The organism is Arthrobacter sp. YAF17, assembly GCF_052113365.1.
Taxonomy (GTDB): domain Bacteria; phylum Actinomycetota; class Actinomycetes; order Actinomycetales; family Micrococcaceae; genus Arthrobacter.
On record NZ_JBFRDB010000017.1, the window covers coordinates 1 to 57671 of the forward strand.

At 66.5% G+C, this 57671-nt stretch carries 51 protein-coding genes (1 of these 51 running past the window's edge); 13 read left to right on the forward strand and 38 right to left on the reverse strand.

Annotated elements, in window-relative coordinates; translation table 11 throughout:
* Nucleotides 1-132 precede the first annotated feature (132 nt).
* The 18 genes from AB4Y67_RS14525 to AB4Y67_RS14610 form a co-directional block, all read right to left on the reverse strand.
* Nucleotides 133-636: a DUF3145 domain-containing protein gene (locus AB4Y67_RS14525; protein ID WP_056426723.1), complete on the reverse strand. Its 504-nt coding sequence runs from the start codon at nt 634-636 to the stop codon at nt 133-135.
* A gap of 302 nt (nt 637-938) precedes the next feature.
* Complete coding sequence (locus AB4Y67_RS14530; RefSeq protein WP_441406482.1) at nt 939-1865, reverse strand: tyrosine recombinase XerC; 927 nt, start codon at nt 1863-1865, stop codon at nt 939-941.
* A 133-nt stretch (nt 1866-1998) separates the two neighbouring features.
* Nucleotides 1999-3189 carry a DNA-processing protein DprA gene (gene dprA, locus AB4Y67_RS14535; RefSeq protein WP_441406483.1) on the reverse strand — a complete coding sequence of 397 codons (1191 nt, stop codon included), beginning with the start codon at nt 3187-3189 and terminating at the stop codon, nt 1999-2001.
* Between the two features lie 93 nt (nt 3190-3282).
* On the reverse strand, nt 3283-4830 hold the full coding sequence (locus AB4Y67_RS14540) for a YifB family Mg chelatase-like AAA ATPase (protein ID WP_441406484.1): 1548 nt from the start codon (nt 4828-4830) through the stop codon (nt 3283-3285).
* Nucleotides 4831-5187, reverse strand: a complete 357-nt coding sequence (locus AB4Y67_RS14545; RefSeq protein ID WP_441406485.1) for a YraN family protein — start codon at nt 5185-5187, stop codon at nt 4831-4833.
* Nucleotides 5188-5309: 122 nt separating this feature from the next.
* Complete coding sequence (locus tag AB4Y67_RS14550) at nt 5310-5636, reverse strand: DUF2469 domain-containing protein (protein WP_018773443.1); 327 nt, start codon at nt 5634-5636, stop codon at nt 5310-5312.
* Nucleotides 5637-5711: 75 nt separating this feature from the next.
* Complete coding sequence (locus AB4Y67_RS14555; protein ID WP_441406486.1) at nt 5712-6383, reverse strand: ribonuclease HII; 672 nt, start codon at nt 6381-6383, stop codon at nt 5712-5714.
* 12 nt (nt 6384-6395) lie between these two features.
* Nucleotides 6396-7346: a signal peptidase I gene (lepB, locus tag AB4Y67_RS14560; RefSeq protein ID WP_441406487.1), complete on the reverse strand. Its 951-nt coding sequence runs from the start codon at nt 7344-7346 to the stop codon at nt 6396-6398.
* Nucleotides 7347-8027 carry a signal peptidase I gene (gene lepB, locus AB4Y67_RS14565; protein ID WP_441406488.1) on the reverse strand — a complete coding sequence of 227 codons (681 nt, stop codon included), beginning with the start codon at nt 8025-8027 and terminating at the stop codon, nt 7347-7349.
* Between the two features lie 117 nt (nt 8028-8144).
* Nucleotides 8145-8504: a 50S ribosomal protein L19 gene (gene rplS / locus AB4Y67_RS14570; RefSeq protein WP_441406489.1), complete on the reverse strand. Its 360-nt coding sequence runs from the start codon at nt 8502-8504 to the stop codon at nt 8145-8147.
* Nucleotides 8505-8734: 230 nt separating this feature from the next.
* Nucleotides 8735-9589, reverse strand: a complete 855-nt coding sequence (trmD, locus tag AB4Y67_RS14575; protein WP_441406490.1) for a tRNA (guanosine(37)-N1)-methyltransferase TrmD — start codon at nt 9587-9589, stop codon at nt 8735-8737.
* The gene (gene rimM, locus AB4Y67_RS14580) at nt 9590-10180 is read right to left on the reverse strand and encodes a ribosome maturation factor RimM (RefSeq protein WP_441406491.1); all 591 of its coding nucleotides are present in this window, start codon (nt 10178-10180) and stop codon (nt 9590-9592) included.
* Between the two features lie 132 nt (nt 10181-10312).
* The gene (locus tag AB4Y67_RS14585) at nt 10313-10555 is read right to left on the reverse strand and encodes an RNA-binding protein (RefSeq protein ID WP_056426755.1); all 243 of its coding nucleotides are present in this window, start codon (nt 10553-10555) and stop codon (nt 10313-10315) included.
* Between the two features lies 1 nt (nt 10556).
* Nucleotides 10557-10979 (reverse strand): 30S ribosomal protein S16, encoded by a 423-nt coding sequence (gene rpsP, locus AB4Y67_RS14590; RefSeq protein ID WP_024366590.1) that lies wholly within the window; start codon nt 10977-10979, stop codon nt 10557-10559.
* Nucleotides 10980-11195: 216 nt separating this feature from the next.
* The gene (locus AB4Y67_RS14595; protein WP_441406492.1) at nt 11196-11633 is read right to left on the reverse strand and encodes a hypothetical protein; all 438 of its coding nucleotides are present in this window, start codon (nt 11631-11633) and stop codon (nt 11196-11198) included.
* 274 nt (nt 11634-11907) lie between these two features.
* Nucleotides 11908-12783: a VOC family protein gene (locus AB4Y67_RS14600; protein ID WP_441406493.1), complete on the reverse strand. Its 876-nt coding sequence runs from the start codon at nt 12781-12783 to the stop codon at nt 11908-11910.
* 101 nt (nt 12784-12884) lie between these two features.
* On the reverse strand, nt 12885-13967 hold the full coding sequence (locus tag AB4Y67_RS14605) for an amidohydrolase family protein (protein ID WP_441406494.1): 1083 nt from the start codon (nt 13965-13967) through the stop codon (nt 12885-12887).
* 3 nt (nt 13968-13970) lie between these two features.
* Nucleotides 13971-14285 carry a GNAT family N-acetyltransferase gene (locus tag AB4Y67_RS14610; RefSeq protein ID WP_441406556.1) on the reverse strand — a complete coding sequence of 105 codons (315 nt, stop codon included), beginning with the start codon at nt 14283-14285 and terminating at the stop codon, nt 13971-13973.
* On the opposite strand from AB4Y67_RS14610, the gene AB4Y67_RS14615 reads away from it, so the two are divergent.
* Nucleotides 14244-14414, forward strand: a complete 171-nt coding sequence (locus AB4Y67_RS14615) for a hypothetical protein (RefSeq protein ID WP_441406562.1) — start codon at nt 14244-14246, stop codon at nt 14412-14414. The two genes, AB4Y67_RS14610 and AB4Y67_RS14615, sit on opposite strands and share 42 nt — an antisense overlap.
* A gap of 114 nt (nt 14415-14528) precedes the next feature.
* Here the strand turns inward: AB4Y67_RS14615 and AB4Y67_RS14620 are convergent, their stop codons facing one another.
* Together AB4Y67_RS14620 and ffh are read right to left on the reverse strand one after the other, a co-directional pair.
* The gene (locus tag AB4Y67_RS14620; protein ID WP_441406495.1) at nt 14529-15278 is read right to left on the reverse strand and encodes an alpha/beta fold hydrolase; all 750 of its coding nucleotides are present in this window, start codon (nt 15276-15278) and stop codon (nt 14529-14531) included.
* Nucleotides 15279-15337: 59 nt separating this feature from the next.
* Entirely contained in the window at nt 15338-16924 is a 1587-nt protein-coding gene (gene ffh, locus AB4Y67_RS14625; RefSeq protein WP_441406496.1) for a signal recognition particle protein, read from the reverse strand.
* Between the two features lie 152 nt (nt 16925-17076).
* On the opposite strand from ffh, the gene AB4Y67_RS14630 reads away from it, so the two are divergent.
* Nucleotides 17077-18465, forward strand: a complete 1389-nt coding sequence (locus tag AB4Y67_RS14630; protein ID WP_441406497.1) for a glucose-6-phosphate dehydrogenase — start codon at nt 17077-17079, stop codon at nt 18463-18465.
* Between the two features lie 142 nt (nt 18466-18607).
* Here AB4Y67_RS14630 and AB4Y67_RS14635 read toward each other — a convergent pair whose 3' ends face one another.
* Nucleotides 18608-18946, reverse strand: a complete 339-nt coding sequence (locus tag AB4Y67_RS14635; protein WP_024366371.1) for a P-II family nitrogen regulator — start codon at nt 18944-18946, stop codon at nt 18608-18610.
* Nucleotides 18943-20310, reverse strand: coding sequence for an ammonium transporter (locus tag AB4Y67_RS14640; RefSeq protein ID WP_441406498.1), 1368 nt, complete (start codon nt 20308-20310; stop codon nt 18943-18945). The genes AB4Y67_RS14635 and AB4Y67_RS14640 overlap by 4 nt, the downstream gene beginning before the upstream one ends.
* A 269-nt stretch (nt 20311-20579) precedes the next feature.
* Here AB4Y67_RS14640 and AB4Y67_RS14645 point away from each other — a divergent pair, with 269 nt between their 5' ends.
* Nucleotides 20580-21839 carry an MFS transporter gene (locus tag AB4Y67_RS14645; protein WP_441406499.1) on the forward strand — a complete coding sequence of 420 codons (1260 nt, stop codon included), beginning with the start codon at nt 20580-20582 and terminating at the stop codon, nt 21837-21839.
* Nucleotides 21840-21939: 100 nt separating this feature from the next.
* On the forward strand, nt 21940-23643 hold the full coding sequence (locus AB4Y67_RS14650; protein ID WP_441406500.1) for a hypothetical protein: 1704 nt from the start codon (nt 21940-21942) through the stop codon (nt 23641-23643).
* A 96-nt stretch (nt 23644-23739) separates the two neighbouring features.
* Here the strand turns inward: AB4Y67_RS14650 and ftsY are convergent, their stop codons facing one another.
* Nucleotides 23740-24957, reverse strand: a complete 1218-nt coding sequence (gene ftsY, locus AB4Y67_RS14655) for a signal recognition particle-docking protein FtsY (protein WP_441406501.1) — start codon at nt 24955-24957, stop codon at nt 23740-23742.
* 86 nt (nt 24958-25043) lie between these two features.
* A complete protein-coding gene (gene smc, locus AB4Y67_RS14660; RefSeq protein ID WP_441406502.1) occupies nt 25044-28637 on the reverse strand; it encodes a chromosome segregation protein SMC in 3594 nt (1197 codons plus the stop codon).
* A 353-nt stretch (nt 28638-28990) separates the two neighbouring features.
* Between smc and AB4Y67_RS14665 the strand changes: the two genes are divergently transcribed.
* Complete coding sequence (locus tag AB4Y67_RS14665; protein WP_441406503.1) at nt 28991-33748, forward strand: DUF4082 domain-containing protein; 4758 nt, start codon at nt 28991-28993, stop codon at nt 33746-33748.
* Between the two features lie 226 nt (nt 33749-33974).
* Here the strand turns inward: AB4Y67_RS14665 and AB4Y67_RS14670 are convergent, their stop codons facing one another.
* The 8 genes from AB4Y67_RS14670 to coaD all read right to left on the reverse strand — a co-directional run bounded on the left by AB4Y67_RS14670 (nt 33975) and on the right by coaD (nt 40364).
* Nucleotides 33975-35003, reverse strand: coding sequence for a TolB family protein (locus AB4Y67_RS14670; RefSeq protein ID WP_441406504.1), 1029 nt, complete (start codon nt 35001-35003; stop codon nt 33975-33977).
* Complete coding sequence (locus AB4Y67_RS14675) at nt 35000-36322, reverse strand: MFS transporter (protein WP_441406505.1); 1323 nt, start codon at nt 36320-36322, stop codon at nt 35000-35002. Before AB4Y67_RS14675 ends, AB4Y67_RS14670 begins: the two co-directional genes overlap by 4 nt.
* A 4-nt stretch (nt 36323-36326) precedes the next feature.
* Nucleotides 36327-37031: a hypothetical protein gene (locus tag AB4Y67_RS14680; RefSeq protein WP_441406506.1), complete on the reverse strand. Its 705-nt coding sequence runs from the start codon at nt 37029-37031 to the stop codon at nt 36327-36329.
* A gap of 130 nt (nt 37032-37161) precedes the next feature.
* Complete coding sequence (gene mutM / locus AB4Y67_RS14685; protein WP_441406507.1) at nt 37162-38133, reverse strand: bifunctional DNA-formamidopyrimidine glycosylase/DNA-(apurinic or apyrimidinic site) lyase; 972 nt, start codon at nt 38131-38133, stop codon at nt 37162-37164.
* Nucleotides 38134-38142: 9 nt separating this feature from the next.
* Entirely contained in the window at nt 38143-38904 is a 762-nt protein-coding gene (gene rnc / locus AB4Y67_RS14690) for a ribonuclease III (RefSeq protein WP_441406508.1), read from the reverse strand.
* 21 nt (nt 38905-38925) lie between these two features.
* A complete protein-coding gene (rpmF, locus tag AB4Y67_RS14695) occupies nt 38926-39129 on the reverse strand; it encodes a 50S ribosomal protein L32 (protein ID WP_009356569.1) in 204 nt (67 codons plus the stop codon).
* Between the two features lie 36 nt (nt 39130-39165).
* Nucleotides 39166-39690, reverse strand: a complete 525-nt coding sequence (locus tag AB4Y67_RS14700) for a YceD family protein (RefSeq protein ID WP_441406509.1) — start codon at nt 39688-39690, stop codon at nt 39166-39168.
* A gap of 188 nt (nt 39691-39878) precedes the next feature.
* The gene (gene coaD / locus AB4Y67_RS14705; protein WP_441406510.1) at nt 39879-40364 is read right to left on the reverse strand and encodes a pantetheine-phosphate adenylyltransferase; all 486 of its coding nucleotides are present in this window, start codon (nt 40362-40364) and stop codon (nt 39879-39881) included.
* A 48-nt stretch (nt 40365-40412) separates the two neighbouring features.
* Between coaD and AB4Y67_RS14710 the strand changes: the two genes are divergently transcribed.
* The 3 genes from AB4Y67_RS14710 to AB4Y67_RS14720 are packed head-to-tail and all read left to right on the forward strand — an operon-like array spanning nt 40413 to nt 43257.
* Complete coding sequence (locus tag AB4Y67_RS14710) at nt 40413-41270, forward strand: SDR family NAD(P)-dependent oxidoreductase (protein WP_441406511.1); 858 nt, start codon at nt 40413-40415, stop codon at nt 41268-41270.
* A complete protein-coding gene (locus tag AB4Y67_RS14715; protein ID WP_441406512.1) occupies nt 41267-42475 on the forward strand; it encodes an aminotransferase class I/II-fold pyridoxal phosphate-dependent enzyme in 1209 nt (402 codons plus the stop codon). The genes AB4Y67_RS14710 and AB4Y67_RS14715 overlap by 4 nt, the downstream gene beginning before the upstream one ends.
* Nucleotides 42475-43257 (forward strand): spermidine synthase, encoded by a 783-nt coding sequence (locus tag AB4Y67_RS14720; protein ID WP_441406513.1) that lies wholly within the window; start codon nt 42475-42477, stop codon nt 43255-43257. Before AB4Y67_RS14715 ends, AB4Y67_RS14720 begins: the two co-directional genes overlap by 1 nt.
* Before the next feature lie 272 nt (nt 43258-43529).
* Here AB4Y67_RS14720 and rsmD read toward each other — a convergent pair whose 3' ends face one another.
* From rsmD to AB4Y67_RS14740, 4 genes are read right to left on the reverse strand one after another with little or no spacing between them, the layout of a single operon-like run.
* Nucleotides 43530-44150, reverse strand: coding sequence for a 16S rRNA (guanine(966)-N(2))-methyltransferase RsmD (rsmD, locus tag AB4Y67_RS14725; RefSeq protein ID WP_441406514.1), 621 nt, complete (start codon nt 44148-44150; stop codon nt 43530-43532).
* 42 nt (nt 44151-44192) lie between these two features.
* Complete coding sequence (locus AB4Y67_RS14730; RefSeq protein ID WP_441406515.1) at nt 44193-46448, reverse strand: ATP-dependent DNA helicase RecG; 2256 nt, start codon at nt 46446-46448, stop codon at nt 44193-44195.
* Nucleotides 46438-47457: a DAK2 domain-containing protein gene (locus tag AB4Y67_RS14735; RefSeq protein ID WP_441406557.1), complete on the reverse strand. Its 1020-nt coding sequence runs from the start codon at nt 47455-47457 to the stop codon at nt 46438-46440. The genes AB4Y67_RS14730 and AB4Y67_RS14735 overlap by 11 nt, the downstream gene beginning before the upstream one ends.
* A gap of 22 nt (nt 47458-47479) precedes the next feature.
* Entirely contained in the window at nt 47480-48535 is a 1056-nt protein-coding gene (locus AB4Y67_RS14740; RefSeq protein ID WP_441406558.1) for a thiamine-phosphate kinase, read from the reverse strand.
* Between the two features lie 149 nt (nt 48536-48684).
* On the opposite strand from AB4Y67_RS14740, the gene AB4Y67_RS14745 reads away from it, so the two are divergent.
* Nucleotides 48685-49272: a YdcF family protein gene (locus tag AB4Y67_RS14745; RefSeq protein ID WP_441406516.1), complete on the forward strand. Its 588-nt coding sequence runs from the start codon at nt 48685-48687 to the stop codon at nt 49270-49272.
* Between the two features lie 5 nt (nt 49273-49277).
* Here AB4Y67_RS14745 and AB4Y67_RS14750 read toward each other — a convergent pair whose 3' ends face one another.
* Together AB4Y67_RS14750 and AB4Y67_RS14755 are read right to left on the reverse strand one after the other, a co-directional pair.
* On the reverse strand, nt 49278-50534 hold the full coding sequence (locus AB4Y67_RS14750; RefSeq protein WP_441406517.1) for a glycosyltransferase family 4 protein: 1257 nt from the start codon (nt 50532-50534) through the stop codon (nt 49278-49280).
* Between the two features lie 165 nt (nt 50535-50699).
* Nucleotides 50700-51746: an LCP family protein gene (locus AB4Y67_RS14755; RefSeq protein WP_441406518.1), complete on the reverse strand. Its 1047-nt coding sequence runs from the start codon at nt 51744-51746 to the stop codon at nt 50700-50702.
* A gap of 231 nt (nt 51747-51977) precedes the next feature.
* On the opposite strand from AB4Y67_RS14755, the gene AB4Y67_RS14760 reads away from it, so the two are divergent.
* From AB4Y67_RS14760 to AB4Y67_RS14775, 4 genes are all read left to right on the forward strand, one after another.
* Nucleotides 51978-52256, forward strand: a complete 279-nt coding sequence (locus tag AB4Y67_RS14760) for a hypothetical protein (protein ID WP_441406519.1) — start codon at nt 51978-51980, stop codon at nt 52254-52256.
* A gap of 125 nt (nt 52257-52381) precedes the next feature.
* Complete coding sequence (gene wecB / locus AB4Y67_RS14765) at nt 52382-53524, forward strand: non-hydrolyzing UDP-N-acetylglucosamine 2-epimerase (protein ID WP_441406520.1); 1143 nt, start codon at nt 52382-52384, stop codon at nt 53522-53524.
* A 62-nt stretch (nt 53525-53586) separates the two neighbouring features.
* Entirely contained in the window at nt 53587-56469 is a 2883-nt protein-coding gene (locus AB4Y67_RS14770) for a CgeB family protein (protein WP_441406521.1), read from the forward strand.
* Nucleotides 56462-57671: the 5' portion of a glycosyltransferase gene (locus AB4Y67_RS14775; RefSeq protein WP_441406522.1), read on the forward strand. The gene runs 800 nt beyond the window's last position; 1210 of the gene's 2010 nt are visible here — the first part of the coding sequence; the start codon lies at nt 56462-56464; its stop codon lies off the right edge, out of view. The genes AB4Y67_RS14770 and AB4Y67_RS14775 overlap by 8 nt, the downstream gene beginning before the upstream one ends.

The following is a 57671-nucleotide window of genomic DNA, read 5'->3' on the forward strand; positions in this document are numbered from 1 at the left end:
GGTGGAAGCGGTCTCACTGATGTTGTGAAGCCTGCCAAATGACGGATGGCGGCAATGTTCTTAGTGAACATTGCCGCCATCCGTCGTTTGGCGCAGCTATGGAGTGTATTGCGGTGGGTCCTGCCGGGCGGCTTAGCCCACCTGGTGGAGCCAGCGCACGGGAGCACCTTCGGCGGCGTGCCGGAAGGGCTCCAGTTCTTCATCCCAGGCTTCGCCGAGGGCCAGGGAGAGCTCATGGTAGACCGCGGACGGGTCGCCGGCGCCCGATTCGTAGGCATAGCGGATGCGGTCCTCGGAGACCATGATGTTGCCGTGCACGTCCGTGACGGCATGGAAGATGCCAAGCTCCGGCGTGTGCGACCACCGGCCGCCATCAACGCCCTGGCTGGGTTCCTCGGTGACTTCGTAGCGCAGGTGCGCCCAGCCCCGGAGAGCAGACGCCAATTGAGCCCCCGTGCCCGGATTTCCGGTCCACGACAGCTCCGCCCGGAACATTCCGGGCGCTGCTGGCTGAGCAGTCCACTCAAGGTCCGTCCGCTTGTCCACAACGGAACCTATGGCCCACTCAACGTGGGGGCACAGGGCAGTTGGGGCCGAGTGAACGAACAACACACCGCGGGTCAGTGCAACAGACATTCCATCCTCCATAGCTGTAGGTACGTCTTCCCCAACGACCTCTGCCTGGATGTCTGTCTGTTGCGCGGGTCCGTAGTGATGCGGGTGGTCCTTGCCAGACTATTAAGTTACTGCCCGGATTCTCGGTGTGGCTTGATGCTCATGAGCTTCAAGCAACACTTGAAAGTTGCCGGGCGTGAGTCTTATTCTGCCGTACCCCACCTAATTACGCCAGTGCAATTCGGCGCGTCTTTCCCGGCGCGCCCTTGGGGCGTCTCCAAGGGGGCCTTTCCGCTCCGGCGGATCGGGCCGAGGCGTTGGGATCAGGCCCTCGGGTGGGCCTGCTGGTAGCTCTGCCGGAGCCGCTCGACCGAAACATGGGTGTAGATCTGGGTGGTGGCCAGGCTGCTGTGGCCCAGGATTTCCTGCACAGCGCGGAGGTCGGCCCCGCCGTCGAGCAGGTGCGTGGCGGCGGTGTGCCGGAGTGCGTGCGGCCCGGTGGCTGCGGTGTCCCCCAAGGCTTCGAGCAGGTCGTGGACGACGCTGCGGACCTGCCGCTGGTCGACCCGCTTGCCGCGGGCACCGAGGAACAATGCCGGCCCGGACGCGTCCGCGGCGAGGGCCGGCCGGCCCCGGCGCAGCCAGTCGTCGACGGCGAGCGCCGCGGGCAGGCCATACGGCACGGTGCGTTCCTTGTTGCCCTTGCCCAGCACTCGCAGGGTCCTGCGGTCGGGATCGAGATCGTCCACGTCGAGGCCGGCCAGTTCGCCGACCCGGATGCCGGTGGCGTACAGCAGTTCGACCATGGCCCGGTTCCGCAGGGGCATGGGGCCGCCCTCTGCGGCCGCTGTTTCGGTGCCTTCGACGAGCCGAAGGACCTGCTGCTGGTGCAGCACGCCGGGCAGGGATTTTTCGCGCTTCGGTGCCTTGAGCCGCAGTGCCGGGTCCGCTGCGATCAGTTCCTCGCGGACGGCCCAGGCCGTGAAGGCCCGTGCGGTGGCGGAGCGGCGGGCCAGTGTGGCGCGGGACATCCCCGATTCGCTTTGCGCGCCGAGCCAGCGCCTCAGGGTGCCAAGTTCGAGTCCGGTGAAATCCTGCACCTCTTCAGAGGCCGCGAACTCCAGGAGGCTTCCGACGTCGGAGAGGTAGGCGCGCACGGTGTGGGCCGACCGGCCACGTTCCGCTTCCAGATAGCGGCCGAAGGCCTGGGCTGCGGTGGCCAGTGGGGCCGGGATCTGCTGTGTGGACACTCCCCTACTCTCGCAGGATTCACCCGGCGATCAAGGAGCCCGACGGCGAGCCGCGCGTATGGTCGGTGCCGGTGCTGCTGCGGCGCCGGTGTCGTCCGTCGCGCCGGTGCATGCACCGGAAGGCTTCCACCGGTCAGCCTGCCTTGCCTGCCCGTTTCCAGCCTCCGGCGTGAGACTCGGCAAGACCCAGCAGTCCGAGCCGGCCGAGTCCGGCCCTGACCGATTCCGCGCTCAGACCTGCCACTGACGTGAGCTTTTCGACGGAGCTGGTGGTCCGCAGCGGCAGGGCGTCGAGCAGGATGAGATCCTCCAGGGTCAGTCCGTCATGGATCGCCGCCGGGCCGGTCCTGGCGTCGGGCAGTGACTCACCGCTGGGTGCGGCGAGTTCCGCGATCTCCCCCGCATCGGTGACGCAGACAGCCCCGCCCTCGCGGAGCAGCCGGTGGCAACCCGCGGAGTTGGCGCTGTGCACTGAGCCCGGCACCGCACCTACGGCCCGGCCCAGCGTTTCCGCATGGTGCGCCGTGTTCAGGGCACCGGATCTCCACCGGGCTTCCACGACCACGGTGACCGAGGCAAGCGCGGCGATCAGCCTGTTCCGCTGCAGAAACCGGTACCGCGTCGGCGCGGACCCCGGCGGCACTTCGGCCAGGACCGCTCCCTGGTTGGCGACTGCCCGGAGCAGGTCTTCGTTGCCGGAGGGGTAGAAACGGTCCGCTCCCCCTGCCATCACGGCAATGGTGGGCATGCTCCCGGAGGACCCTGCGGCGAGGGCAGCGCGGTGGGCATGCGCATCGATCCCGTAGGCGCCGCCCGAGATGATCGTGAACCCGCGCTGCGCCAGCGAGTACGCCAGGTCGCCCGTCACTGACGAGCCATACGAGGTACTGTCCCTGGAACCAACCAGCGCAATGGACGTGTCGGCCGGAGGCAGCTCTTGCTCGATGCCGCGCCACCACAGGCAGATCGGTTCCTGCAGTCCGAGGTCGGCCAGCTGCCGGGGCCAGAGTTCGTCCGAAGGAATGATCATGCGACCGCCGAGCCGCTGCATTGTCGCGAGGTCCCGGCCCGGCGCCAGATCCGGGATTCTCGGCGCCCAGCGCTTCCGGGCAGTCCCCAGGCCCGTCCAGCCGCCGCCCGAACCGTTCTCGTCCAGAAGCCCGAACAGCTCCTGTTCCAGTTCCGCGCCGAAGGCCACCTGGCCGGTGGCGATCCTCAGCGCGTCCTCTGCTCCGGCGATGCGCACGAGTGCGAGGCCTGCGGCGTCCTGCGGCTCGAACAGCCGGGAAAGCGCCGCCCTGGCAGTCCGTTCGCTCTCTGTCATGGTGTCGTCCTTTCACGGGCCGGCGATGGGTGGTGGCGCTGCAGCGTTGGCGGCGGCGCCAGGGCGACATGCCCTGGTTGGCGTGGATGGGGGTCAGGCCGCGACGGCGGCCTGCCGAAGATTGAGTGCGAGGCCGATATCGTCGGCCTCCGGCACGTCCCGACGGGAAAGATCCGCCAGGGTCCACGACAGACGCAGCACGCGGTCGTAGCCGCGCGCCGTCAGCACTCCGCGCTCCAGGGCGTGGTCCAGTATCCGAGTGGTGGGGGCGCCGAGCCGCAGTGCACCCCGGAGCACCCGCCCGGGCACCTGGGCGTTGGTCTCCATACCAAACGGCAGCAGCCGCTCAAGCTGGCGTTCCCGCGCGGCCTGGACACGGGCAGCGATGGTGGCGGTATCCTCCTCATCCGCGGGCTGGCCAAAGTCGGCGAGCGTCACCCGCTCGACCTGCAGCTGGATGTCCACCCTGTCCAGCAACGGCCCGGACATCCGTGCCAGATAGCGCCGGCGCATCGTTGGGGTGCAGATGCAGTCCACCCCCTTGCCAGCGGCCTTGCCGCAGGGGCAGGGGTTGGCCGCAAGAACCAGCTGGAAGCGGGCAGGGTACGCCGCTGTCCCTGCCGAACGGTGAAGCACCAGCTCCCCGCTCTCCAGCGGCTGCCTGAGCGCATCCAGGACCCGGCGTTCGTATTCAGGTGCCTCATCGAGGAACAGCACACCGCGGTGGGCGCGGGATGCCGCACCGGGCCTTGGCAGCCCCGAGCCTCCTCCGATGATGGCCGCCGGCGTGGCCGTGTGATGCGGGTTCTCATAGGGTGGCCTCCGCACGAGTTCAAGGGAGGCCGAGGTCAGCGAGCAGAGCGAATGGATGGCCGTCACTTCCATGGCCTCGGCGTCGCCCAGATCCGGGAGGAGCCCCGGAAGGCGTTCAGCCAGCATCGTTTTTCCCGCCCCCGGGGGCCCAGTCAGCAGCAGGTGGTGGGCGCCGGCTGCGGCCACTTCCAGGGCCATCCGCGCCTCCCCCTGTCCGGAGACGTCGCGCATGTCCGGCGGCACGACCGGAAGAGCCCCGGCGCCGGCTTCCGGTGCACCTACTTCAGGCTCGGGTTCGAAGTCGAGGGCCAGGTCCTGCGGGTCCGCGCCGAAATCGAACGCCAGCCGGGCCAGGGTGACGTAGCCGCGCACACGCGCGCCGGGCACCAGTTCGGCCTCGGCGGCGTTCGCCTGCGCCACGACGATGTCGGCGTAGCCGGCCCGCACCGCGGCCATAACTGCCGGAAGGATCCCGCGGACCGGCCGCAGCCTGCCATCCAATCCCAGTTCGGCGATGAACACGGTCCGGGCGGTGGACCGGACGTCGTTCGAGGCCAGCAGGGTAGCCATGGCAATGGCCAGATCGAAGCCGGAGCCGCGCTTGGGCAACGACGCGGGAATGAGGTTGGCAGTGATCTTCCGGCGGCTCAGAGGAATGCCCGAGTTCTGGGCGGCCGAACGGATCCGTTCCTTGGCCTCGTTGAGCGAGGCATCCGGCAGGCCCAGGATGATAAACGCCGGGAGCGTCTGGCCGATGTGCGCCTCGACCTCCACGATGTAGCCGTTCAGCCCCACGAGGGCCACCGAGTAGGTCCGGCCCAGCGACACCTACCCCACCCCCTTGAGGTGTTCCACGGCGGGCTCGCCGATGCCGTCGTCGAGCACGGCGATGACATCGACGCGGCGCAGCGGCATACGTAGTTCATGGTCGCGGCACCAGGCCGACGCCAGCCGGTGCAGCCGGGCAAGTTTGTCCACTCCCACGGCCTCGAAGGGATGCCCGTACGCGAGGGACTTGCGCGTCTTCACCTCGGCGATGACCAGCGCGTCGCCGTCGAGCGCGACAATGTCGATTTCGCCCTCGGAACACCGCCAGTTGCGGTCCACGATCCGCATGCCCTGGGCTTCGAGGAAGCCGGCGGCGAGTTCCTCACCGCGCCGTCCCAGCACGTCCTTAGCTCTCATGGAACCAGCGTGCGCCGCCACAGCAGGAAGGCCCAGCGCGTCAGGACCCTATGTGGAAAGCAGGCTCAAGGATGGTGATGTGGGGGAAGAGTGGGCAGCCGTTGCCCGGCTGCCGGGACGGATCAGTTCCCCAGATCCTCCACCTTGGGGAGGGCGAGCTCCTCGCTGCGCGGGAGCTCCTCGACGTTGACGTCCTTGAAGGTGATGACCCGGACGCTCTTGACGAAGCGTGCGGAACGGTAGACGTCCCAGACCCAGGCATCCTGCAGTGTCAGGTCGAAGTAGACCTCGCCGTCGGCGCTGCGCGCCTGGAGGTCAACATGGTTGGCAAGATAAAAACGCCGTTCGGTCTCGACCACGTAGCTGAACAGTCCGACGACGTCGCGGTATTCGCGGTAGAGCTGCAGCTCCATGTCGGTTTCATAGTTTTCAAGGTCCTCGGCACTCATGGTTCCATCTTGCACCATTGGGCGCCGCCCGCGCGCCACGGCCGTCCCGCGGCGCCCGCGTTGCCCGGCTGTCGCTCAGTCGGCGAGCAGCCGCCAGCTCACGCGGTGGTACGGCGTGGGTCCGGCGGCGCGGAGCGCATCCTTGTGGAGTGCGGTGCCGTAGCCCTTGTTCACGTCCCAGCCGTAGGCAGGGTACTCCGTGTGGAGCCCGCGCATCATGCCATCACGTTCCACCTTGGCCAGGATGGACGCCGCGGCGACGCTCAGGCACTGCATGTCCGCCTTGACCAGCGTGTGCACCGGCGCGTCGCAACCGGGCTCCGCCGGGCCGTCGTCGAACAGGGAGGGCTGAGTCTCGGGCGAGAGCCAGTTGTGGCTGCCGTCCAGGAGCACCACGTCCGGGGTCACTCCGGCGGCCAGGACCGCGAACCAGGCTCGGGTGCCGGCGAGCCGAAGGGCGGCGACGATGCCGAGGGCGTCGATCTCATTCGCCGAGGCATGCCCGACGGCGGAGGCCACGCTCCAGCCCCGGACCAGCGGCACCAGCCGTTCGCGGTCCTCCACTTTAAGGAGCTTGGAGTCCCGCACATCGGCGAGCAGCTTCTGCTCGTGCAGGTCCACGACGGCGATTCCCACACTGACGGGTCCGGCGAGGGCGCCGCGGCCCACCTCGTCGATGCCGGCGAGGAACCGGGCGCCGGAACCGCGGAAGCGGCGTTCGTAGTCGAGGGTGGGGGCTTCAGACATAACGACCAGCCGCTACTTTCCGGCCGGGGCCGGCACGTCGCGGAAGACGTCAGGGTAGTTGTCCAGGGCGGTGATGCGGTTCAGCGGCCAGGCAATGACTGCGGCCCTGCCTTCGATATCGGAGATGTTCACGAAGCCGCCGTTGCTGTCCGTGTGGGCGCGCGAGTCGGCAGAGTGGTTCCGGTTGTCGCCCATCACCCAGACCTTGCCTTCGGGGACCACGACGTCGAATTCGCGGACCTGGGGCACCTCGGCGGGGTTGATGTAGGGCTCGTCCAGCGGCGTGCCGTTGACCATCAGCCGGCCGCCCGCGTCGCAGCAGGCCACATGATCGCCGGGCAGTCCGACCACGCGTTTGACCAGGTGCTGCTCCGAGTTGTCCGGCAGCAGGCCAATGAACGTCAGCCCATCCTGCACCCAGGTGAAGGGGCCGGATTCCTTCTGCGCGGCAGGAACCAGCCAGCCCTGGGAGTCCCTAAACACGACAACGTCGCCGCGCTCCAGCGCGAACGGTTCCGGAACCAGGAGGTTTACGAAGATCCTGTCGTTCACATCGAGGGTGTTGACCATGGATTCAGACGGGATGTAGAAGGCCCGGAAGAGGAACGTCTTGATCAGGAAGGACAGAACGATGGCGACCAGCACAACCGTCGCGATTTCTTTGGCCCAGAGGAACATCGGGCTGTGGCCCTCCCGGGCTTTGGCCCGGCGCGCACGCCGCGATGAGCCTCCCGCATGGGATGGCCCGCCCGCCGCCGGAGCATCCAGGGGCGGAACATCCCTGGCCGGGGCGGCCTGACCCGTGGCGGCCTGGCCCGAGGGGTCGGAAGACTCCTGCGGGTCGGTGGCCGGCGAAGGATTCGCAGCTGCGTACGGGTTCTCCTCGGCGGGGATCGCTGAGGAGGTTACCCGGGGCTGGTCCTGCCCCCGCGGATCGGGAGTCCGGGGTCCGGTCTCGGGCATTTACTGTCCGTTCTTCGCTGTCGTCGTGGCGGCCTCGGGGGGCCGTGCTACTGCTGTAAATCTATCAAGCGGCCAAAGGATCTGTACGGGCCTGCCGATCACCCTGTCCAGCGGCACCATGCCTCCGCCGGGGGCGCCCAGGAGACTGCGGGAATCGGCCGACTGTGACCGGTGGTCCCCCATCAGCCAGAGCCTTCCGGGGGGAACGATCACGCTGAACTTTAGCTGGCTTGGGGCGTCGCCCCCGTAGATATAGGGTTCCGCGACTTGCTGGCCGTTGACTGTGAGTTTGCCGCTGGCATTACAGCAAATCACATGGTCCCCCGGGATCCCGATGACCCGTTTGATATAGGTGTTGTCGCCGCCTGAAAGGCCGATCCAGTGCCCGACGCCGCCAAGAAAGTCCAGTACGGGGCCGTTGCCGCTGTTCAGCGCGGAGAAGGAGCCTCGGCCGTCGAAGACGACAATGTCGCCACGGCCCACCGGTTCGGACTGGAAATCCGTCCGCGAGACGAGGATCCTGTCCCCCTCCTGGAAGAGTGGCTCCATCGAGGCGGAGGGGATGTAGTACACATCGAGCCACAGTGAGCGGACCAGTCCGCTGATGAGTACGGCCAGCACGACGGCCAGCAACACAAAACGCCAGCCAAGTTTCCTGGGCTGGCGTTTTGTGTGTTCCATGATCCGTATCCTCTAACGCTTTTCTGAAGTGAACAGCGCTGTTGCGGATGCTCCGGCGCTGGCCGGACACGGTCCGTGGACCCGCGGTGGAAGACTCCGGCGGAAGCCGGAAGAGTCTTACTTGGCGGGCTGGAAGTCGCGCTTTTCCTTGATCTTCGCGGCCTTACCACGCAGGTTGCGCATGTAGTAAAGCTTGGCGCGGCGCACGTCACCCTTGGAGACGAGCTCGATCTTGTCGATGATCGGGGAGTGCACCGGGAAGGTACGCTCCACGCCGACGCCGAAGGAGACCTTGCGGACGGTGAAGGTTTCGCGCAGGCCGTCGCCGTGGCGGCCCAGGACGAAGCCCTGGAACACCTGGACGCGGGAGTTCTTGCCTTCGATGATGTTCACGTGAACCTTGAGGGTGTCACCCGCGCGGAAGACGGGAACATCGGTGCGCAGCGAGGCTGCGTCTACGGAATCGAGGATATGCATTGATCCACTCCTGGTGAACGCCACAGGTCCTTCACGTTGGGTCACGGCGGCCAAGCCCGGGCGCGGATGCGGCCCGGAAATTCCCGCCGAAAAATTGTGAATCCGGCTCCGCCAGGACTTGGCGGCGGCCGGGGTGCCGCGCTGTTGGTGACGCTCCCCCTGTGGCAGGTTCGCACCCAGCAGGCACAAGGACTAATTTTGCCACACCCGGGGCTTTCCAGCCAATCCGCTCAGACGGAATCCCCGCCGGCGTCCGCGCGGCGCTCGAGGCGGCCGTCGACGACGTCGTACCCGAGATCCGCGAAAGCGGTGCGGTCCGCGCGGGGCAGCCTGGCGGCGTCGAACTCCTCGAGCAGGTCCGGGCGCCGCTCGGCGGTGCGCCGGTACTGCTCGTGCCGCCTCCACTGGGCGATCTTGCCGTGGTTGCCGCTGAGCAGCACCGCCGGGACGCCGCGGTCCCGCCAGCTGGAGGGTTTGGTGTACACGGGGTACTCCAGCAGCCCGTCCGAGTGCGATTCCTCCACGAGGGACTCGGGATTGCCGACGACGCCGGGCAGCAGGCGGCCGATGGCCTCCACCATGGCCAGCACGGCCACTTCGCCGCCGTTGAGGACGTAGTCGCCGAGGCTCATGGGCCGCACCGTGAAATGCTCGGCGGCCCATTCCATCACGCGCTCGTCGATGCCCTCGTAGCGTCCGCAGGCGAACACCAGCCGGTCTTCCCCGGCCAGTTCGTGGGCGGTGGCCTGGGTGAACCGCTCCCCTGCCGGTGACGGCACGATCAGGACCGGTTTTGACGCTTCAGTCCCGGCAGTTGCCGGCCCGACGGCGTCTGCCGCCCCGGCCGCGTCCGGCTGTGCCTCGGCGACGGCGGCCAGCGCCTGGGCCCACGGCTCGGGCTTCATGACCATGCCGGCGCCGCCGCCGTAGGGGGTGTCATCCACAGTCCGGTGACGGTCCGTGGTGAAGTCCCGGAGGTCGTGGACGTTCAGCTCCAGCAGGCCGTCCTGGCGTGCCTTGCCGATCAGCGAAAGTTCCAGCGGTGCCAGGTATTCGGGGAAGATGCTGACGACGTCGATCCTCATTTAGGCGTTGCCTCCGGCATCGGCACGTTCTTCCGAGGCGCCCGCGGGTTCCTGCGTGTCCTCCGGCTTGGCCTCGTCCTCGGCGTTGACCTCAAAGAGTCCCGGCGGCGGGGTGACCACGACGTAGCCTTCGCCGACGTTGACCTCGGGGACGATCTGCTCCACGAAGGGGATCAGGATTTCCTTGCCGTCCGTCGCGGTAACCACCAGCAGGTCCTGGACCGGGAGGGTGTGGAGGCCCGACACCTTGCCCACGACCTGGCCGCCGACGCGGACTTCCAGACCCTCGAGCTCGTGCTCGTACCAGCCCTCGTCGTCGTCATCGTCGTCGAGCTCTTCGGTTTCGATGAACAGCTTGGCGCCCCGGAGGGTCTCCGCGTCGTTGCGGGTCTCAATCTCCTCGAAGGCGAGCAGCAGGATGTCCTTGTTCCAGCGGGCGCTCTCCACGGTCAGCGGGCCGGCCGAGGCCGGCTCCACGACGAACTGGGTGCCGGGGACGAAGCGGTCGCCGGGAGCATCGGTGAGCACCTGGACGGTTACTTCGCCGCGGATGCCGTGGGGCTTGCCGATTCGTGCCACCTGAAGCTGCATCTGTTCCTCTGTTCGGGGTTGGTGAGTCTGTGGGTCTAGGGGTAAAGACCGGGATTTTCGGTAAAAACAGTCCGGCCCCTCCACCATTATCTGGTGAAGGGGCCGGACTCAAGACAAGTGTTGCTGAAAGCGTTACCGGCGGCGGTCGGTGTCGACGACGTCGACCCTGACCGGCTCGCCGTCCGCCAGTGCTGCCACCACAGTGCGCAAAGCGCGTGCGGTGCGGCCCTGGCGGCCGATTACCCGTCCGAGGTCGTCCTGGTGAACGCGCACTTCGAGGGTGTCCCCGCGGCGGTTGTTCTTCGCACTGACCTTGACATCTTCAGGACTGTCAACGATCCCGCGGACGAGGTGTTCGAGCGCTTCGGCCAGCAATTTACTCGGCCTCGGTGGTCTCTGCTTCGGCGTCGGCGGGAGCCTCGGCTGCGTCGTCCTTCTTGGCCTTCTTGGTGATGGCTTCCGGGATGATCACGGAACCCTTTTCCGGGGTAACGAAGGCAGCCTTGGGAGCCTTGGTCTTCAAGGTGCCCTCCTGGCCCGGGAGACCCTTGAACTTCTGCCAGTCACCGGTGATCTTGAGGATCGCTGCGACCTGCTCGGACGGCTGTGCGCCGACGCCGAGCCAGTACTGGGCGCGGTCCGTGTCGACCTCGATGTACGAGGGCTCTTCGGTCGGGTGGTACTTGCCGATCTCTTCGATGGCACGGCCATCACGCTTGGAGCGTGCATCCATGACGACGATACGGTAGTACGGTGCGCGCATCTTGCCGAAGCGCTTAAGGCGAATCTTTACGGCCACTTTTGTGGTCACTCCTGTTTCTGAAACGGGGTCGAGCCCGGCGTTCTGCACCCGTGGGGCGGGCCATACTAGGGGGTTCTAAAAGGACAAGATCCGGACGCGGAGAGAGGGGCCACGCAGATCGAGTACCTGTTTATTGTGCCAGATCAGCGGCGGGATTTCGACTTGACACCCGCAACCGGTCCATTTAGCGCCCTGACGGTCGCCTCGGACGCGTCAGGAAGCCCAGACGTAGAGACCGGATTTGCTGGCGGGATCGACGGCGGCGGCCAGTTCGGCGAGCTGGCGGACGTAACGGGCGGCCTGCTCCGCACCGAAGGGCATGTCCTCCTCGGCGGCCCAGCTTTCTGCGACGTCGTCCAGGACGACTTCCTCGCCCTCGGTCTCATAAGTGAGCAGCTCGGCCAGGGCGCGGACCATCGCCGCCGGGACGCCAAGCAGGGAGTCGCTGGCGACGTCGACCATGGCGAGCTCGTAGTCGGCGCCGGAGGCATGGACGGCGGTGCCGGCCAGGTCGCCCAGGCGCTCGACTTCGAAGTCGCTGATGTCGGCAATGCGGACGGCCCCGGGGGCCGCGGCCGCGCCGCCGTCGAGGGCGGTGGCACGCTTGAGGGCTTCGTCGTGGGTGGAGACAAAGACTTCGGTGAATCCCATGGAACTCGTCCTTAGCTGTTGGCGGCGCTGGTCCGCTGTTTTTGGCGTCGCTTCAGCCTAGCTGTTTCCGCCGGGGCCGGTGCCCGGACTGGACATGCCCTCCCCTGACCGCGACCACTGGACATAGAGCCATCATGCTCACTCCTGACCGCGACCGGTGGACATGCCCCGCGGATCTGCCAGCGAAAAGTGGACATGTCCCTAAGGCCGGGCCCGGGGTTGAGCGGACGCTGGGTCCAGACGGGCCGGCCGCGACGGAGGGCAGTGCGGGTCCTTAGCGGACGGCGACGCGGATCCGGTTGCGCCACGGATCCTCGAAGCGCAGCTCGGCTCCGGTGTGGTGGGACTGGACCCCCGCGGTCTTGAGCCGGTCGGCGAGGGCGTCGACGTCGTCGGCGGCCGGTACTTCGATCAGCACCTCGCCGAGGCCCAGGGTGTCGCGGCGGGGGCCGGCGCCGCGGCTGTTCCAGACATTCATGGCCATGTGGTGGTGGTAGCCGCCGGCGGAGACGAAAAGCGCCTGGCCGTGCCAGCCGGCGGTTTTTTCGAAGCCGAGCGTGCCGACGTAGAAGTCGTGCGCGGACTGCACATCGCCGACCTGCAGGTGGACGTGCCCGATGCCGGCATCCGTCTCGCGCTGCCCTGCGAGCGAGGCCTCGGTGAGGTGCTGTTCGAGGTAGCGCTGCGGCGGCAGGGCAAGGCTGTCCATAACAACGTTCTTGCCATCCCAGGACCAGGCATCGCGGGGCCGGTCCCAGTAGAGCTCGATGCCGTTTCCTTCGGGGTCATTGAAGTAGAACGCCTCACTGACGAGGTGGTCGGCGCTGCCGGTGAAAGACTGCGGTTCGAACTGCGCGGCGGACGCGACCGTGGCCGCGAGAGCCGGCTGGTCGTCGAACAGCAGGGCAGTGTGGAAGAGGCCGGCCTCGCCGCGGGAGGGCAGGTTCAGCCCGGGGGCCGGGGCCAGGTGGACCAGCGGCTTCCGCTTGCGTCCGAGGTAGAGCCCGCCGTCCTGCTCGGCCACGATGTCGAGGCCGAGGGCGCGCTGGTAGTAGTCGGTCATCAGCTTCATGTCGCCGACCTTGAGCATCACCGTACCCATGGTGAGTTCGGCGGGAAGGAGATCCTGGGTGCTGGCTTCTGCAGTCATTTCATCGCTCCGATACTTCGGCGGCCACCGTCCGTCGATGACCCTTCATAGATATAAATTACTTGAAGCTTCAATTTATTCCTAATGGAGCAGGCGGGTTCCTAGCGGACCACTTCTCCGCGCAGCACGACGCTCTTGAGGTCCCTCAGCGTGGCCAGATTCCTGCGCGGGTCCTCGGCGCAGACCAGGACATCGGTGCTGGCGCCATCGGTGATGACGTCCGCCCCCAGCCAGTCCCGCGCGGCCCAGGCGCCGGCGTCGAGGGCTGCCGCGGCCGGGAGTCCGGCGGCGTGCAGCGCCTGGAGTTCGTCGACGATGCGACCGTGCTTGATGACGCTGCCGGCGTCCGTTCCGGCATAGATGGTGACACCGGCTTCGTAGGCTTCAAGGACGCGTCCTGCCCGGCGCTCCCAGAGCGAGCGCATGTGGGCCGCGTAGCGCGGAAACTTGGCCTCGGCCTGCGCGGCGATTTCGGGGAAGGTGGCGATGTTGATCAGGGTGGGGACGATCGGCACGCCCTGTTCGACGAACCGCGGCAGATGCCGGGGAAGCAGGCCGGTCGCGTGCTCGATGCAGTCGATCCCGGCGTCGAGCATGTCGTCCAGGGTGTCTTCGGCGAAGCAGTGTGCGGTGACGCGGGCGCCTTCGTCGTGGGCGGCAGCGACGGCGTCCTTCAGCGTCCGGGCCGGGAAGCTCGCCGCGAGGTCGCCGGCGTCCCGGTCGATCCAGTCCCCCACGAGCTTGACCCAGCCGTCCCCGGCCCGGGCCTGCTTGCGCACGGCCTCCACCAGGTCCTCCGGTTCAACTTCGACGGCGAAGCCGCGGAGGTACCGGCGCGTCCTCGCGAGGTGCCGGCCGGAGCGGATGAGCCGCGGCAGGTCGGCGCGCTGCTGGATCCAGCGGGTGTCGTGGACGGCGCCGGCGTCGCGGACCAGCAGGGTTCCGGCGTCGCGGTCGGTCACGGCCTGTTCTTCCGCCATCTGCTCCGGGACGTCCCCGCCGGGGCCGAGCCCGATGTGGCAGTGCGCGTCGACGAGTCCGGGGATGACCCAGCCGTCGAGCACCAGGTCCGGGACGGCGGCGGGCCGGCGGAAGGTGAGGGCACCGTCGACGGACCAGAGGCCGTGGTGCTCTGTGTCGGGTGCGGTGAGGACGGTGCCGCTGAATTCGATGATGCGGGTCATGGCTTAAAGCCTAAGTCGCATGACGACCCGCCGCCCAAGATCATCCAGCCCCAGCTGCGCTTCACGCGTTCGCAGGGCCGCCAGCGCCCGCCCTGGCTCGGCACATTCCTCGAACCCGCAGCTCGCGTAAAACGGTGCATTGAATGGAACGTCCACGAACGTGCAAAGGGTCATGGATCTATGGCCAAGGCTCCGGGCCCGGTCGATGGCCGCCTCGAGCAGGGACCGTCCGATTCCGCGCCCGGCTGAGGCGGGCTGAACAGAGAGTTGTTCCAGATGGGCCCGGCCGCCGACTTCGTCAACACGGGCGAATCCCACGGGCGGATTTCTTGCGGCCAGGACGGCAACCAGAACGAAAAGCGGCTCGGCAGCGGCCTGCGGCTCCGGGGCAGGGAGTGCCTGATGCCCCAGCGCCGCTTCGAGCATACGGTCTGCGGCGACCTCTAGAACGGGCAGTGCCGTGAGGTCCCTAGGCGTCGCTGCCCTGATAAGGGGCACGACCGTGAGCTGAGTCACGGTGCCACGGTAGCACCGGCGCGGGATGGCCGGCCCCACACTGCGTTAGGACGCCTGGGCGTGCTGCTGCCGGCCGACGTCGGCGATGAACGTCCGGATGACCCGGTTCCCTTCCGCTGAATCCTGGGGCCGGTGCCCGCCGGCCGCCGTGCGGTGCAGGGCGCCGGTCTCGCGCAGGTAGCCTGCGATCTCTTCGTAGAGCGGTTCCCAGCCACCGGTCAGGACCAGGGTGGGGACCCCGGGGACGATCTGCAGCGGGGCTTCCCAGGGCGGGGCCTGCAGGCGGAGGCGGCGCGCCTCCCGCTGGTCTTCCGGGCGCGGGGCGCCGAGGGTCGCCTGCGCGGGCGTGTGCGCGGCGAACACCCGGCGGACGAATTCGCGGTGGAAATCCTCGTCGCTGAGATTGTGTCGGACCTCGAAAAGCGGCTGCATCAGGGCGCGGTGCGCCGCGGTGGCCGGCAGCTCCGCCGTGAGCGAGAGGCACGCCGGTTCCACCAGGGTCAGCGACTGCACCAGGTCGGGACGCTCGACGGCGGCCATCATCGCCGCAATGGCACCCTGCGAATGTGCGACGACGTGACCGCCCGCGACACCGCGGCCGTCGTCGGCCAGGGCGCGGAGGACGATGGCGGCGTCGGCAGCGAAGTCGGTTTCCAGCGGTTCCGCGGTGGGGTCAAAGCCGTGGCGGCGCAGGAACAGGGCGTCATAGTTCAGCGCCATTCCGTGCTGCTTCGGCCACGCGGCAGCACCGAAGCTGCCGGCCCCGTGGACGAAGACTACGCGCTGCTTGAACATGGTCTAACCCTATGGCACCGGCCCCGCAATGGGGCCGCCGACATCTCGGCCGGACGGGCCTATTTGCCGCCGCCGAGGAACTTATCGAAGCCCTTGGGCAGGTTCAGCTGGGAGGGATCGAAATCTCCGCCCTGCTGGCCGAACGCGGCCCCGGTCGGAAGGGCCTTGGCGCCCGCGGCGCGCCGGGCCTCGGCGTCCTTGAGCTCCTGCGCTGCCTTGGCCGGGTTGCCGGAGCGGGCCTTCTTCTTGGGTGCGGCCTTGCCGCCCTTGCGGGCACCGCCGCCGCCCATGCCGGGCATCCCCGGCATTCCGGGCATGCCGCCGCCGGCTGCCATCTTCTTCATCATCTTCTGGGCCTGGGCAAAGCGCTCCAGCAGGCCGTTGACCTCGGAGACGTGCACGCCTGAGCCGCGGGCGATGCGGGCGCGGCGGGAGCCGTTGATGATCTTGGGAGCGACGCGTTCATGCGGCGTCATGGAGCGCACGATTGCCTCGACGCGGTCGATCTCGCGCTCGTCGAACTGCTCGAGCTGCTGCCGGATGTTCTGCGCTCCGGGCATCATCATGAGCATCTTCTTCATGGAGCCCATGTTGCGGATCTGCTGCATCTGGGCCAGGAAGTCGTCCAGGGTGAAGTCTTCCTGGTCGGCGAATTTCTTCGCCATCCGGGCAGCCTCGTCCTTGTCCCAGTTCTGCTCGGCCTGCTCGATCAGGGTGAGCACGTCACCGAGGTCGAGGATGCGTGAGGCCATGCGGTCCGGGTGGAAGAGCTCGAAGTCGTCCAGGCCTTCGCCGGTGGACGCGAACATCACGGGCTTGCCGGTGACGGAGGAAATGGAGAGCGCGGCGCCGCCGCGGGCGTCGCCGTCGAGCTTGGAGAGTACGATGCCGGTGAAGTTGACGCCTTCATCGAAGGCCATGGCCGTGTTGACCGCGTCCTGGCCGATCATGGCGTCCACCACGAACAGCACTTCGTTCGGAACGATGGCGCTGCGGATCTGGCGCGCCTGTTCCATCATCTCGGCGTCGACGCCGGTCCGGCCGGCCGTGTCCACGATCACGACGTCGTGGAGCGTGCGGCGGGCTTCCTCGACGCCGGCGCGGGCGACGGCAACCGGGTCGCCGGCCGGGTGGTCGAGTTCGGTCGAGGTGGCGCCCGGGTGCGGCGCGAAGACCGGCACGCCGGCGCGCTGGCCGACGACCTGGAGCTGGGTCACTGCGTTGGGGCGCTGCAGGTCGCAGGCCACCAGCATGGGGCTGTGGCCCTGCGCCTTGAGGTACTTGGAGAGCTTTCCGGCCAGGGTGGTCTTGCCGGCGCCCTGGAGGCCGGCGAGCATGATGATGGTGGGCCCGGTCTTCGCGAGGCGGATCCGGCGGGTTTCACCGCCGAGGATCTCGACGAGCTCCTCGTTGACGATCTTCACGATCTGCTGGCCCGGGTTCAGCGCGGCGGAAACCTCGGCGCCGAGAGCACGCTCGCGCACACGTCCGGTGAACTCGCGGACCACGGGCACGGCGACGTCGGCATCCAGGAGGGCCCGCCGGATTTCGCGGACCGTGGCGTCAACGTCCGCCTCGGTCAGGCGGCCCTTGCCACGGAGATTCTTGAAGGTTGCTGTCAACCGGTCAGAGAGTGAATTGAACACGCGCCGTGCACTTCTTTCAGTGGATCTACGGATGGCTGCCGGTCCGGCACGCCAGCGTCGCGGCTGAAGTTCGCCTGAACGAACCGCCTCGACAACGGGACTCGACTATCTAGGGTACCAAGACGGGCGTTCAAGATGGCATGCTGGCGTAGGTGACCAGCAAAACAACTGTAAAAACCCTGCTCATCCTGGGCGCCTCGGGCGACCTCACCGGCAGGCTCCTGCTGCCGGGACTTGCCAGGCTCGTGTCCCGGGGGCGCGCCGACGGCCTGACCCTGGTGGGCGCCGGCTCGGATGCCTGGACCCCGGATCAGTGGCTGGAGCGCCTCGAAGAGTCCTTCGCCGACGCCCACTCCCAGGCCGGGGCCCCTGGCCGCCGGGAGCTGAAGCGGATCCGGGAAACCACCAGCTACCACCAGCTCGACGTCACGGCCGACGGGCAACTGGCCGGCCTGCTGGCGCAGCTGGAGGGGCCCGTGGCCATCTACTTCGCCCTGCCGCCGCGCGTCAGCCAGCTGGCCTGCGAGGCCCTCGTTCCCGGCCAGGTGCCCGCCGGGACGCGGCTGGTCATGGAGAAGCCGTTCGGTTCCAGCGAAGACTCCGCCCGCCACCTCAATGCGACCCTCGCCGCCCTTGTCCCGGAGGACCACATCCACCGGGTGGACCATTTCCTGGGCAAGGCGACGGTGCTGAACATCCTGGGCCTGCGTTTCGCGAACACCTTCCTCGAGCCGGTGTGGAACCGCGGGCACATCGAAAAGATCGAGATCGTCTTCGATGAGGACCTCGCGCTGGAAGGGCGAGCCCGGTATTACGACGGCGCCGGCGCCCTGCGCGACATGATCCAGAGCCACCTGCTGCAGATCATGGCCCTCCTGGCGCTCGAACCGCCGGCGTCGGTGGACGAGCGGGACCTCCGCGACGCCGTCGCCACTGTGCTGCGGGCCAGCAGCATCAAGGCGCCCTACGCAAAGAGCACACGCCGCGCCCGGTACACCGCGGGCTCCATCGGCGGCCGGACGGTGCCGGACTACGCCAAGGAGGACGGGGTCGACGCCGCCCGGGGCACCGAGACGCTCGCCGAGGTGGAGGTGGAGATCGACAACTGGCGCTGGCAGGGCGTCCCGTTCATCCTCCGGTCCGGCAAGGCGCTGGGCAACAAGCGCAAAGAGGCCGTGGTGACCTTCCGCCCGGTGCCCCACCTGCCCAAGGGCTTCACCGGGGTGGACTCCCCCAACCAGCTGCGGATCGGCTTCGGGCCGGACACCCTGCAGTTCGACGTCGATGTGAACGGCCCCGGCGACATCCTCAGCCTGGACCGCGCCACCCTTAAGGCCGAGCTGAGCGCCTCGGCACTGCTGCCGTACGGGGAGGTCCTGGAGGGCGTCCTGACCGGCGATCCGCTGCTCTCCGTCCGCGCCGACACCGCGGAAGACTGCTGGCGCATCCTGGAGCCCGTCCTCAAGGCCTGGGGCAGGGGCAGCGCACCGCTGGAGGAGTACGCGGCGGGAAGTGACGGGCCGGAGGGCTGGCCGGCCTGACCGCCGGCCGGACGCGGGCGGACCGGCCGGCCGACGCCCCGGCTGAGCCGCCGTCGGGCGCTGGTTCAAGCGGCCAAACGCACAAAAGCGGGCCGGGTACCTTGTCAGGTTCCCGGCCCGCTTCGTTGTCTGACGCTGCTGGCTAGATGGCAGCCGATCCGCGTTCACCGGTGCGGACCCGTACTGCCTCGAACACATCCATCGTCCAGACCTTGCCGTCCCCGGCCCGGCCGGTGTTGGAGCTGGCGATGATGACATCCAGGATGTCGTCCGCCTGTTCATCGGTGGCCAGGACCTCCACCCGGATCTTGGGAAGCAGGTCCACGTTGTACTCGGCTCCGCGGTACACCTCGGTGTAGCCCCGCTGCCGGCCGTAGCCGCTGGCCGCGCTGACGGTGAGGCCCTGCACGCCGTAGGCTTCGAGCCCTTCGCGGATGGTGTCGAGCTTTTCCGGCCGGACGATTGCTGTGATCAGTTTCATGCCTCCACGCTTTCCTTGCCTGCGGTCTTCTTGCCATTGGACGACGCGTCCACCGTCTCGGCGGCCGGGGCCGTTGCGGCCTGGCCCTGGGCCTTGCCGGTGATGAGCTCGTGCAGCGGGGTGAAGCTGCCGCCGTGGCCGCCGACACCGAATTCGTAAGCGGTTTCGGCGTGCAGGCTGAGGTCCACGCCCACCACTTCCTGCTCCTGGGAAACCCGGAAGCCCATGGTCTTGTGGATGGCGAGGGCGATGATTGCGGTCATGATCGCGGAGTAGGCGATGGCGATACCGGCCGCTGCGAGCTGCGCCCAGAGCTGGGTGAGTCCGCCGCCGTAGAAGAGGCCACCGCCAACACCCTCAACGGGCAGGGCGATGAAGCCCAGCGCCACGGTGCCGATGATGCCGGAAACCAGGTGGACACCGACGACGTCGAGCGAATCGTCAAAGCCCCAGCGGAACTTGAGGCCGACGGCGAGGGCGGAAGCCGCACCGGCGATGAGGCCGAGGCAGAGGGCGCCGATCGGGCTGACGTTGGCGCAAGCCGGGGTGATGGCAACGAGGCCGGCAACCACACCGGAGGCGGCACCGAGCGAGGTCGGGTGACCGTCGCGGATGCGCTCCGTGACGAGCCAGCCGAGCATGGCCGCGGCGGGGGCTGCCAGGGTGTTGACCCAGATCAGGCCGCCCTGTTCCGCCGTCGTCGCTGCGCCGCCGTTGAAGCCGAACCAGCCGAACCACAGGATCGCGGCACCGAGCATCACGAACGGGATGTTGTGCGGGCGGTGGTTGGGGTCCTTGCCGAAGCCCTTGCGGTTGCCGATGATCAGGACGAGGATCAGCGCGGCAACACCTGCGTTGATGTGGACCACCGTGCCGCCGGCGAAGTCAATCGCGGGGCCGAGGGCCTGGCCGATCGCACCTTCCGGGCCGAACAGCCCGCCGCCCCAGACCATGTAGGCCAGCGGGCAGTACACCAAGGTGACCCAGACCGGGACGAAGACCGTCCAGGCGCCGAACTTGGCGCGGTCTGCGATCGCGCCGCTGATCAGTGCGACGGTGATGATGGCGAAGGTGGCCGCGTAGCCGACCTTGATCAGTCCGTCAGGGGTATCGATGCCTTCCAGCCCGAAGGTGGCAAACGGGTTTCCGACCATCTGCATGAAGCCTTCGCCGGAGCTCATCGAGGCGCCCCAGAGCACCCAGACCACACCGACCATGCCGATGGAGATGAAGCTCATCATCATCATGTTCAGTGCAGCCTTGGCGCGCGTCATGCCGCCGTAGAAAAATGCGAGTCCTGGTGTCATGAACAGCACAAGTGCCGCTGCCACCATCAGCCATACGTGACCTGCGGTAAGTTCCATGGTGCACGTCCTCCCTTGCTTAGATGCGAATCTGTTGGGTGTTCCTGCGGAGTTCTCCGCATGCCTCAACGCTGTTTGCGTTCTAAGAAGAGTTTGTCCGGGGCGTGTTTCACCGGGAGAGGAATTAGATTGCCGGGTTGTTACAAGAACCTCCCGGAAGTAAATGGTGCAAATCCTTCTTGTTACGGTTATGTTTCACCGGTTCCAACACCCCCTCTCCCGCATGCCCGCACCGCCCGCACCGCCCGCACCGCCAGGAAGCCACCATCATGAGTAAGACCCCCCGTCCCGCGGGTTCCCCGCCGCAGGCCTCCCCCCGAAACAACGGGAGGCCGGTGCTGCCCCGGGACATCAAGGTGATGTTGGTCGCGGCCTTCCTCATCGCACTGGGCTTCGGCCTCGTGGCCCCGGTCCTCCCCCAGTTCGCCACGACGTTCGACGTCGGCGCGACGGCGGCTGCCGTGATCGTGAGCATCTTCGCGTTCATGCGGCTCGTGTTCGCTCCGGCCGGCGGGGCACTGATTGTGCGGCTCGGGGAACGGCCGGTGTACGTGGCCGGCCTGCTGATTGTTGCGGCGTCGACGGCGGCCTGCGCCTTCGCCCAGGACTACTGGCAGCTGCTGGTCTTCCGGGGCCTCGGCGGCGCCGGCTCAGTGATGTTCACGGTCGCGTCGATGGCCCTCGTGGTCCGGCTGGCGCCGCCCGAGAGCCGCGGCCGGGTCTCCGGGGCGTACGCCTCGGCCTTCCTGATCGGCAATGTGTGCGGGCCGGTCGTCGGCGGCCTGCTCGCCGGCTTCGGCCTCCGGATTCCGTTCCTTGTCTACGCGGCCGCCCTGGTCGTGGCCGCCCTGGTGGTGCAGACCCAGCTGAGCCATGTGCCGGCCGCTTCCCGCCCGGACGGCGGCACGGCGCCGGCGATGGACTTGCGCGAGGCACTGCGTGACAGCGCTTACCGGGCGGGGCTGTTCTCCAGCTTCGCCAATGGCTGGGCGACCTTCGGCGTGCGGATGGCCACGGTGCCGCTCTTCGCCGTGGCCGCGCTGAACGCCGGGCCGGAATCGGCAGGCTGGGCGCTGGCGGTGTTCGCCGCGGCCAACGCGGTGGCGCTGACCTTCTCCGGCAGGCTCGCGGACAGCCTGGGCCGGAAGCCCATGATGATTTCCGGCCTGCTGGTGACCGGCACCGCGACGGCGGCGATCGGCTTCACCCACGAACTGCTGTGGTTCCTCCTGGCCACGGCCGTGGCCGGCATCGGCTCAGGCCTGCTGGGCCCCGCCCAGCAGGCCGCCATGGCCGACGTGATCGGCAACGAGCGCTCCGGCGGCCGGGTGCTCGCCATCTTCCAGATGACGGCCGACAGCGGAGCGATCATCGGGCCGGTGCTCGCCGGGCTCCTCGCGGACCGGCTGGGCTATGGCTGGGCGTTCGGCGTCACGGGTGGCGTGCTGGTCGCGGCCGCGGCCGGCTGGATGCTGGCCCGGGAGACCTTCCAGCGCACCGCGCGGCCGGACGGGTACCGTACCCCCTGATCAGGGCCCGGTTTCGCCCGAACGGAGACCCGCGCAGAACTTCACCGGCGGACTTCGTTAGGCTGTGGGGAGATCCCACCAGAAGCTGGAGTAATTAGTCATGCCATCCCAAGATCCACCCAACGAACACCTGCCCGATCCCAGGCCGGAGGACGCGGCGACCGGAACCAGGCGCAGGAAGCTCCGTCCTGCCGTCGTGGTCCCCGTGGTTGCCGTCATGGCCGTCATGGCCGTGCTGGTTTCCCTGGCACTTTTCCTCAGACCCGGCACCACGGTCGACGCCGCCCCCTCACCGGCTCCGGCATCAACCACGGCCACCGCCCCGGCGAAAACGCTGCCGCCGGCACCAGCTGTCTCGTATTACCAGCAGGCAGGCCCGCCCGCCGGCTCACCGCTGGAGGCAGTGGAACCACTCCAAATCAGCGTCGCGAAGGACCTGGTGGGCACCCGGCTGGCCAAGGGCATGGTCGGAATCTCACTGGAGGCCACCGATCTCGCTGACCCCTCCCTCAGCAGCGGCAACGCTTCGTTGGTGAAGCTGTTCCAGGAAGCCGACCAGCCGGTGCTCCGGTTCGGCGGCAACGCCGTTGACCGCCGCTTCTTCTGGACTTCCACTAATGAGGTCGTCCCGTCCAACTACACGGGGGACAAGGCACATCCCGTTCGTGCCGTGGGTCCGGCGGACCTGGCCCGCGTGAACACGCTGCTGGACGCCGTCGATGCCAAGATCGCCCTCACTGTCGACCTAGGCCACTACGGCCCGGACCGCGCTGCAGACATGGCCAAGCACGCGGCACAGATCTTTGGCCCTCGGCTCTTGAGCTTCACCATCGGCAACGAGCCCAATGGATTTGGGACCAATGGCGTCCGCCCGGGCGGCTACACCATTGAGAACTACGTGGCGGAGCTCAAGGCGTACGCGAACGCGATAAACGCTGTCGCGCCCAACGTCCCTATTTCGGGCCCGGGCGCCTACGACCAGAAGTGGTGGCAGCCATTCATTGACGCGGACATTCCGCAGAAGAAGATCCTGTCCTTCCACTACTACCCGATGTACAGCTGCGACGGAGTGGTGGATCCCTTGGCCTCGCCGACCATCGCGAACGTCATGAGCCGGCTGATGCATGAACGCGCCGTGGACTACCAGCAGGCGGCCCTGGCCGCCGGCCGGGCGGCAGGGCTCGAAACCTGGCTTCCGGAGACGGGAATCGCTGCCTGCCCCGGCTCCAACGAAACATCAAGAACCCACGCTTCGGCCCTATGGACCGCCGACTACGCGCTGAACGCCGCACAGCTGGGCATCACGAGGATCGGCTTCCACAGCTCGTTGCTGACGTGCAAGGGCGGTCCCCCCATGTCCGCCGTCTGCAGCGGCGGGGCTTACCTGAAACCGGACGGGAAAGTTTCCGGCCGGGCCAACTTCTTCGGCATCTCCATGGTCGCCGAGATGGCCGAAGGGAAGTTCCTGAAGGTGAATACGAAGGGTGGCGGCCTGGTGTTCGCCTATGCCCTGCAGAACGCCGACGGAAGCACCAGCGTTGCCATTGTCAACGAAAACGACCCCGAGAAGTCCGCCCAGACCGAAGTCACCATCAAGCTGCCCGGGGAGCCGCTGACCGGAACCATGACCCAGATGACCGGTCCCAGCTACGCGGCCGAGGACAGCACGGTGATCGACGGTGCCAAGTCCGAGCCGGTCCCGCTCGCCGAGCGTGCCACGGTTGAGGGTTTCAAATACGGTTCACAGACACAGACGTTCAAGCTGACGGCCGGAACGGTTACCGTGCTGAACTTCCAGTACTAGAGGCCACAAGCCACTGGCTCCCGGTAGATGCCGTTCCCGTAAGTCTGGGCGGCACCAACCGGGAGCCAGCTGGGTTTAATCCGTACGTCGGCGCTGTCAGTTCAGGATGGCGTCGACGAAGTTCTCGGCGTCGAACGGCGCGAGGTCGTCCGCGCCCTCGCCGAGGCCGATCAGCTTGACCGGGACGCCGAGGGACTTCTGGATCGCCACCACAATGCCGCCCTTGGCTGTTCCGTCCAGCTTGGTCAGGACGATGCCGGTGATGTTCACGACTTCGGCGAACACGCGGGCTTGGTTCAGGCCGTTCTGGCCGGTGGTCGCATCCAGGACCAGGAGCACCTCGTCCACCTCGGCCAGCTTCTCGATGACGCGCTTGACCTTGCCGAGCTCGTCCATCAGGCCGGTCTTGTTCTGCAGGCGGCCGGCGGTGTCGATCATCACGACGTCGACTTCCTGGTCGATGCCTGCCTTGACCGCTTCATATGCGACGGACGCAGGGTCCGCACCGTCGACGTCGGACTTCACGGTGGGGACGCCGACGCGCTGTCCCCAGGTGGCGAGCTGCTCGGCGGCGGCGGCGCGGAACGTGTCCGCGGCACCCAGCAGGACATCCTTGTCCTCGGCGACGAGCACGCGGGCGAGCTTGCCCACCGTCGTGGTCTTTCCGACGCCGTTGACGCCCACCACCAGCACGACGGCGGGCTTGTCGGCGTGCCGCTCCACCCGGAGGGTGCGGTCCATCGTCGGGTCCACGAGCTTGATCAGTTCCTCACGCAGCAAAGCTTTGACCTGTTCCGGGGAGCGGGTGCCCAGCACCTTGACGCGTTCGCGGAGCGCGTCCACGAGCTGCAGGGTCGGCTCGGTGCCGAGGTCGGCGAGCAGGAGGGTTTCCTCCACCTCGTCCCAGACGTTCTCGTCGATCTTGTCCGCTGAGAGCAGCGCCAGCAGGCCCTTGCCCAGGATGTTGTTGGACTTCACGAGGCGTTCGCGAAGGCGGATCAGGCGGCCGGCGACCGGCAGCGGCGTCTCGACCGGAACGGTTTCCAGGCCGGCGACGTTGTCCGGGACTTCGACTGTCTCCAGATCCTCGACGTCGACCGTGCCGTCGCCCGGTGACACGCGTTCGCGCGCAGGTGCGGGGCGGTCCTCGAGGAGGGTTCCGCCGCCTGCACCAGGCTTCACGGGATCGTTCTCGTCACGCTTTCCCGGGTAGTTGGTGATGTTCTTCCGGGTCTTCATCAGGACCGGAATAAGCGCACCGAGGACCACCAGGGCGGCGAGAATGGGCAGAAGAATGGGGAGGATGTCGTTCACTCCCCTAGCTTCTCACAAACCGGAAAGCCGTCGCGGAGCCCGGAAACGCGGGCGGCCGTGCCGCAGACGCTGCCTCAGCCGGTGCCTCAGACCTGAGCGCCGAGGCGCTGGCTGATGACGGTCGAGACGCCGTCGCCGCGCATTGTGACGCCGTAGAGGGCGTCGGCAACTTCCATGGTGCGTTTCTGGTGGGTGATGATGATGAGCTGGCTGGATTCGCGCAGCTCCTCGAAGATGGTGATGAGCCGGCCCAGGTTTGTGTCGTCGAGGGCGGCCTCCACCTCGTCCATCACGTAGAACGGTGAGGGCCTGGCTTTGAAGATCGCGACCAGCAGGGCCACCGCGGTCAGCGACCGTTCGCCGCCCGAGAGCAGTGAGAGCCGCTTGATCTTCTTGCCGGCCGGACGTGCCTCGACCTCGATGCCGGTGGTGAGCATGTCGGAGGGGTCGGTGAGGACCAGCCGGCCCTCACCGCCGGGGAACAGCCGGGCAAAGATCCGGACGAACTGCGCAGCGGTGTCCTCAAAGGCCTCGGCAAAGACCTTCTGGACCCGCTCGTCGACTTCCTTGATGATGTCCAGCAGGTCTTTGCGGCTGGACTTGAGGTCCTCGAGCTGGGTGCTGAGGAACTGGTGGCGTTCCTCGAGGGCCGCGAATTCCTCAAGCGCCAGGGGGTTGACCCGGCCCAGGGCGGACAGGTCCCGTTCGGCCCGTTTGAGCCGTTTCTCCTGTTCCTCGCGGACGAAGGGTTTGCCGGCCACGATCTCGCGTCCGTCCTCGTCCACCGGGGCGCGCAGGGCCGCCCATTTGTCCGCCGATTCCGCGGCGGGCACGGGAACGGGCTGGTCCGGGCCGAAATCCGCCACGAGCTGGTCGGGGGTCAGTCCCAGCTCCTCGACGCTCCTGAGCTCAAGCGCTTCGATCCGGAGCCGCTGCTGGGTGCGGGCCAGTTCGTCGCGGTGCACGGAGTCCGTCAGTTCAGCCAGTTCGCGGGCCAGCGCATCGTTGCTGCTGCGCACGGCGGCCAGCTCCGCATCCATCTGCTCCTTGCGTTCCTCGGCGCTGTCCCGTTCCTGCCGGGCGATTTCCACCGAGACATCTATGAAACTGATCACCTGGCCGACAGCGGCGGAGACGGCTGCGGCGCGTTTGGCCTGGAGCCGGCGGCGGTGTGCCCGTTCGGCGGCCTCCTCCCGGGCGCGCCGTTCGGTGGCGGCTGCGCGTTCGAGCGACGACGCACGGTTGCGGGTGGCCGTGAGCTGTTCCTCGGTGCTGCGCAGGGCAAGCCGGGCTTCCATTTCGGCGGTGCGGGCCAGCGAAGCAGCCAGGGCAAGGGCGTCACGGTGTTCCGGCGAGGGTTCCTCTTCGGCCGGTGCCTCCTGCGCGGCGGCGAGCCGGGCCGCCACGGCTGTGAGCGCAACCTGATCGCTGACGATGTTGGCCTCGGCCTTGGCGAGGGAAGCTGCGAGCCGCTCGCTTTCGCCGACCGCGCTGCGCAGCACGGAGTTCAGGTGCCCCAGGCGTTCGGCGACGGCCGCCAGCCGGGCATCCGACTCATGGAGTTTCTCCAGGGCGGCATCGGCGCGGTCCTGCGCCGCGGCCCGCCGGGCCTGGGCGGCGGCCAGGGCGAAGCGCTGGCGTTCCAGCTCGGCGGTCACCGAGGCAAGCCGTGCCGAGGCGTCGTCGACGGCGGCCTGCACCTCAATCAGGGAGGGGGCCTTGGCGGAGCCGCCGCTGACCGTCAGCGCCGTGAAGACGTCCCCGGACCTGGTCACAGCGGTCAGCTCCGGGTGGCCGGCAATCAATTGCGCCGCGTCATCCAGTCCTTCGACGACGGCGATGCCCGCCAGCAGTCCGGGCAGCGGCAGGCGGGAGGCTGCGTCCTCCGGCACGGACGCCGTGACCAGGTGGGCGGCCCACCGCGCGCCCTCGGGAGCCTCGGCACCGGAGTGCGGCGGGGCTGCCGTTGCGCCCGCCAGCAGCAGGGCTGCGCGGCCGGCGTCGTCGTCTTTCAGCCGCTGCACGGCGGCGGCCGCGGCCCCGCCGTGCTGCACGACGACAGCGTCGGAGGAGGCGCCGAGGGCCGCCGCGATGGCGGCCTCGAAGCCTGGTTCAACCGTGATCATGGACGCCAGGGAACCAAGCACCCCGGAGATCCCCGCGCCAAGGACGTGGCCCGAGCCGTCCTTGCGGTTCAGGCCGAGCTGGAGGGCGTCGCGGCGGGCAATAAGCGCGCCGCGTTCCCGTTCGCCCTCCCGTTCGGCCGCCTTCAGCGCGTCGATCTCGGCGATGATGGCGTCGAGAGCCGCGCTGGCGTCCTCGTATTCGGCGTCGAGGGTTTCCTCGCCGTCCTCCACTCCGGCAACCTGGGATTCGAGGGCGGTGAACTCGCTGTGGGCCTGCCTGCGGCGTTCCTCCCCCGCTTTGAGGGATTCACGGAGCCTGCCGAGTTCCGCCTGCGCCGACTCCACCCGGGAGCGTGCTGCGCCGACCTGCCCGGCAAGTTTCGCCAGGCCCTCGCGGCGGTCCGCGGCGGCGCGGAGCAGGGACGCAAGCCGCTTGTCCTCGGCGGCTGCGGCCTTTTCGGCCTCCTGTTTGGCGGCCGTGGCGGCGTCCAGGGCGCTGCGGCGCTCTCCGATCTGGTGCTCCAGCCCGGCCTGTTCCGCCCGGACGGCGGCGGCCTGCCGGTCGAGCTTGTCCGGGTCGCGGCCGGAATCAGGGACGTTATCGGAGGCCCCGAGCAGCCGGCGCCGCTCCTCTGCGAGCGAGCCGAGGGAACGTAGCCGCTCGCGTCCCGCGGAGAGCTGGTACCAGTCGTCACGGGCGGCGCTGAGTTTGGGCGTGGCCTCGGCGGCGAGCTGTTCGAGGCTGGCCTGCCGCTGCCTGCCGTCTTCCAGTTCCTGCCCGACGACGCCGCGACGGGCTTTGAGTGCGCTCTCGTCCGCTACGTCCTGGGCCAGGGCCGATTGGAGCTGGACCAGGTCGTCGGCGAGGAGCCGGGAACGCGCGTCGCGGACGTCGAACTGGACGGTCTGCGCGCGCCGTGCCACTTCCGCCTGCTTGCCCAGCGGCGTGAGCTGCCGCCGGATTTCACCGGTGAGGTCGCTGAGCCGTGCGAGGTTGGCCTGCATGGCTTCTAGTTTGCGGACGGTTTTTTCCTTGCGGCGGCGGTGCTTGAGGATGCCGGCGGCTTCTTCGATGAAGCCGCGCCGGTCCTCCGGGGTCGCGTGAAGCACCTTGTCCAGCTGACCCTGGCCAACGATCACGTGCATTTCCCGGCCCAGGCCGGAATCGGACAGGAGTTCCTGGATGTCCAGGAGGCGGCAGCCGGCACCGTTGATCGCGTACTCCGAGCCGCCGGTGCGGAACAGGGTGCGCGAAATCGTGACTTCGCTGTAGTCGATCGGCAGGACGCCGTCGCTGTTGTCAATAGTGAGTGAGACGTGGGCGCGGCCCAGCGGCGGGCGGCCGGACGTGCCCGCGAAGATAACGTCCTCCATTTTGCCGCCGCGAAGGGTCTTAGCGCCCTGCTCGCCCATCACCCAGGCAAGGGCGTCCACCACATTGGACTTGCCGGAGCCGTTGGGGCCCACCACGGCGGTGACACCTGGTTCGAATTCGAAGGTCGTCGCCGAAGCGAAGGACTTGAATCCCCGGACGGTCAGGCTTTTGAGGTGCAAGGTGTTTCGGTTCTCCTGGCTGGCGGAAACGGCTGTTCCTGCCCCAAATCTACCGCCATCACGCCAAATTCAGCGGATTTAGGCTTTTCCCAAGGAAATCCTTTGCGGCGCTTCCGAGCCCAAACATAGGCTGGCGGGAAGAGTTGCCAGACAACTCGGGCCGGCGGGCTCACGCCGTCCCGACGTGGGAGAACGCAGTTCCGCGTTCCGCCACTGGCTTAGGGGACGTGTGGCTGGCAACTCAGTGTAGGGACAACTGAAAACTTGGTTCGCTGCCCCGGGGGGGTGCGGCACAGGGCGGTACATCACGTTCCGGCCCGATACCGCCACCGCGTACTCACTCAGGAGTTCACATGTCCGTATCTTCAGCCGGTCGCACGCTGAAAGCTCTCCGCCGAGTCGTCCTTCCCCTGACGGTCGCCCTTGTTGCAGCGCTCTTGCCGGTCGCCGCCGCGCCCGCACTGCTGCCGACTGCGAGCGCCGCGGATCCCTGCGCGCCGGTCCTGAACGCCGTGGCCTGCGAAAACTCCAAACCCGGAGCGCCACCTGAGGAATGGGACATAACCGGCGCCGGCGATGCGGACATCCAGGGGTTTTCGACCGAGATCAGTGTCAACGCGGGTCAGCCCATCAAGTTCAAGGTGGACACCACCGCGCCCAGCTACACCATCCGCATCTACCGGACCGGCTGGTACCAGGGCCTCGGCGCCCGCAAGATTGCCGACGTCACGCCGTCGGCCTTCCGGCAGACCCAGCCGCAGTGCCTCTCCGACGTCACCACGGAACTCTACGACTGCGGGACGTGGGCGGTGTCCGCGACCTGGCAGGTCCCCGCGACGGCGGTCTCCGGGGTCTACACTGCCTTGCTGACCCGGCCGGACAACGGCAACCAGAGCCACATCACGTTTGTGGTCCGCTCGGACGGCAGCCATTCCAACGTTGTCTTCCAGACTTCCGACACGTCCTGGCAGGCCTACAACGGCTATGGCGGCTCCGATTTCTACCACGGCGCCCAGAACGGCCGGGCCTACAAGATCAGCTACAACCGTCCCGTCAGTACACGGGACGGCATAGACGGCCGCGACTTTTTCTTCAGCAACGAGTACCCCTTGGTCCGTTTCCTGGAGAAGAACGGCTACGACGTCAGCTACATCAGCGGGGTGGACACTGACCGGAACGGAGCCCAGCTCCTCAACCACAAGGTCTTCCTCTCCGTGGGCCACGACGAATATTGGTCCGGCGCCCAGCGGGCCAATGTGGAGGCAGCACGCGACGCGGGCGTGAACCTGCAGTTTCTCTCCGGCAACGAAATGTACTGGCGGACACGGATGGAGCCTTCGCCTGTCGATGGAGCGGCGGGCCGCACCATCACGTCCTATAAGGAGACCTGGGCCTACGGCAAGATTGACCCCAGCACGGAGTGGACCGGTACGTGGCGCGATCCACGGTTCGCCGCCCAAGCCAACGGCGGCGGCCGGCCCGAGAACGCTTTGACTGGCACGATGTACATGTCCAATTTTACGGATTTGCCCATCACTGTTAGCGCCGCCGAGGGAAAGTCACGTCTCTGGCGCAACACCACCCTCGCGACGCTCGCCGCGGGGAACTCCGCGGAATTGGCGCCGCACACAGTGGGATACGAATCCAATGAGGATGTGGACAACGGGTTCAGGCCCGCGGGGCTGATCCGCCTGTCCACCACTACAGGGCCAACACCGCAGTATCTGGCGGATTTCGGGAACACGGTACAGGAGGGGACCACCACCCACCACATGACCATGTACCGCGCCCCCAGCGGGGCGCTGGTCTTTTCCGCGGGTACCGTGCAGTGGACGTGGGGCCTGGACCAGGAGCATGACGGGGACGGTGCGCCCGCGGATCCGCGGATGCAGCAGGCGCAGATCAATCTTTTGGCAGACATGGGTGCCCAGCCCGCCACCCGTGACACCGCGCTTAAGGCAGCGTCAGCCAGCAGCGATACGGCAGGTCCGACCGTGGCGATGTCGTCTCCGGCCGAGGGAGCCACGATTCCGCACGGCACGTCCGTCACAGTGTCCGGAACGGCCAGCGACGTCGGCGGCATCGTGGCCGGAGTCGAAGTCTCGACCGACGGCGGAAGCAGCTGGCATCCTGCCCAAGGCAGGCAAACCTGGACTTACACCTATATTCAGAACGGCCTCGCCACGGCCAGCATCAAGGTGCGCGCCGTGGATGACAGCGCCAATATCGGCACTCCCCTCACCCGCAACCTCCAGCTCACCGGACCGTACTCGGTCTTCGGCCAGCAGGTGCCGGATGCCCCTGATTCCCAGGATGGAGGGGCCTATGAGCTTGGCTTGAAAGTCACTCCCAGCGTCGGCGGCTTCATCACTGGAGCCCGCTTCTACAAGAGCGCCGCGAATACCGGAACTCACACCGGTTCGCTGTGGAATGCCACCGGGCAGCGACTGGCAACAGCCACGTTCACTTCGGAAACGGCGTCCGGCTGGCAGCAAGTACTCTTCAGCCAGCCGGTTGAAGTCACCGCCGGGCAGCAATACGTCGTCTCGTACACCGCTCCCGGCGGCCACTACGCCAGCGAAAACTACCAATGGGCCAGCTCTGGCCTGACCGACCCGCCCTTGACCGTTGCCGGTGGGTTTGGGAGCCCTCAGGCCGGTGTGTACGGGGTAGCGGGTTCGTTTCCGACAAACAGTTACCAGAACGGCAACTACTTCGTCGATGCCCTGTTCGACACCGTCGACACGTCGGACCTGACCGCATCCGGACAGTGGCCGATGGACGGCTCATCGAGCGTCCCGCAGGCCACAACGGTGGGTGCTGTCTTCTCCAAGACCGTCACGGCTCCGACCCTCAAGTTGACGATGGCGGAAACCGGGACGGCGGTCGCGGGAACCACCGCCTACGACAACACAACGCGAAAGCTCACCTTCACCCCCGCAGCCGATTTGGAAACGGGCACTAATTACACCGCTACGCTCAGCGCCACGGACCAGAGCGGCGGCTCCGTGACAAGCGGCGCCACGTGGTCCTTTACAACGGTTGTCTCGCCGCTGGTGCCAGGCAGTTGCCCCTGCAGCCTTTATGATGACTCCGTCGTCCCGGGGATCCAGGAGGTCCGGGAAGGTGTGCCACTGACTCTGGGAGTCCGTTTCTCCAGCACTACCGCCGGGACCGTCACCGGCGTCCGTTTCTACAAGTCTGCCGGCAATAGCGGCACTCACACCGGCACCCTGTACACCGCGTCCGGACAACAGCTCGCCAGTGTCACTTTCGCAAATGAGAGTACGTCCGGCTGGCAGACGGCCAACTTCAATCAGCCCGTTGCCATGGCGGCGAACACTGAGTACATCGTGGCCTACAAGAGCATTACCGGAACATACTCCGCGACAGCGAATGGCTTAGCGTCCGGACTCAGTGTCGGGAATCTGAGAACCCCGTCCGCCGCAGGTGCGTACTCCTACAGGCAAGATTTCGCCGGTGACCGTTCCAGCACCAGCTACCTTGTTGACGTGGTGGTCCAGTATCCTGATCTGCCGTTGGTGGCCGGCGAGCAGACGCCGCTTCCCGGCTCGTCGAGCGTCGCCTTGGACTCCACTGTCTCCGCGGTGTTGTCCAAAGCCGCGGCGGGCTCCAGTGTGGCAGTGACCTTGACCGGTCCCGGCTCTGTCGATGTTCCAGGTTCGGCCACTTATGACCCGCCGACAGGCAGGGTCGCCTTCACACCGGCGGCCCCACTGAGCCCCGCGACAAGGTACACAGCGACAGTGGCGGCGACGTCGACGACGGGACAACCGCTCAGCGCCGGCGGTACGTGGACCTTCACAACCGTTCCACCCCCTCGGCCCGACGGCGTCTGCCCGTGCTCGCTGTACCAGGACACCGTGACTCCCGGCGTCCTGGAATTCAATGAAGGGGTGCCCCTGACGCTCGGCGTACGGTTCTCCACCACTTCGCCCGGCCAGATCACGGGCATCCGCTACTACAAATCCGCGGGCAACACCGGACCCCACACCGGGGCCCTATATACCGCCTCCGGCCAACAGTTGGCGGCAGTCACCTTCACCGATGAATCCACGTCCGGCTGGCAGACCGCTTCATTCAGCCAGCCCGTGGACATCGCAGCGAACACCGATTACGTGGCCGCCTACCGCACTCCAGCCGGGATCTACTCGGCGACGCCGGCCGGTTTTGGTTCCGGAGGCACTACCGGACCGCTGCGCACCACCTCCGACTCCGGGGCATTCAACTACCACGGCGACTTTCCGTCGCATTCTTGGACCTCCAGTTACCTCGTGGACGTGGACTTCGTCGTGTCGGTGCCGCCAGTCAACGTGACATCCCAGCTGCCGGCGGCAGACTCCGTCGGCCTCCCGCTGACATCGAAACCGACGGTGACGTTGTCGGCGTCTATCCAGCCAGGCTTCACGTTTGAACTGTCAGCCAATGGTGCCGGCGTCGCCGGCACTTCCACCCTTTCGGAGGACGCCAGGACGATCACATTCTTGCCGGCACAGCCACTGCCAGCGGCCACGGTGATTTCCGCCAGCGTCAGTCATGTCGTCTCGGTCGAAGGCGCCGAGCTGGCGCCGCTCAGTTGGCAGTTCACCACTTCCGACCCCACCGGCCCGGAGCAGTCGCTGTTCGGCCCGCTGCTGCCGGCGGTACCCGCCGCGTCCGGGGACACTTCCTCGATTGAGCTCGGCACCGCCTTCTCAGTGTCAACGGCTGGCAGTGCGACGGGCGTGAGGTTCTACAAGGGCCAGGGGAACACCGGAACACATGTCGGTTCGCTGTGGAATGCCGCCGGGGAGCGATTGGCACAGGTGAGTTTCTCGGACGAGACAGCCACCGGCTGGCAAACAGCCACGTTCCCGGCCCCCGTCGCGCTGGAACCGGGTCAGACCTACGTGGTGTCGTACCTGGCTCCGAATGGCAACTATGCCTACACCCCGGCGTTCTTCTCGGAACCGTGGATCAATGGCATCCTGTCGGCGCCAGGCCCGAACAACGGCCGGTACCAGTACGGGTCCGGCGGTTCTATGCCGTCGAACTCCTGGAACGCCACCAATTACTTCGTCGACGTCGTCTTCGCACCCGCATCCCCCTGACCTCCATCGATTGCTCCACAACTGCCCTTCGCCAGGCCCAGGCAGCGACTCAGGCCGGGCGCGGGGCTCAGCGATGTGGGCTACGGGCCCTGAGCGCGTCGCCGTTCCCCCTGGAGCGCTCCTTGAGGCGGCCGTGTTGCCTTGTTCTCCTGCATCCGCTGCTCCCTAACTGCCCTTCTGAGGCTTGAAAACGGCAGTTATGGAGCAGTCGGCGGGTGGTAACCGGTCAGCGCACCACTGACGGGGACCAGGCGTGCTCGATGTAGAGGGAGGGGCGGGACGCCGGATCCGCGTTGATCTGCCAGATATCGCTGTCACCGGCGGCGCCGTCGCGGGCGACCCCGTAGAGCAGGGTCTGGTTGTCCAACCATTCGACCTGGTCGTCCATGCTGCGCGGCTCGGACAGTACGGTTTCCTGCCCGGTGGCCAGGTCCAGGAACGCGACACGCCAATGCGGGGTCAGTGTTCCCCCGGTGTTCTTCTTGTACGCGATCCGGGTGCCGTCGGGAGAAAGCGAAGGGCACTCCACGCCGTCGTGGATTGCCGTGAGCGTGCGCGCCGACATGCTCCCCTTGACCAGCCAGATGCGGCCCGATGATGCCGCAGTCGCGTAGAACGTGTCGCTATCGCCCGGAGCGAAGGTCACACCCCAGATGTTGCGGTCCGCCGCCGTGATCCGGGTGCCGTTGACCATCAGCGCGAAGTCCTCCAGGTTCCCGGTTCCGCCGCCGCCCTGCGCCCCGGTAACGGACGTCTCGGTGGAGAAGCCCGCAGTACCGTAGGCGTGTCCCGAGACAAACACCGTGGTGGATACCAGGGAGCCGTCCGGGCTCATGCGTGTCCGGCTGGGAATGCCCGGCAGGGCCCAGCTCCTGGTCGGCTGCCATTCCGCGTTCAGCAGGACCGCTTCGAAGCTGGTCACGAGGCCGCGGTTGGTCTTCAGGCAGACGATGTTCTGCAGCGTGCCGTACACCCTGTCGCAGGCCACCGCCGCCAAAGACCGCGCACCGGCGGGGTCGGACAGCGGGACGGTGCCGATTGTTCCGTAGCCCTGGCCTGGCGCGGTATTGCGGAAAATGACTGAGGCCTTCGTCAGCACGGCGGCGCCGGATGCCACCCGTGCCGTCGATACCGCCGCCTTGCTCTCCTGGAAGCGACCGAACGCGGTCGCGGCGTAGGCTCCGGCGGCGGCGATGACCAGTGCCGTGATGACCAGCAGAATCCCCCAGCGCACCCTGCTCCCGGCGGGGGTCAAGTTGCCGGCCTCAGCAGCATGCCGCCACGCAGGATATACCAGGACGCCACGACGCCGGCGGCAAGGCAGGTGCCCACCACCACCATCGCAACGGCGGGACCCAGCGCGAACCACAGGACACCAAAGCCCACGGAGGCGGCCATCCGGCTGAGCGCCACCACCGTCTGGGCGGCGCCAAGCCCGGTGGCAAGTTTGTCCGGCGGTGTCAGTTGGCTCGCCAGCGCCGACAGCACGCCGTCGGTCGCGGCGTAGAAGGCACCGAGCAGAACCAGGCAGGCAACGGTCGGCCCGAATCCCCCGATCGGCGCCGCGGCCAGCAGGTAGCAGGCCAGGAGGGCGACGTGCCCGATGATAAAGACCCTCGCCTTCCCCCAGCGGTCCGCGAGGCGGCCCAGCGGAATGGCGAGGAGCAGGAACACCACATTCGTGCCCACGTAGAGCAGGGGAAACCACTGCACGGCGAAGGAGTCCCGGTCCTGGAGCACCAGGTAGATGAAGCCGTCCCCCACCGTCAGCAGGCCCAGAATTCCGGCGGCAACCAAGAGCCGGCCAAGTCCCGGCTCACGCAGCAGGCGCCAGCGGAATCCCCACGCCGGCCGGGTTTTGCTGTCCGGCCGCACGCTGTCCGGCTCCCCCGCGCCCCTGCCCGCCCTGTCAGTCCGACGGGTTCTCAGGTTCGGCACCAGGAGAGTCAGCACGGCCACACCGATGACGGCGAAGGCCAGGGACACAACAAACACGGTGCCGTACCCGTTGGGGATCAGCATGAGGATAAGGAAGGCCAGCAGCGGACCGCCCGCAGCCCCGATATTGTCCAGCATCCGGTGCACTCCGAAGTGCCGCGCCAGATATTCAGGCTGGGCTGACACCGCGATCAACGCGTCGCGGGGGGCTGTGCGGATGCCCTTGCCAATGCGGTCTGCCGTGACGACGGCGGTCAGGGCCCAGAATCCGCCGGCGAACAGGAGGCCGATCCGGGCCAGCATGGAGAGGCCGTACCCTGCGACCGCCACGCCTTTGGGGCGCCCGATGCGGTCGGAAGCATAGCCCGCAGCCATCCGGACAATGGCGCTCGCGCCCTGGTTGATTCCGTCGAGAAATCCGAACGCAATGGTGGACAGGCCGAGGAACCCGGTGATGTACAGGGGCAGGATGGCGGACACGGATTCGGACGAGACGTCGGTGAGCATGCTCACCACGCCCAGCCAGATAATCACCGGCGAGAGACGAAAGGGCCTTTTCAGGGGTTCGACCGCACCCGGCTCCAACGCCTGCAGGTCCCTTTTGCCGCCGTTGCGGTCCGACATGGAGATGTACATGGCGCTACCCCCCTGCCGCCGTGTGCAGATTTCCCAGGAGCATGAACCGTGTGCCGCCCGTGCCCGTGGTTGAGGCCGTGAGGGTCACCGAATCGGCACCCCGGCTGAACCGCAGCGCCCGTTCTCCGGCCGCGGCAGGCACGGGTTCAGACCAGAACCCCGCGCCGCCCAGGACCTGCTGGAAGTGCCCCGCCACCGAGTCCTGGCTCAAGCCGGCGATCGCGTCGGCGGCCACCTGCAGGGTTCCCTCGGCTGGGGAGACCGACGTCGAGACCACCACTGTTCCCTCCGGAAACCGGAGGGCGTCCACGGGAAACCCGTCCACGATTTTGCCTTGGGCGGATGCCGCCGCCGGCAAGGGCGCGCTGATGAGCGGCGCGGGCGGCGAGGGCATGGGCAGCCCGGTAGGAGTCGCGCTCACCGGCGGAAGGACTTCACGGCCCAGAGGGACGGCGGCCGAACCATCGGTGGAACCGCCGGTCGGGCTGGGCGCACCATCGCCGGCCCCTGCTGGGGCCGCTCCCGGAGCCGCTGCGTCAGTCGTGCCTGGATCCGGGGTGGAGCCGGCGGGCGGCGGACTGCTGCCTGCCGGCGCCGGAGCATGCGACGCCGAAGGCTCTCCGGCCGTCATCTGGTCCAGCACGACGGCGGTGCCTCCCAGGATCGCCGCCACGCCGACACCCGCGATGACGAGACGCCTGGCTTTCACCGGCTGTTCCCGGCCCGGACGAAAGCCTTGACTAAGACCATGGTTGTAATTCCCCTAGCACCCATCGCCACAGTCTTTCAGCGCGATGTTGGGAGCGTAAGAGTAGTACTACTTGTTTTCCGGGCGTCCGCTACCAGCGTCCGTTCCGCGGCCGGGGCTGGCAGACCGGGCACGTGTAGGAAGAACGGTTCATGAACTGGTCACGCCGGAGGATACTGACAAGGCCTGCCTCGGCGCAGCGACGGCATTCCTTGCCCTCCCGGCCGTAGGCGTTGAGGGAGCGGTCGAAGTAGCCGGACGCGCCATTGACGTTGACGTACAGCGAGTCGAAGCTGGTGCCTCCGGCCGCGAGGGCGTCGGTCATGACCTCGCGCGCGGCGTCGAGGACCCGCTCGGCTTCAGCCCGCCTGAGGGTGTCCGTGGGCCGGGCGAAGTGCAGCCGCGCCTTCCACAGCGCCTCGTCCGCGTAGATGTTGCCGATTCCAGAGACGAGGCCCTGGTCCAGGAGGGCGCGTTTGAGGCCTGTCTTGCGGGTCCGGAGACGGCGGTAGAACTCATCGAAGGAGAAGCAGGGGTCCAGCGGGTCCCGCGCGATGTGCGAGGCTTCCTCGGCAATAAGCGGCAGGGGCGTTTCAGCGAGACCGCCGGGACCGCCGTCGGACGTGGGGATCAGCGAGGTGAGAAAGAGCCCGCCGAAGATCCGCTGGTCAACGAACCGGAGCTGCCCCGGCATGCCGTCAGCGGGGCTGAGGCGCAGGCGGACTTTCAGGTGCTTCTCGTCCGGCACACCCGCGTCCTGCATCAGCAGCTGCCCGGACATGCCCAGGTGCGCCATAAGCGCCACCGCGGGCGTGGAGGATTCGGCTGCACCGTTCCCGGAACCAGCCGCGGGGGTGTCCGTCAGCGGCATCCAGAGGAATTTTCCGCGCCGGACCACGTCCAGAACACGGGCCCCCTCAAGGTTGCCGGCGAAGTCCTCAGGGCCAAGCGCGTGCCGGCGGACGGAGCGCGGATCCACCACCTCAACAGCGGTGATGGTCCGGCCCCGCACCCAGCTCACCAGGCCGCGGCGGACAACTTCGACCTCGGGCAGTTCAGGCACGGTGTGCGCCTAGGCGCCGGTCTGGGACTGCAGCTGCTGCGCGCCGGGCGCAGCCGCTTCGGCCGGCGCGGCAGCATCCGGAGCAACAGTCGACGGCGCCGACAGCCTGCGCCACGCATCCGCGGCAGCTTCCTGCTCGGCTTCCTTCTTGGAGTTGCCCGAGCCGGTGCCGTAGTCGTTGCCGCCGATGCGCAGGATCGCTTCGAAGGTCCGGGCGTGGTCCGGCCCGGAGCCCTCCACGGCGTAATTGATCGTCCCGAGCTGACGGCTCGCCGCCAGCTCCTGGATGCTCGTCTTCCAGTCGGTGCCGGCGCCAAGCGCGGCAGCATCCTTCAGCAGCGGCCCGATCAGGCGCATGACCAGCTGGCGTGCCGTCTCGATGTCGTTGGAGATATAGGTGGCACCGATCAGCGCCTCCATGGTGTCTGCGAGGATGGACGCCTTGTTTTTGCCTTCGGTGAGCTTTTCGCCCTGGCCGAGGTAGATGTACTCACCAAGACCGATGCTGCGGCCAATGCCCGCGAGGGCCCGGGTGCTGACGACGGCGGAGCGGCGCTTGGCCAGCTCCCCCTCGGGCAGGGTGGGGTTGTCACGGTACAGCGCGTCGGTTACCGAGAACCCCAGAATGGAGTCGCCCAGGAACTCGAGCCGTTCGTTGGTGGGGATGCCGCCGTTTTCGTAGGCGTAGGAACGGTGTGTGAGCGCAAGACGAAGCGTCCCGGCGTCAATAGTGACACCGAGACGCTTCAGAAGCTCTTCAGTTGAAGACATCTTAGTCAGCCAGTTGGCGGATTAGACGTCTGCGACCTTGCGGCCCTTGTATTCAAGGAACAGCGCGGTGCCAGCCGAGTCGGTAACGACCTTTGCCTGGTGCGGCAGGCTGTACGTGACCTGGCCGTTCTCGACAGTCTTCACCAGGTGGGGGGCAGTTGCCTTCCACTGGGAGCGGCGGGCGCGGGTATTCGAGCGAGACATTTTCCGCTTCGGGACAGCCACGGCTAACTCATTTCTCTCTAGTCCAACACTTACAAATCAGTTTTGCCGGTCAGGCTTAGCCAAGTCAGCTAGGGCAGCCCAGCGAGGATCTACAACCTCGTGGTGATGCCCCGGCTCGTCTTCCAGGCGAACTCCACATTCGGAGCAAAGGCCCTGGCAGTCTTCCCGGCACACCGGCTGGAACGGCAGCATGGTTACAACTGCGTCCCGCAACACCGGCTCAAGATCGATTAGATCGTGCTCGACTCGACGTTGCTCTTCTTCGTCTTCTTCATCCGAGAACTCAGCGTCCTCGTAGAAGAAAAGTTCTTGCACATTGACCTCAAGGTCATACGCAAGGGGATCCAGGCATCGGCCGCACTCGCCGGTTACTCCGACGTTCGCGGTACCTGATACCAAAATTCCTTCGTGTACGGCCTCCAGCCGCAGATCCAGCTCGACATCCGAGCCTTCCTGCACGCCAATGAGTGCCACACCAAGATCACCCGGTGCGGGTACATGTTCCGTCAGCGTCCGCATGCTTCCCGGACTGCGTCCGAGGTCCTTGACGTCGAACGCCAAGGGCGAACTAGCATCTCGTTTAATGAGAACTCCTGTTGAACATATGACCGACGTACTATCTTAGCCTGATCTTCCGGGCGGACTCAAACCGGGGCACGCCTGCGGTTCACACCGCAGTCCAGCCCCGAAACGGGCCGCGCAACCGGCAGCAGGCCGCCGAGTACCGATCAAGCTTACCCTCTGCGCGGCTAGTCCTGGACCGGCCCGCCCGAGTGCAGCCGTTTCAGCACCGAACGGGGCACAAACTCGGACACATTGCCGCCGAGCGTGAACACTTCCTTAATCAGGGTCGAGGACAAGTGCAGGTAGTGGCTTTCGGCGGGCAGGAAGACTGTCTCGACGCCGGTGAGCTGCCGGTTCATCGTCGCCATCGGCAGTTCATAGTCGAAGTCGGAGGAGGAACGGAGGCCCTTGACGATCGCGGACACTCCCCGCCGGCGGCAGTACTCGGCGAGGAGTCCCTCCCCCACCGGTTCCACCACGATTCCCTGCAGGGAGGCCAGGGTTTCCTTGGCCATGTCGATCCGCTCTTCGAGCGTGAAACGGTATTTTTTGGCGTAATTCGTGGAGACGCCCACGATGACCTCGTCAAAGAGGCCAGCGGCCCTGGCAATGACTTCCAGGTGGCCGTTGTGGATGGGGTCAAAGGAGCCAGGGCATACGGCGCGTCTCATGCTCCGAACCTACCGTATTGGTGCCGCGGGCCGGGATAACATGGCGGGATGTCAGCATCGAACATTCCCTTCGCCGTGTCCGGGGACGTGGTCCTCGTGACGGGAGCCGCCATGGGCATGGGCCGCCTGTACGCCCTGCGAGCGGCCCGCGAGGGCGCCGGCGTCGTGATTCTCTGGGACGTCGACGCGGACGCTCTGGCGAAGACCGCCGCCGAGGTCACCGCCCTCGGGGCGCGCGCCGTCGTCCGGCAGGTGGACCTCGCCGACCGCACGGCGATTGCCGAGGCCGCGTCCGAGAGCAGGGCGGAAGGTCCACTGACGCTGCTGGTCAACAACGCCGGAATCGTCCGCGGCGCGCTCTTCTGGGACCACAGCCCGGAGCGTGACATCGCCCTGACCATGGACGTCAACGCGCTGGCGCCGATGTACGTCACCCACGCGTTCCTCCCGGACATGATGGCCGACGCCGGCCGGCCGCGCCGGATCCTGAACATCGCTTCCGCCGCCGGTACCGTGTCCAACCCGAGGATGAGCGTCTACGCGGCCTCCAAGTGGGCCGTGATCGGCTGGAGCGACTCGCTGCGGCTGGAACTCGAACAGCAGGGCTATGGCCACCTCAAGGTCACGACGTTCTGCCCCAGCTACATCTCCACCGGCATCTTCGACGGCGCCCGCGGCCCGCTGCTGACTCCCCTGATGACTCCGGAGGACGCCGTGGACCGGGCCTGGCGGGCCACCATCGCCGGACAGCCGCAACTGATCGCCCCCGCGACCGCGCAGCTGGGCAAGGTCCTGCGCGGCATCCTGCCCGTGCGGGCCTGGGACTTCGTGGGCGGGAAGGTCTTCGGGATCTACTCCACGATGGACAAGTTCACCGGGCGGGACCAGAAGGCGGGTACCCGATGAACTCCCCCCTGCAGTTCCCCTGGCAGCGGACCGCGACCGGCGCCAACCTGCTCTCCCCCGACGGCACGCTCGGCGTGACCATCTTCGAGGAGATGACCACCCTCGCACTCCAGACCGGTGCCATCAACCTGGGCCAGGGTTTCCCGGACGAGGACGGCCCGGTGGAGATCAAGGCTGCCGCGCAGGCCGCCATCGCCGCCGGAGCCAACCAATACGCCCCCGGCAAGGGCATCCTGGAGCTGCGCGAGGCCATCTCGTTCCACCAGGAGCGCTTCTACGGCCTGAAACCCGATCCGCAGACGGAGATCATCGTCACCACCGGCGCCACTGAGGCCATTGCCGCCTCGCTGCTCGCGCTCGTGGGCCCCGGCGATGAGGTCATCACCTTCGAGCCGTTCTACGACTCCTACGGCGCGATCATCGGCCTGTCCGGCGCCCGCCACGTCACAGCCCCGCTGCTGGCTCCGGATTTCCTGCCGGACCTGGACGCCCTCGAAGCGGCGTTCAGCAGCCGCACCAAGGTGGTGCTGCTCAACAACCCGCACAACCCCACCGGCGCTGTGTTCCCCCGCGGGGTGCTGGAACGCGTCGTCGAGCTCGCCGCCCGGCACGACGCTGTGATCATCAGCGACGAGGTCTACGAACACCTCACGTTCGGTGTCCGCCACATCCCGGTGGCCACCCTGCCAGGCGCAGCGGAGCGCACCCTGACCATCTCCTCCGCCGGGAAGACCTTCTCTTTTACCGGCTGGAAGATCGGCTGGCTCTGCGGCCCGGAGCACCTGGTCTCGGCCGCCCGCACCGTCAAGCAGTTCCTGAGCTACAGCTCCGGCACCCCGTTCCAGAGCGCCATCGCGGCGGGCCTCGCCCTGCCGGACGAGTTCTACGCCGGCATCGCCGACACCCTCCAGCTCAAACGCGACATCCTCAGCGAGGGCCTGCGCGCCGCCGGGCTGGACGTGTACACCCCTCAGGGGACGTATTTCGTGAACGTGGACACCGCGCCCCTGGGCATCACCGACGCACTGGACCTGGCCCGCCGGCTGCCCGCGCTCGTGGGCGTCGCAGCCATCCCTGTGTCCGTGTTTTGCCATCCGGAAGGCGCCGAACGCACCCGGAGCCTGATGCGGTTCGCATTCTGTAAGAGGATTGACGTCCTGCAGGAGGCCGCCGAACGGCTCGCGACACTCCGCGACATCCTCTGATGACGGACACACCAGCAGCCTCCCGCTTCCTGCGCACCACGGGCCAGCACGCCACGATCGAGCCCGATGCCTTCACCGAGGGCGGTTTTGTGCTCAGCATTGGCGGGGCGGAACAGTCCCACGTCAATCTCTCGGACCCCTCGGACATCTTCTACGAGTACCTGCGCCGGATCGGCCACGTGGTGGATCTCGCGGCGCCGTGGGGCGAACCCATCACGGCCCTCCATCTCGGGGCCGGAGCCCTGACGCTGGCCCGCTATATCCAGGCCACACGGCCGGGGTCCGTGCAGTACGCCGTTGAGCTGGAACGGGAGCTGCTGGACTTCGTACTGCAGCAACTCCCCCTGCCCGGCGGCACCGAGCTGCACACTCTCATCGGCGACGCGCGGGACGCCCTGGCCGAGCTGCCGCCGGAGCTGCGCTTCGACGTCGTGATCCTGGATATCTTCTCCGGACCGGAGGCGCCGGAGCACATCGCGCGCACGGAGTTCTACCTTGAGGCCGCGGCGAAACTCAGTCCCCGCGGGGTGCTGATCGTCAATGTGGGCGACGAGCCGGGACTCACCCTGGTGCGGAGCCAGGTGGCCGCGCTGCGCCGGGCGATGGCCGACGTCGGCGCCTTCGCCGAAGCGGGCATGTTCACCGGCAGGTATCCCGGCAACATCATCCTGACCGGGACGCAGGGGCCGTGGCCGGAGATGTGGACTGCGGCGCTGACCGCCCGCGGGCCGCACCCTGCGAAGGTGCTGTCCGGCGTCGCGCTGGATGCCCTCACCGGGTAGTCGGGGTGGCCGGGCTGCTCCCCCAGGGAGGACATGTCCAGTCCTCGCGCCCAGGACCGGACATAACCGGAATATGTCCATCCGCCGACCCCTGCGCGGGGCATGTCCCGGGCTCGGGTGTCAGGTGCGGTGGCCGGGCTGCTCCCCCCGGGAGGACATGTCCAGTCCTCGCGCCCAGGACCGGACATAACCGGAATATGTCCATCCGCTAACCCCTGCGCGGGGCATGTCCGGGCTCCGGCGGCTGGTGCGGCGGCCCCGCCGTGGCGGGACTAGGTACCCTCGGGGTCCTCTGGCTGATCCGGCTCGTCCTCCGGGCCCTCCTCCACGCCGGGTTCGGCGAACCAGAGTTTCGTCTCCCCGTACTTGCGTTCCGCGAACCGCTCCAGTCCGTCCGGCCATGACGGCTCGGGGGCCCGGGATGAACGCTCGGCGACGACGACGGCGCCCTCGGCCAGGTGCGGGAGCAGCTTGGCCAGCACCACGGCCAAAGCGGGTTCGTCGAGGGGGTAGGGCGGATCTAGGAAGACGAGGTCCCAGAGGATCCCGGCCTGGGTCCGGTCCAGGAACGATTCGACCTTGGAGCGGTGCACGGAGACCACCTTGTGCCGAGCCACCGCGTTGACGAGGTCCGCGTTGCGCTGGCAGACCTCGCTGGCCTTGCCGTCGAATTCCACCAGGTCCACGGCCTTCGCGCCGCGGCTGGCGCTTTCCACGCCGAGTGACCCGGAGCCGGCGTAGAGGTCCAGTACCCGGGCGTCGGCGATGACCTCGAAGGCGTCCAGCCGGGAGAAGAGCGCCTCCTTGACCCGGTCCGTCGTCGGGCGGGTCAAGGATCCGGGGACGCTGACCAGGGTGGTTCCGCCCGCGGCGCCCGCAATGATGCGGCTCATGGCCGTGCCCCCTGAGACACATGCACGAGTGACTGGTTTCTGTTAGCCGCGTTCAAGGAACGCCTCCTTTTCCGGATTGAGGTATTCGTCGATCGCCGCGGCGAGTCCGGGGTGGGCGCCCAGGGACGGGTCGCCGCCGACGATCTGCCAGGCATCCTGCCGTGCCCGGGCGATCACGTCCTCGTGCTCCAGGACCCGCAGCAGCTTCAGGGTGGACCGGCCGCCGGACTGGGAAGCGCCCAGGATGTCGCCTTCACGGCGCAGCTTGAGGTCCTCCTGGGAGAGCTCGAATCCGTCGGTGGTGGCCGCGACGGCTTCGAGCCGGCGCCGGCTCGGGTGGCCGGGTTCCAGCGTGGTCACGAGCAGGCAGGTGCCCGGCAGGCCGCCGCGGCCCACCCGGCCGCGGAGCTGGTGGAGCTGGGAGATGCCGAAGCGGTCCGCGTCCAGGATCACCATAAGCGTGGCGTTGTGGACGTCCACGCCCACTTCGATCACCGTGGTGGAGACCAGCAGCTTGGTCTGGTTGGCGGTGAAGGACGCCATGGTCTCGGACTTGAGCACCGGGTCCTGCCGGCCGTGCAGCGGGGCCACCGTCACGCCGGCCAGCGCCGGTTCGTCGCGGAGCTGTTCGACGACGCCGGTCACCGACGCCAGTTCGCGCGCCCCGTTGTCGCCTTCGAGGTCCGCGGCGGACGGTTCGGCCTCCCCGGGACTGAAGTCGCCGTCGTCGTCAGTGCCGATCTTGGGGCAGACCACGTAGACCTGGTGGCCGGCGTCGATCTCCTCCCGGGAGCGGCCCCAGAGGCGGCCGAGCCAGGCGGGGTGCTCGGCAAGCCCCACGACGTGCGTGATGATCGGTGCGCGGCCGGCGGGGAGCTCGTCCAGGATGGAGGTCTCGAGGTCCCCGAACACGGTCATGGCCACGGTCCGCGGAATGGGCGTGGCGGTCATGACCAGCAGGTGCGGGGGTTTGCTCGCCTTGGACCGGAGGACGTCCCGCTGTTCGACGCCGAAGCGGTGCTGTTCATCGACCACGATCAGGCCGAGGTCGTAGAAGGAGACGTTTTCGCTCAGCAGCGCGTGGGTGCCGATGACGATCCCGGCGGTGCCGGAGGCGGCGTCCAGCATGGCCTGCTTCCGGGCGGCGGTGGGCATGGAGCCGGTCAGCAGCGAGACCTGGACGGCGTCGGAACCGAGGCCCCCCAGCAGGCCGTCCCGGGACAGCGGCCCGAGCGTGCGGCGGATGGACTCGTAGTGCTGCGCGGCGAGGACCTCGGTGGGGGCCAGCAGGGCGGCCTGTCCCCCGGCATCCACCACCTGCAGCATGGCGCGCAGGGCCACGATCGTCTTGCCGGACCCGACTTCGCCCTGAAGCAGCCGGTTCATCGGCGAGTCCTGGGCGAGCTCCGCGGCCAGCGTTTTGCCGACGGCGGCCTGGCCGGCGGTCAGCGTGAACGGCAGCTGCCGGTCGAAGGCGGCCAGCAGTCCCTCCGCAACGGGCCGGCGGGCGGTGGCCTCCTCCGCGGCGAGCTGGGCGCGGCGCCGGGCCAGAGCCGACTGGAGCACCAGGGCTTCCTGGTAGCGGAACCGGTCGCGGGCGCGCTGCCAGTCCGGGGGCGTCTGCGGGGCGTGGACGAGCCGGTACGCGTCCGCGACCGGCAGGAATTTCTCCCGCGCGGCAATCCCGGCCGGCAGCGGGTCCGGCAGTGCGTCCAGGTCCGCGGTGTCCAGCAGTGTGGTGACGACCTTCTGGATGGACCAGCTGGTCAGCTTCGCCGTGGCCGGGTACACCGGGATGGGCATGGCGGCGAGCTTCTCCGGGTCCATGCCAGGGATGTCCGGGTCCTCGTCCAGCAGCTGGAACTCGGGGTTGGTCAGCCCCAGGGAGCCGGCGTAGCGGGTGATCTTTCCGGAGAAGAGGGCGCGGCGGCCCGGCTGCAGCTCGGCCTTGGCCCGGAAGCCGTTGAAGAAGCTCACCTTCAGCGTGCCGCCGCCCATCCCGGTGCCCGGGGACGCGGCGTCGTCGGAAATCACGACGTCGGTCAGCGAACCGCGGCGGGCGCGCATAGACCGGGTGCTGCTGGAGACGACGCGGGCAATGAGGGTCACTTCCTCATCGAGCGGGACCTCGCTGATGGGAGTGAGTTCGCCGCGGTTCAGGTAGCGGCGGGGGAAATAGTTCAGCAGCCCGCCGACGGTGGTGATGCCGAGGTGCTTTTCAATGACCGCCGCGGAACGCTTGCCAATCCGGCGCTCCAGGCCGACGTGCAGTTCGGCGTTGTGAAGGTCAGCGTCCATGTCCGTCCGGGTTCTCCGGCACGGCGAGCTCGCTGACGCTGATGTCCGAGGGCACACCGAGGGAACGGATCAGGGTGACGGCCGGCTCGGCGTCGGGCACGTGGACGTGGACCCGCCAGCGGTAGGCGCCGGACTCGTCGGGGGCCCCGCCGACCTGGCTCATAATCACCGAGTCGCCCATTTCGTCGAGCCGCTGGCGCATCATGGCGGCGTCGAGCGGGGAAAGAGTGATGGTGCACATGACTTCCACGCCTTCGTCCCGCGGCATGCCGGCGTGGATGTGCGGGTCCTGGACGTTGTAGCCGTGCAGTCCGTCCAGCAGCTGGTCCTGAAGTTCCTCGCCGAGGACGGCGGAGCGGAGGCAGTCGAGGATCAGCAGCATTCCGACGCCGCCGGCATCCACCACGTGGGCGTTGTGCAGGGCCTCCAGCTGGTCTTCGGTGCGCACCACGGCCGCGGCGGCGGCTTCCACCGCGGCGTCCAGCGCCAGGCCAAGGGTGTGGTTGCTGTCGTCGCCGTCGTGCGCCGAGTCCACGGCGGCCGCGGCGCGGGCGGCGGCTTCCATCACGGAGAGCATGGTTCCGGGTACCGGGTCGCTCAACGCGGACCAGGCCCGGAGCTGGGCCCGGTTCAGCGCGCCGGCCAGCAGCGGAGCGCTCAGCCGGTGGTGGCCCGCGAGGGGCTCGGCGGCGGCGCAGAGGAACACGGCGAACAGCGTCCCGGAGTTGCCGCGGGCCTGTTCCATGGCGGTCTGGCCCGCCTGTGCGAGGACGGCGCCGACGTCGTTCTGGGCCGGATCCGGCGGGCCGAACGCATGCACCGGCGAATCCGGGCTGATCTGCGGCAACGCGGCGGTATCCAGGCTCTGGAGCGCCCGGGCGGCGGCGCGCACCGTCAGGTAGAGGTTGGTGCCGGTATCGCCGTCGGCGACGGGAAAGATGTTGATGGCATTCAGGCGGTCGCTGTGGTTTCCAAGGGTTGTTTCTGCCTTGCTCAACCACCGCTTCATCGCTTGCGCGTTGGCGGCAATTTTAGTCTGCAAAGTGATCCCATCCCACAGTGTCAGCGGGCCTGCCCGCTATTTTGACGCCCGTGCTGTCCGTTGGTGCAGGGGCTTCTACCGAGCCTATCGCAGTGAAACCGTGAGGCAGCTGAACGTCCGGGGGGAATGTGGCCAGCAGCCCGTGGTCCTCCCCGCCGCCCAGGACCCAGGCCATCGGATCCGTGCCGAGCAGTTCTGCGGCGGGCAGGAGCGGAGCCGCCAGTTCCTCCAATACCGCCGCGTCCAGGTTCAGGACCACGTGGCTCGCGGACGCCATCCGGTTGCCGTCGCGGACCAGCCCGTCGGAAATGTCCATCATGCCCGTGGCCCCGGAGTCCCGGGCCAGCGGGCCGGCCGCGAGCGGGGGCTGGGGCCGGCACTGGGTGTCCAGCAGCCCGCGCTGTTCCTGGCCCAGCGCCTCGACGGGTGTTGCCGATTCAAGCAGCGCGAGGCCCGCCGCGGCGCGCCCCACGGTGCCGGCCAGCGCCAGGGTGTCCCCCGGGCGGGCGCCGGAGCGCAGCACGGCGGCCCGGCCGTCCAGGGCGCCGAGGATTGCCACGCTGACGGCCAGTTCGCGGCCCCGGCCGAGGTCGCCGCCGGCCACGGCGCAGTCCGGGGCGCCCAGCTCCCGGATCGCCGCCGAGAGCCCGTCGGCGAAGTCCTCCACCCAGGCGACGCGCGTTTCCGGGGGCATGGTGAGGCTGACGACGAGGGAGGTGGCGCGGGCACCCATGGCGTTGATGTCGCTGAGGTTCTGCGCGGCGGCCTTCCAGCCGACGTCGTAGCCGGTGGTCCGGTAGCCGTTGTTCCACTGCAGCCGGAAGTCCTGGTCCGCCACCTGGGTATCGATGCTGAGGACGGCCCGGCCGTCCGGCGCTGCCACGATGGCGGCGTCGTCGCCCGGGCCCAGGATCAGCGACGGGTTGTTTTCCTGGCCGTAATGCAGGCGCGGAAAGATGCGCTCCAGGAGCTGGGACTCGGAGAGCTCCGCGACGGTCAGGGGCGGGGCTGTCTGTGGTGAAGCGTTCTGTGGCGAGGCGGTCAGGGGCGGTTCATTCAGGCGTTCTGGCACAGCCCTACGCTACCTCGGCGGGGTGACAACGGCTGATCGGGCGGTATGCGCGTCCGGCCGCCGGCCGAGAGCCTTGGCGACCGTTTTCCCCGCAACGCAGGCCACGTGCGAGACTCATACTCATGCCCCTGCCCCTGCCCGCCTTGAATCCCTTGGGTGCCCGGATTCTTGCGTGGCTTTCGGCGGCCGCTCTGCTGTGGCTGGTGTTCGCCATTCAACTTTTCGTCAACGTGGATCCCTTGAGCGTGCACCGGACCGATGCGGTCGTTATGCTCGGCGGTGCAGCGGCTGAACGCCTGCCGGTCGCGCAGCAGATGCAGCGGGACTACGGCATCCCCGTTCTGGTCCTGTCCCATACGGACACCCGCGGAAACGTCGCGGCCGACGACGCTTGCAACGCGGCAGACTTTCCCAACCCTCGCCTGCTCTGCTTCCGCCCCGACGAGTACGACACCCGCGGCGAGGCGCGCGCCATCGGCAAAATTGCCGAGGCCAACGGCTGGAAGTCAATCACTGTGGTGACCTCCAGCTATCACCTCTCCAGGGCGCAACGGCTGATGGAGCAGTGCACGACGGCGGACGTTCAGATGGTGAACTCCCACCCCCAACTGAGTATGGGGCAGTGGCTGCGGCGGTTTGTTATCGAGACCGGGGGCCTGCTGGACGTGTCCCTGCGGCCGGAGTGCGCTGTTCCGCAGGCCGGCACCTAAGCAGGTTACGAAAGAGCCTGATTGCCGGGAGTGGCGGGCGTTTCGCCCAAGAGTTCGGAGATGAGGTCCATGTACTTCTCTGCCAACTGCGCATAGTCGGCGTGCTCCTTGACCCATTGGCGGCTGGCATCGGAACGGACCAGCCTCGAGCGGTCGGCGGCCAGTTCCCGCCACAGCGCGGCCACGGCCTCCGGGCTGCTGGGCACAATATCGCCGGCCTCCGCATCTTCGATAATGCGCGCGGCCTCACCCTTGACGACGGCTGTTACGTGGCGGCCGACGGCCAGGACCTCATAGGTCTTGGAGGGAATGGTGGTCTCGAACGACTTCCAGTCATCCCGCAGGGAGACTATGCAGGTGTCCGCAGAGGCATAGCGGTCCATCACGTCCTGGCCGTGCAACGAAGGATGGAACGTTACGGGAGCTCCAAGGTCTGCTGCCAGTTTTTCCAGCGCCGGGCTCTGCGTGCCGTGGCCCACGAGGTGCAGGTGCATGGCATCGCCCACCAGCGCACTGGCCCGGATGACGACGTCGAGCCGCTGGCTTTTGCCGTGGTTTCCGAGGTAAAGCGCCTCGAACACATCCCGCTCCGGCTCGGGGGATCCCAGGAACGGAATGGTGTCAACGTGGAGGCCGTTGCTCACTGTTTTGACGTTCTTCAGCCCACGGGACCGCAGGGTCTCGGCGAACCCCTCGGTCACCGTGACCACCAGGTCCGCGCGCTTCTGGATGAAGTCCACCGCCATTTCGACGACGCTCTTCACGCGTCCGCGCACCATCCGGGAATCCCGGGCAAGGTCCGGCCAGGCATCGCGCATTTCCACGATCAGGGGAACTCCCCGCAGGCGGGCCAACAAATAGCCGGCGGCGAGGATCGGCAGGCTGGGGGCCGTGGCGATCACCACGTCCGGCCGGCGCGTCAGGAGTCCCAGCGGCACCGACATTGCTGCAGAGAAGCAATGGTCCAGCAGCCTGGCCAGGTGCGAGTTGCCGTGAGGCAGGTACGGTACGCGCCGGATCAGTTCGGTGAACTGGCCTTTTTGCCGCCGGAAGGCCCGTCCTGCGAGCCCGGGGGCAAACTCACGACGGCCCGCCGGGAAGTGGGCCACCGGAGTGACCACATCGAATTCCCAGCCGTAGGCGCAGAATTCCTTCAGCAATGCCGTCCACCGGCGCTGGGGCGGGCTGTTCTCGGGCCAGTAGGAGTGTGTGAGGAGGGTGACCCGTGTCGCCCGGGGGCGCGCCCCATGTGATGTTTTCAACAGCTCCCCCAAAGCAAATGCAGTTCGGTGCGTAATGGTGTTCGTCATCGAACCTTGAGTGGGCACCGCTAAGACCTAGCACCGCCAGCGTGTAATCATACCTGTTCTGCCAGGCGCAGCCGCCGCGCCGCACTGAGTGCCCCGCCGGGCCGCGTGATGTCCGCCCTAACGCTTCCCGGTGAGTCCGGCTTCCTGTACGTAGGAACCGAGGGAATCACCGGCCAGTGCCTTGCTGATGCCGTCTATCGCCGCCTCGTCGCGAAGGACAATCGACTGGCCGTCGTTCGAGGTACCAATCCCCAAGGTCGGCAGCGTGAAGCTGACCACATCTGAGCCCCGGACGTCGCGAAGCCCGATTGCCAGGCCACCGGCGGCCGCGGCGTCAAACGATTTGTCGGCACTGATGTACGGCGAGACGGTATCCACCAGGCTGCTGATTTTTCCGGGGTTGGTCAGCGTCTCGGCTGTGAGGAACTTGGTCATGAGCGCTTTCAGGAAGAGCTGCTGGTTCTTGACGCGCTGATAGTCGCCGTCGCTGAACGCCTTTCGTTCACGGACGAAGGCAAGTGCCTCTTCGCCGGTCAGCTGCTGCTGGCCCGCGGCGAATGCGAACTGTTCGGTGTTGAAGGCTTGGGGAACGTTGACATTGACCCCGCCCAGGGCGTCGGTCATGGCCTTGAAGCCTTCAAAGTCGATCACGGCCACGTGGTCCAGCCTGGTGCCGAACATCCCCTCCAGGGTCTGCACCACCAACGGAATGCCGCCCAAAGCCATCGCCGCATTCATCTTGGCCTCCCCGTGACCGGGAATCTCCACCCACGTGTCGCGCATGATCGACATCATGTAAATGTTCTTGTGGTCCGAGGGAATGTGGACCCACATCATCGTGTCCGAGCGCTGGTCCGACGAGCCGCCGGCTTCGGCTGAACCCAAGGTTGCGGCGCGGCTGTCGCTGCCCAAGAGCAGGAAGTTGGTGGCGCCCTCCTGCACTTTCGCGGGACGGGCGGCATCATCGGGGAACGCCTGTTCGATCTTTTGGGACTTGGAGTTGAAGCTGCTGGCAAGGCTGAAGGCATACACCCCGGCGCCGACTGCTACGACCAGAAAGAACGCCACGACGCCGAGGAACACGTTCCGCCCGGTTCGTTTCTTCTTCGCCCGGGGCCGCTGGGGCTCCTCGGAAAGAGCCTGATTTTCGGCGACAAAGACCATGAGTTTCTTCCCAACGTTCCTACAGCAGACAAAAATGCTCGGCCCAGTATGTCACGGCTACCTCGGAGGACCGGGTGCGAGGCGGACTCTGACAGCGGAATCGGCTTCAAGGAGTGCCGGGCTTCTGCGGCCCGGATGCGCGGATCAGCGGGCCGGAATGTAAGAATTGAAGGCATCGAGGTTGAAACCGTCAGAGTGCTGGCGATCTATTGAGGCGAGGAGGACCGGCTGTTGGATAATCCTGCCGACGACGCTCCCCCGCTGGTTGCCGCCCCGCGCCACCTGAGGCGCCGCGCCTTCCACGAGGAAATTTCGGATGCGCTCCTGGTTCCGGGCGTGGAGCCGCTGCCCCTGGCACTCACCGCAGCTGAAGGTGCCAGGCGAGAAGGTCAGACTTCCGCCGTCAGGAGGACGCCGTACCAGCGCAAGAAGCTGATCGCGCTCATTGGGGTGATTGTTGTCTCCTTATGCATCCCCGCTCTGGTCCTTGCCTTGATTCTCGCGGGCTGAAGACCCGACCAACTCTTCCTAAGATGTCCTCGGCGGACGCTGAAGCGGCCACCGATTCAGCGATTCGCTTTGGGGTCCCGTAGCATCAAGGCCGTCGTCATCTACCATCTTTGGGGGAATTTTCCATGCCCAGCATCATGCCGATCTTCGGTACCAGACCCGAAGCTATCAAGATGGCTCCAATCGTTGCTGCGTTACATGAATCTGAGCTTTTTGACTGCGTCGTCACCGTCACGGGTCAGCATAGGGAAATGTTGGACCAGGTCAACGAGCTCTTCGGAATTGTGCCGGACCACGACCTGGATATCCTGCAGCAGCGTCAGTCGCTGTCCGCAATCATGACGCGCACTATCGACGGGCTGGACAAGCTCTTTGCCCAGAAAAAGCCTGATGCCGTGATCGTTCAAGGCGACACCACGACGTCCACCGCCGGCGCCATCGCTGCGTTCTATCACGGAATTCCCGTTGTACACGTCGAGGCCGGTCTTCGTAGCGGGGATCTGTTCTCCCCCTTCCCTGAAGAAGCCAACCGCAAGATAACGAGCCAAATTGCGAGCCTCCACCTTGCCCCCACCAGCGTCAGCAGGGACAATCTTCTCGCCGAGGGGATAAAGCCTGAGGACATCGTGGTCACCGGCAACACGGTCATCGATGCCCTGCTGACCACGGTCGGCAAGAAGATTCCCTTTACCGACCCGCAGTTGGAAAACCTCGCAGCGGGTGGCCGGAAGATCCTCTTGGTGACGACCCACCGGCGTGAGAACCAAGGGGACGCCATGCGCGGAGTAGGCCGGGCCTTGGCGCGAATCGCCGACGCCGAGCCGGACCTCGTGATTGTCCTACCGGTGCACAAGAATCCGGCCGTGCGCGAGGCTGTACTCCCCGCCCTCGAGGGGAAGCTGAACGTGCTAGTCACCGAACCCTTGGCCTATGGCGAATTCACCCGACTGCTGTCCCACGCGCACGTCGTCCTGACCGACTCAGGTGGAGTCCAGGAGGAGGCCCCCAGCCTTGGGAAGCCGGTCCTCGTGATGCGGGACAACACAGAGCGGCCAGAGGCCGTTGATGCCGGGACGGTAACCCTCATCGGAACCGACGAGGAACGGATCTTCAAAGAAGTGGACCGTCTGCTGCACGACCAGGACCACTTCGATTCGATGGCCCAGGCCGTGAATCCTTACGGTGACGGCCGTGCGGCTCACCGCACTGTGGCAGCGATTACGCAGTTGCTTGGACTCGGCCTGAGGGTCGCAGACTTTACTGTCTAGCGCGACTTAGCGCCGGACGGAACCTTTTGTCTATACAGCTTTCAGCCTTTGGAGAGAACCGCATGCTTCGGACCATCCTCGATAAGCCCCGCACCGAACTTCAACGCACGTGGCACAATTCCCCGGCAGGGATGCCCACGACCGATTTTCGACTTGATCCGAGGCTGCCGTCCACTTCAACTCTGGGACTACTCAAACGTTCTCGGTGGCTGATCGCTGAGGTCGTTGGCAACTCCGACCTGACCATTAGGGTTGACGTCGGCTACGAACTTGAGCACGTTTCAGCTAAGGCAGGCGTCGTATGGGTCAAGTTTCTCGATCGAAATGGCAGGGAACTCACTAGCGAAGCGAAGCTCGCCTCCGGCAAGAACGGGCATTACATTTACCTCGTTCCGGGCCCGGAGGGAGTCCCCGCTTTTGTCCTCCGAACGCCGACGGGGTGCGCGTCAGTGGCTCTCGGATTTGCAGCGTGGAAGGCAGCGCCGGGCACTATCAGCATTCGAAATAGCATCACGATTGAGCAGACGGTCTGTAGACCTTTGCCTCGCAAATCCGACGGCCTAGCGCAGCCGCTTACGGGCCAGGTGGTCATTTCGCCCGAAGAGGATTGGGACTGGTCACTGCTTCTTGAGAAGTCACCTGTGTGGTGCGCGTTCTCAGTGCAGGACTCGAAGGACTTGGAAGCGGCACTCCAGGTACTGGATTCTTCGGCCTTTGGCTCCAGCAAGGCCGGCATTGTCATGGTGAAGTTTCTGGACAAGTCCGGAACGGACGTATCGTCCAGGGTAGAAATCCCGACCGGTCCGCACGGCGACTATTTCTATATCAACCCGGGCAGCGACGGCCAGTTCAGATTCCGACTCCACGCTCCTGAAAGTTGTGTCACCGTGCAGTTGGGCGTCGCAGCCTGGAATGCCAGCGCACAACGACTGCGAATCCGGAACGGATTATCCTTTGTCGAGCTTCCCGCATCGGCGGCCGACGGGCTCCCGCCCGCGCTCGGACCTATTCAATCCGAACAAGAGGGCCTGCTCTTCGACCCACAATCGGCCCGAGCATCGCTATTCACCCCTACCAAGAAACCTGCCTGGATCCGCGTAGCGACCAAGGGCCAGCAGAGCTTCCAGCTAACGTTGGAGGTTCCCAGGGCTACCTCAATGGACACGGCCAAAAGCGGCCTTCTGAGAGTCGAATATGTCACAGCGAATGGCAAGACCAAACCTGTGGCAGGTCTCAAGCTCTCGAAGGAGTACGGGGCCTACGCGTACCTGGATGCGCGGTCGGTAGGTGCTCAGACGTTCAAGGTCGCAGTACCGCCGTCTGCAGTAGAACTCCGGGTGGCGGTCCAGTCGTGGGAGGACCCATTGGGTCAACTACGCGTCACAAACGAGCTACGTCTCGACGCTGCCGTAGTCGAGAATGGCAAAAAGCCCAATGTCCCGGCGAAAGCTCACTCTGTCAGAAGCACACCAAGGTCTCCCAGGGAAATTAAAGTTGCTGTAATCTGCGACGAGTTCACTTTCAATAGCTTTAAGTATGAGTTCACTCCTATAGTTCTTGACCCAGCCACTTGGCGTGAACAACTAGAAGGAGACCGCCCTGATTTCTTTCTGTGCGAGTCAGCGTGGTCCGGAGTGGATTCCCAGACACGTCCGTGGAAGGGAAAAATTTATGCGAGCAGCAACTTTGAATCAGAAAATCGTCGCGAACTCCTCGCCATATTGCAGTGGTGCCGGACTGAAAACATCCCGACGGCCTTCTGGAATAAAGAGGATCCGACACATTACCCCGACAGGGTGCATGACTTTGTAGACACAGCGCTAAAATTCGATCACGTTTTCACCACCGACAGAGACTGCATAGAGAAATACCGGAGAGACTACGGGCATCCCAGCGTCCACTGCCTTCCCTTCGCGACCCAGCCGAAGCTGTTCAACCCCATTGGAGGATCATCACGAACTGCAGAGGTGATCTTCGCCGGGAGTTGGTACGCAAATCACGAGGATCGCTCGACGGAAATGCTGACGATATTCCGCCAGATCCAGGACGCGGGGATGGGCTTTAAAATCTATGATCGCTTCTACGGCTCCGCCGATGAACTACATTCCTTCCCCCCAGAACTGCGTTCCCACACACTCCCGGCAGTTTCGCATGCCGAGCTGGCCGCGGTATACAAATCCAGCCTCCTGGGCCTTAACATCAACACGGTCACCGGCTCTCCCACCATGTTTGCTCGGCGGGCATTCGAACTTATGTCGAGCAATACGTTGGTTCTCAGCAATGATTTTGCGGCAGCGGACGAATTTTTCGGGGATACTCTAGTAAAGGTCGGACAAAACTTCGGCGGCTTGCAAGGACTGACCCGTGTAGAAATTAATGAGAAACGCGACAGCGCGCTTCACAATGTGCTGGAGCATCACACATATGGTGCACGCTTCTTGCAAATCCTGGATGTCATAGGATTGGAGTATCGCCGCCCGGACGACCGTCTAACGATTGTTTACCCGATCTCTAATTCCGACGACGCCCTTGCTGCCCTTTCGTCATTTAGCAGATTCACCTCGGTGGCCCAAGGAGTTCTTTTGCTTATTTCTGCCGAGGTCCCCAACGAAGAAGTAAGACAACTTTACTCCCAGTTCAACAAGTACGGTGCGACGGTCACCTCAGTTGCCCTGGCCCGGACGCAGAAAGTTTGTCCCGAGTCGCTGGTGCCGACGGCGCACTTCGCGCTTCTTTCTCCCTACTCGGAAATCACACCCGAGCAGATCAGACGTGCCAAACTTCACGTCGGATACGTGGAGACACCAATCGCGCTAGGTTCCGACCTGAAGTATGAGTTCTCGTCCGTCCTCACTATCTCTGACTTGATCGCGCCGCGGAACTACATGGAGACGGTCTTGGAGCACCACGGAGCGTCAATAAGCGGCGATTTCTATCATGTCTGATTTGGATTCAGGAAATCTCGTCTTGACAGCTGGAATTTCAAACAATGAGGTCGATATAGTGAAAGTCAGCATTATAGTTCCTTGCTATAACGTCGAAACAAAGATCGGCAGATGTTTTTCTTCTCTCGAGAAACTCGGACAGGTATTTGACCTGTCTGACTACGAGGTAATCTTTGTCGACGATTGCTCGATGGATGGTACTACTGGCAGGATCCGCGAAGAACTAGGGCAGAATCCGAATTGGAGCCTCCTTGAGTTGGAAGCCAACAGCGGATCCCCATCACGGCCGAGAAACATAGGCGTGGCCGCTGCCGGCGGCGAATTCGTCTTCTTTCTGGACCCGGACGATGAAGTACAGGCTGCTGCACTGTTTGCGCAGTACACCCTTGCTACGAATGAATCGGCCGACGTCGTGCGAACGTCTCTGGAGCTGGCAGAACTCGGTAAGCAGAACATTGTCGTGGACCGAATCGCCGACTACGAGGTCAATGGATCGCAAGTGGCCCAGATCTCCCAGATCGTGAGGAGCCAGAGCACCACCAACTCTTCGCTGGTACGAAGATCACTCCTGACCGAACACTCAATCCAGTGGCCCGAAGACCTTCATATGGGCGAAGATACGGTCTTCTTACTGACTGTTCTTACTCATGCCCGGAAAGTGGCTTACCTCGATGAGCCTGGCATTGTCTATCACAAGACAGTTGGCGTGGTCAGGTCGGCCACGCAACAATACACTTCACGCGATCTGGCCTCGCATCTGGACGTTTGGGAACGCTCCGAGCAAATTCTAGACTCTGTCGGGCTGAGCTACTTAAAATTGCGCGGCGCCGTGGCCATTCGCCACGCAATAGACCAGCTATACAGGTTCAATGTCCAAGAACTGCCTGACTCCATTCTCCTCGATTTCTCAGCCTTCGTACGGCGGCATGCTACCGCTGTCCGAAGCCTCAAAGTTCGTCCACGAGCCCGCGAGACACTTGAGGCTCTCGAACAGGGAGACCTCGACAAAATTCGCGAAAATCTGCGACTCCGATTGCTCATTGCCGGCAACGACCTGAAATTCATTAGCGCTGCCATCCCCGCGCTTGAACAATTCTTCGAGATCCGCATCGATGAGTGGCCCGGTCATGACCACCACGACGAGGCCAAGAGCAAAGACCTCCTAGGATGGGCCGATGTCATCCTGTGCGAATGGCTTCTTG

Excerpts from the sequence above, each read along its gene's own strand:
- AB4Y67_RS14650 (WP_441406500.1), top strand. The coding sequence starts at position 21,940 with ATGCCATCCCAAGATCCACCCAACGAACACCTGCCCGATCCCAGGCCG.
- AB4Y67_RS14645 (WP_441406499.1), top strand. The coding sequence starts at position 20,580 with ATGAGTAAGACCCCCCGTCCCGCGGGTTCCCCGCCGCAGGCCTCCCCC.
- AB4Y67_RS14635 (WP_024366371.1), bottom strand. The coding sequence starts at position 18,946 with ATGAAACTGATCACAGCAATCGTCCGGCCGGAAAAGCTCGACACCATC.
- dprA (WP_441406483.1), bottom strand. The coding sequence starts at position 3,189 with ATGACAGAGAGCGAACGGACTGCCAGGGCGGCGCTTTCCCGGCTGTTC.
- AB4Y67_RS14615 (WP_441406562.1), top strand. The coding sequence starts at position 14,244 with ATGGGCCCGGCCGCCGACTTCGTCAACACGGGCGAATCCCACGGGCGG.
- trmD (WP_441406490.1), bottom strand. The coding sequence starts at position 9,589 with ATGAGGATCGACGTCGTCAGCATCTTCCCCGAATACCTGGCACCGCTG.
- AB4Y67_RS14735 (WP_441406557.1), bottom strand. The coding sequence starts at position 47,457 with ATGAAGCGGTGGTTGAGCAAGGCAGAAACAACCCTTGGAAACCACAGC.
- AB4Y67_RS14770 (WP_441406521.1), top strand. The coding sequence starts at position 53,587 with ATGCTTCGGACCATCCTCGATAAGCCCCGCACCGAACTTCAACGCACG.
- AB4Y67_RS14755 (WP_441406518.1), bottom strand. The coding sequence starts at position 51,746 with ATGGTCTTTGTCGCCGAAAATCAGGCTCTTTCCGAGGAGCCCCAGCGG.
- lepB (WP_441406488.1), bottom strand. The coding sequence starts at position 8,027 with ATGGAACACACAAAACGCCAGCCCAGGAAACTTGGCTGGCGTTTTGTG.
- AB4Y67_RS14605 (WP_441406494.1), bottom strand. The coding sequence starts at position 13,967 with ATGACCCGCATCATCGAATTCAGCGGCACCGTCCTCACCGCACCCGAC.
- rnc (WP_441406508.1), bottom strand. The coding sequence starts at position 38,904 with ATGTCTTCAACTGAAGAGCTTCTGAAGCGTCTCGGTGTCACTATTGAC.
- AB4Y67_RS14640 (WP_441406498.1), bottom strand. The coding sequence starts at position 20,310 with ATGGAACTTACCGCAGGTCACGTATGGCTGATGGTGGCAGCGGCACTT.
- AB4Y67_RS14665 (WP_441406503.1), top strand. The coding sequence starts at position 28,991 with ATGTCCGTATCTTCAGCCGGTCGCACGCTGAAAGCTCTCCGCCGAGTC.
- AB4Y67_RS14545 (WP_441406485.1), bottom strand. The coding sequence starts at position 5,187 with ATGAGAGCTAAGGACGTGCTGGGACGGCGCGGTGAGGAACTCGCCGCC.
- AB4Y67_RS14745 (WP_441406516.1), top strand. The coding sequence starts at position 48,685 with ATGCCCCTGCCCCTGCCCGCCTTGAATCCCTTGGGTGCCCGGATTCTT.
- AB4Y67_RS14555 (WP_441406486.1), bottom strand. The coding sequence starts at position 6,383 with ATGTCTGAAGCCCCCACCCTCGACTACGAACGCCGCTTCCGCGGTTCC.
- AB4Y67_RS14600 (WP_441406493.1), bottom strand. The coding sequence starts at position 12,783 with ATGACTGCAGAAGCCAGCACCCAGGATCTCCTTCCCGCCGAACTCACC.
- AB4Y67_RS14675 (WP_441406505.1), bottom strand. The coding sequence starts at position 36,322 with ATGTACATCTCCATGTCGGACCGCAACGGCGGCAAAAGGGACCTGCAG.
- AB4Y67_RS14715 (WP_441406512.1), top strand. The coding sequence starts at position 41,267 with ATGAACTCCCCCCTGCAGTTCCCCTGGCAGCGGACCGCGACCGGCGCC.
- rsmD (WP_441406514.1), bottom strand. The coding sequence starts at position 44,150 with ATGAGCCGCATCATTGCGGGCGCCGCGGGCGGAACCACCCTGGTCAGC.
- rplS (WP_441406489.1), bottom strand. The coding sequence starts at position 8,504 with ATGCATATCCTCGATTCCGTAGACGCAGCCTCGCTGCGCACCGATGTT.
- AB4Y67_RS14730 (WP_441406515.1), bottom strand. The coding sequence starts at position 46,448 with ATGGACGCTGACCTTCACAACGCCGAACTGCACGTCGGCCTGGAGCGC.
- AB4Y67_RS14525 (WP_056426723.1), bottom strand. The coding sequence starts at position 636 with ATGTCTGTTGCACTGACCCGCGGTGTGTTGTTCGTTCACTCGGCCCCA.
- lepB (WP_441406487.1), bottom strand. The coding sequence starts at position 7,346 with ATGCCCGAGACCGGACCCCGGACTCCCGATCCGCGGGGGCAGGACCAG.
- coaD (WP_441406510.1), bottom strand. The coding sequence starts at position 40,364 with ATGAGACGCGCCGTATGCCCTGGCTCCTTTGACCCCATCCACAACGGC.
- AB4Y67_RS14620 (WP_441406495.1), bottom strand. The coding sequence starts at position 15,278 with ATGTTCAAGCAGCGCGTAGTCTTCGTCCACGGGGCCGGCAGCTTCGGT.
- AB4Y67_RS14720 (WP_441406513.1), top strand. The coding sequence starts at position 42,475 with ATGACGGACACACCAGCAGCCTCCCGCTTCCTGCGCACCACGGGCCAG.
- AB4Y67_RS14550 (WP_018773443.1), bottom strand. The coding sequence starts at position 5,636 with ATGAGTGCCGAGGACCTTGAAAACTATGAAACCGACATGGAGCTGCAG.
- rimM (WP_441406491.1), bottom strand. The coding sequence starts at position 10,180 with ATGCAGCTTCAGGTGGCACGAATCGGCAAGCCCCACGGCATCCGCGGC.
- wecB (WP_441406520.1), top strand. The coding sequence starts at position 52,382 with ATGCCCAGCATCATGCCGATCTTCGGTACCAGACCCGAAGCTATCAAG.
- AB4Y67_RS14595 (WP_441406492.1), bottom strand. The coding sequence starts at position 11,633 with ATGGGATTCACCGAAGTCTTTGTCTCCACCCACGACGAAGCCCTCAAG.
- AB4Y67_RS14710 (WP_441406511.1), top strand. The coding sequence starts at position 40,413 with ATGTCAGCATCGAACATTCCCTTCGCCGTGTCCGGGGACGTGGTCCTC.